The 54,597-nt window shown below is 70.5% G+C and carries 58 protein-coding genes, 2 tRNA genes and 1 other RNA gene (2 of these 61 cut by a window edge); 37 read left to right on the top strand and 24 right to left on the bottom strand.

Annotated elements, in window-relative coordinates; genetic code table 11:
* The 5 genes from ACPPVO_RS52200 to ACPPVO_RS52180 form a co-directional block, all read left to right on the top strand.
* Positions 1-2,125, top strand: partial view of an efflux RND transporter permease subunit gene (locus ACPPVO_RS52200; protein WP_426506768.1) — the 3' portion only. 1,067 nt of this gene lie to the left of the window's left edge; only the last 2,125 of its 3,192 coding nucleotides appear in the window; the start codon falls outside the window, past its left edge; the stop codon is at positions 2,123-2,125.
* A 1,277-nt stretch (positions 2,126-3,402) separates the two neighbouring features.
* A complete protein-coding gene (locus ACPPVO_RS52195) occupies positions 3,403-4,068 on the top strand; it encodes a transporter (RefSeq protein ID WP_426506766.1) in 666 nt (221 codons plus the stop codon).
* 45 nt (positions 4,069-4,113) lie between these two features.
* The gene (locus ACPPVO_RS52190; RefSeq protein ID WP_426506764.1) at positions 4,114-4,425 is read left to right on the top strand and encodes a winged helix-turn-helix domain-containing protein; all 312 of its coding nucleotides are present in this window, start codon (positions 4,114-4,116) and stop codon (positions 4,423-4,425) included.
* Positions 4,425-5,294 carry an ATP-binding cassette domain-containing protein gene (locus tag ACPPVO_RS52185; RefSeq protein ID WP_426506762.1) on the top strand — a complete coding sequence of 290 codons (870 nt, stop codon included), beginning with the start codon at positions 4,425-4,427 and terminating at the stop codon, positions 5,292-5,294. Before ACPPVO_RS52190 ends, ACPPVO_RS52185 begins: the two co-directional genes overlap by 1 nt.
* 5 nt (positions 5,295-5,299) lie before the next feature.
* The gene (locus ACPPVO_RS52180; RefSeq protein WP_426506761.1) at positions 5,300-6,040 is read left to right on the top strand and encodes an ABC transporter permease; all 741 of its coding nucleotides are present in this window, start codon (positions 5,300-5,302) and stop codon (positions 6,038-6,040) included.
* Here the strand turns inward: ACPPVO_RS52180 and ACPPVO_RS52175 are convergent.
* Entirely contained in the window at positions 6,033-6,908 is an 876-nt protein-coding gene (locus ACPPVO_RS52175) for an alpha/beta fold hydrolase (protein ID WP_426506759.1), read from the bottom strand. The two genes, ACPPVO_RS52180 and ACPPVO_RS52175, sit on opposite strands and share 8 nt — an antisense overlap.
* A 55-nt stretch (positions 6,909-6,963) precedes the next feature.
* On the opposite strand from ACPPVO_RS52175, the gene ACPPVO_RS52170 reads away from it, so the two are divergent.
* Entirely contained in the window at positions 6,964-9,759 is a 2,796-nt protein-coding gene (locus tag ACPPVO_RS52170; protein WP_426506757.1) for a BTAD domain-containing putative transcriptional regulator, read from the top strand.
* 119 nt (positions 9,760-9,878) lie between these two features.
* Entirely contained in the window at positions 9,879-10,520 is a 642-nt protein-coding gene (locus ACPPVO_RS52165; RefSeq protein ID WP_426506755.1) for a hypothetical protein, read from the top strand.
* Here the strand turns inward: ACPPVO_RS52165 and ACPPVO_RS52160 are convergent.
* The gene (locus tag ACPPVO_RS52160; RefSeq protein ID WP_426506753.1) at positions 10,517-10,939 is read right to left on the bottom strand and encodes a winged helix-turn-helix domain-containing protein; all 423 of its coding nucleotides are present in this window, start codon (positions 10,937-10,939) and stop codon (positions 10,517-10,519) included. The genes ACPPVO_RS52165 and ACPPVO_RS52160 overlap by 4 nt on opposite strands.
* A gap of 114 nt (positions 10,940-11,053) precedes the next feature.
* Here ACPPVO_RS52160 and ACPPVO_RS52155 point away from each other — a divergent pair, with 114 nt between their 5' ends.
* Positions 11,054-11,254, top strand: a complete 201-nt coding sequence (locus tag ACPPVO_RS52155; protein WP_426506752.1) for a hypothetical protein — start codon at positions 11,054-11,056, stop codon at positions 11,252-11,254.
* A gap of 269 nt (positions 11,255-11,523) precedes the next feature.
* On the opposite strand, the gene ACPPVO_RS52150 is transcribed toward ACPPVO_RS52155, so the two are convergent.
* Positions 11,524-12,879, bottom strand: a complete 1,356-nt coding sequence (locus ACPPVO_RS52150) for a GH1 family beta-glucosidase (RefSeq protein WP_426506750.1) — start codon at positions 12,877-12,879, stop codon at positions 11,524-11,526.
* 36 nt (positions 12,880-12,915) lie between these two features.
* On the opposite strand from ACPPVO_RS52150, the gene ACPPVO_RS52145 reads away from it, so the two are divergent.
* Positions 12,916-13,689, top strand: a complete 774-nt coding sequence (locus tag ACPPVO_RS52145) for an aldo/keto reductase (protein ID WP_426506748.1) — start codon at positions 12,916-12,918, stop codon at positions 13,687-13,689.
* Here the strand turns inward: ACPPVO_RS52145 and ACPPVO_RS52140 are convergent.
* From ACPPVO_RS52140 to ACPPVO_RS52130, 3 genes are read right to left on the bottom strand one after another with little or no spacing between them, the layout of a single operon-like run.
* Positions 13,676-14,140 carry a hypothetical protein gene (locus ACPPVO_RS52140; protein WP_360370152.1) on the bottom strand — a complete coding sequence of 155 codons (465 nt, stop codon included), beginning with the start codon at positions 14,138-14,140 and terminating at the stop codon, positions 13,676-13,678. The two genes, ACPPVO_RS52145 and ACPPVO_RS52140, sit on opposite strands and share 14 nt — an antisense overlap.
* Before the next feature lie 27 nt (positions 14,141-14,167).
* Entirely contained in the window at positions 14,168-15,379 is a 1,212-nt protein-coding gene (locus ACPPVO_RS52135; protein WP_426506746.1) for a cellulose binding domain-containing protein, read from the bottom strand.
* A gap of 1 nt (position 15,380) precedes the next feature.
* The gene (locus ACPPVO_RS52130; protein ID WP_426506745.1) at positions 15,381-15,746 is read right to left on the bottom strand and encodes a PPOX class F420-dependent oxidoreductase; all 366 of its coding nucleotides are present in this window, start codon (positions 15,744-15,746) and stop codon (positions 15,381-15,383) included.
* Positions 15,747-15,804: 58 nt separating this feature from the next.
* On the opposite strand from ACPPVO_RS52130, the gene ACPPVO_RS52125 reads away from it, so the two are divergent.
* A complete protein-coding gene (locus ACPPVO_RS52125) occupies positions 15,805-16,260 on the top strand; it encodes a winged helix-turn-helix transcriptional regulator (RefSeq protein WP_426506743.1) in 456 nt (151 codons plus the stop codon).
* On the opposite strand, the gene ACPPVO_RS52120 is transcribed toward ACPPVO_RS52125, so the two are convergent.
* The 5 genes from ACPPVO_RS52120 to ACPPVO_RS52100 all read right to left on the bottom strand — a co-directional run bounded on the left by ACPPVO_RS52120 (position 16,257) and on the right by ACPPVO_RS52100 (position 20,309).
* Positions 16,257-17,126 carry a hypothetical protein gene (locus tag ACPPVO_RS52120; RefSeq protein WP_426506742.1) on the bottom strand — a complete coding sequence of 290 codons (870 nt, stop codon included), beginning with the start codon at positions 17,124-17,126 and terminating at the stop codon, positions 16,257-16,259. The genes ACPPVO_RS52125 and ACPPVO_RS52120 overlap by 4 nt on opposite strands.
* A gap of 31 nt (positions 17,127-17,157) precedes the next feature.
* Positions 17,158-17,682, bottom strand: coding sequence for a hypothetical protein (locus ACPPVO_RS52115; protein ID WP_426506740.1), 525 nt, complete (start codon positions 17,680-17,682; stop codon positions 17,158-17,160).
* Positions 17,683-17,807: 125 nt separating this feature from the next.
* Positions 17,808-18,674, bottom strand: coding sequence for a hypothetical protein (locus tag ACPPVO_RS52110; protein ID WP_426506738.1), 867 nt, complete (start codon positions 18,672-18,674; stop codon positions 17,808-17,810).
* Positions 18,675-18,697: 23 nt separating this feature from the next.
* Positions 18,698-19,219, bottom strand: a complete 522-nt coding sequence (locus ACPPVO_RS52105; RefSeq protein WP_426506737.1) for a SigE family RNA polymerase sigma factor — start codon at positions 19,217-19,219, stop codon at positions 18,698-18,700.
* 298 nt (positions 19,220-19,517) lie between these two features.
* Positions 19,518-20,309 (bottom strand): alpha/beta hydrolase family protein, encoded by a 792-nt coding sequence (locus ACPPVO_RS52100; protein WP_426506736.1) that lies wholly within the window; start codon positions 20,307-20,309, stop codon positions 19,518-19,520.
* A 312-nt stretch (positions 20,310-20,621) separates the two neighbouring features.
* Between ACPPVO_RS52100 and ACPPVO_RS52095 the strand changes: the two genes are divergently transcribed.
* Positions 20,622-20,942: a GYD domain-containing protein gene (locus tag ACPPVO_RS52095; protein WP_426506735.1), complete on the top strand. Its 321-nt coding sequence runs from the start codon at positions 20,622-20,624 to the stop codon at positions 20,940-20,942.
* 217 nt (positions 20,943-21,159) lie between these two features.
* On the opposite strand, the gene ACPPVO_RS52090 is transcribed toward ACPPVO_RS52095, so the two are convergent.
* Positions 21,160-21,228 (bottom strand) — tRNA-Val (locus ACPPVO_RS52090).
* Positions 21,229-21,604: 376 nt separating this feature from the next.
* Between ACPPVO_RS52090 and ACPPVO_RS52085 the strand changes: the two genes are divergently transcribed.
* Together ACPPVO_RS52085 and ACPPVO_RS52080 are read left to right on the top strand one after the other, a co-directional pair.
* The gene (locus tag ACPPVO_RS52085; protein ID WP_426506733.1) at positions 21,605-22,228 is read left to right on the top strand and encodes an HNH endonuclease; all 624 of its coding nucleotides are present in this window, start codon (positions 21,605-21,607) and stop codon (positions 22,226-22,228) included.
* A gap of 560 nt (positions 22,229-22,788) precedes the next feature.
* Positions 22,789-24,723: an ATP-binding protein gene (locus ACPPVO_RS52080; RefSeq protein WP_426506732.1), complete on the top strand. Its 1,935-nt coding sequence runs from the start codon at positions 22,789-22,791 to the stop codon at positions 24,721-24,723.
* A 235-nt stretch (positions 24,724-24,958) separates the two neighbouring features.
* Here ACPPVO_RS52080 and ACPPVO_RS52075 read toward each other — a convergent pair whose 3' ends face one another.
* From ACPPVO_RS52075 to ACPPVO_RS52065, 3 genes are read right to left on the bottom strand one after another with little or no spacing between them, the layout of a single operon-like run.
* Positions 24,959-25,441, bottom strand: coding sequence for a VOC family protein (locus ACPPVO_RS52075; protein WP_426514857.1), 483 nt, complete (start codon positions 25,439-25,441; stop codon positions 24,959-24,961).
* Positions 25,441-25,749: a divalent-cation tolerance protein CutA gene (gene cutA / locus ACPPVO_RS52070; protein ID WP_426506730.1), complete on the bottom strand. Its 309-nt coding sequence runs from the start codon at positions 25,747-25,749 to the stop codon at positions 25,441-25,443. Before cutA ends, ACPPVO_RS52075 begins: the two co-directional genes overlap by 1 nt.
* Before the next feature lie 4 nt (positions 25,750-25,753).
* The gene (locus ACPPVO_RS52065; protein ID WP_426506729.1) at positions 25,754-26,371 is read right to left on the bottom strand and encodes a helix-turn-helix transcriptional regulator; all 618 of its coding nucleotides are present in this window, start codon (positions 26,369-26,371) and stop codon (positions 25,754-25,756) included.
* 198 nt (positions 26,372-26,569) lie between these two features.
* Here ACPPVO_RS52065 and ACPPVO_RS52060 point away from each other — a divergent pair, with 198 nt between their 5' ends.
* The 15 genes from ACPPVO_RS52060 to ACPPVO_RS51990 all read left to right on the top strand — a co-directional run bounded on the left by ACPPVO_RS52060 (position 26,570) and on the right by ACPPVO_RS51990 (position 36,503).
* Positions 26,570-26,905, top strand: coding sequence for a hypothetical protein (locus tag ACPPVO_RS52060; protein WP_426506727.1), 336 nt, complete (start codon positions 26,570-26,572; stop codon positions 26,903-26,905).
* Between the two features lie 131 nt (positions 26,906-27,036).
* Positions 27,037-28,080 (top strand): hypothetical protein, encoded by a 1,044-nt coding sequence (locus ACPPVO_RS52055; protein WP_426506726.1) that lies wholly within the window; start codon positions 27,037-27,039, stop codon positions 28,078-28,080.
* 106 nt (positions 28,081-28,186) lie between these two features.
* Positions 28,187-29,083, top strand: a complete 897-nt coding sequence (locus ACPPVO_RS52050; RefSeq protein WP_426506724.1) for an FtsK/SpoIIIE domain-containing protein — start codon at positions 28,187-28,189, stop codon at positions 29,081-29,083.
* Positions 29,080-29,352, top strand: coding sequence for a hypothetical protein (locus ACPPVO_RS52045; protein WP_426506722.1), 273 nt, complete (start codon positions 29,080-29,082; stop codon positions 29,350-29,352). The genes ACPPVO_RS52050 and ACPPVO_RS52045 overlap by 4 nt, the downstream gene beginning before the upstream one ends.
* Positions 29,353-29,450: 98 nt before the next feature.
* Positions 29,451-30,101 (top strand): DUF6197 family protein, encoded by a 651-nt coding sequence (locus ACPPVO_RS52040; protein ID WP_426506720.1) that lies wholly within the window; start codon positions 29,451-29,453, stop codon positions 30,099-30,101.
* A gap of 38 nt (positions 30,102-30,139) precedes the next feature.
* Complete coding sequence (locus ACPPVO_RS52035) at positions 30,140-30,517, top strand: DUF6197 family protein (RefSeq protein WP_426506718.1); 378 nt, start codon at positions 30,140-30,142, stop codon at positions 30,515-30,517.
* Positions 30,514-30,801: a hypothetical protein gene (locus ACPPVO_RS52030; protein WP_426506717.1), complete on the top strand. Its 288-nt coding sequence runs from the start codon at positions 30,514-30,516 to the stop codon at positions 30,799-30,801. The genes ACPPVO_RS52035 and ACPPVO_RS52030 overlap by 4 nt, the downstream gene beginning before the upstream one ends.
* Positions 30,782-31,201: an RRQRL motif-containing zinc-binding protein gene (locus ACPPVO_RS52025; RefSeq protein WP_426506715.1), complete on the top strand. Its 420-nt coding sequence runs from the start codon at positions 30,782-30,784 to the stop codon at positions 31,199-31,201. Before ACPPVO_RS52030 ends, ACPPVO_RS52025 begins: the two co-directional genes overlap by 20 nt.
* Before the next feature lie 238 nt (positions 31,202-31,439).
* On the top strand, positions 31,440-31,670 hold the full coding sequence (locus ACPPVO_RS52020) for a hypothetical protein (protein ID WP_426506713.1): 231 nt from the start codon (positions 31,440-31,442) through the stop codon (positions 31,668-31,670).
* Positions 31,667-31,939 carry a hypothetical protein gene (locus ACPPVO_RS52015; protein ID WP_426506711.1) on the top strand — a complete coding sequence of 91 codons (273 nt, stop codon included), beginning with the start codon at positions 31,667-31,669 and terminating at the stop codon, positions 31,937-31,939. Before ACPPVO_RS52020 ends, ACPPVO_RS52015 begins: the two co-directional genes overlap by 4 nt.
* Positions 31,936-32,169 (top strand): hypothetical protein, encoded by a 234-nt coding sequence (locus ACPPVO_RS52010; protein WP_426506710.1) that lies wholly within the window; start codon positions 31,936-31,938, stop codon positions 32,167-32,169. The genes ACPPVO_RS52015 and ACPPVO_RS52010 overlap by 4 nt, the downstream gene beginning before the upstream one ends.
* On the top strand, positions 32,166-33,188 hold the full coding sequence (locus ACPPVO_RS52005; protein WP_426506709.1) for a hypothetical protein: 1,023 nt from the start codon (positions 32,166-32,168) through the stop codon (positions 33,186-33,188). The genes ACPPVO_RS52010 and ACPPVO_RS52005 overlap by 4 nt, the downstream gene beginning before the upstream one ends.
* A gap of 91 nt (positions 33,189-33,279) precedes the next feature.
* Positions 33,280-35,046, top strand: a complete 1,767-nt coding sequence (locus tag ACPPVO_RS52000) for a replication initiator (protein ID WP_426506708.1) — start codon at positions 33,280-33,282, stop codon at positions 35,044-35,046.
* Between the two features lie 37 nt (positions 35,047-35,083).
* Entirely contained in the window at positions 35,084-35,287 is a 204-nt protein-coding gene (locus tag ACPPVO_RS51995) for a helix-turn-helix domain-containing protein (protein WP_426506707.1), read from the top strand.
* The gene (locus tag ACPPVO_RS51990; RefSeq protein ID WP_426506705.1) at positions 35,280-36,503 is read left to right on the top strand and encodes a tyrosine-type recombinase/integrase; all 1,224 of its coding nucleotides are present in this window, start codon (positions 35,280-35,282) and stop codon (positions 36,501-36,503) included. Before ACPPVO_RS51995 ends, ACPPVO_RS51990 begins: the two co-directional genes overlap by 8 nt.
* Positions 36,504-36,578: 75 nt before the next feature.
* Here the strand turns inward: ACPPVO_RS51990 and ACPPVO_RS51985 are convergent.
* Together ACPPVO_RS51985 and ACPPVO_RS51980 are read right to left on the bottom strand one after the other, a co-directional pair.
* A tRNA-Val gene (locus ACPPVO_RS51985) sits at positions 36,579-36,650 on the bottom strand.
* A gap of 71 nt (positions 36,651-36,721) precedes the next feature.
* Positions 36,722-37,180, bottom strand: coding sequence for a peroxiredoxin (locus ACPPVO_RS51980; protein WP_426506704.1), 459 nt, complete (start codon positions 37,178-37,180; stop codon positions 36,722-36,724).
* 46 nt (positions 37,181-37,226) lie between these two features.
* Between ACPPVO_RS51980 and ACPPVO_RS51975 the strand changes: the two genes are divergently transcribed.
* The gene (locus tag ACPPVO_RS51975; protein ID WP_426506702.1) at positions 37,227-39,881 is read left to right on the top strand and encodes an Hsp70 family protein; all 2,655 of its coding nucleotides are present in this window, start codon (positions 37,227-37,229) and stop codon (positions 39,879-39,881) included.
* A gap of 69 nt (positions 39,882-39,950) precedes the next feature.
* Here ACPPVO_RS51975 and ACPPVO_RS51970 read toward each other — a convergent pair whose 3' ends face one another.
* From ACPPVO_RS51970 to ACPPVO_RS51950, 5 genes are all read right to left on the bottom strand, one after another.
* Positions 39,951-40,382: a DUF3052 domain-containing protein gene (locus ACPPVO_RS51970; protein WP_360379081.1), complete on the bottom strand. Its 432-nt coding sequence runs from the start codon at positions 40,380-40,382 to the stop codon at positions 39,951-39,953.
* Positions 40,383-40,489: 107 nt separating this feature from the next.
* On the bottom strand, positions 40,490-43,030 hold the full coding sequence (locus tag ACPPVO_RS51965) for a transketolase C-terminal domain-containing protein (RefSeq protein ID WP_426506700.1): 2,541 nt from the start codon (positions 43,028-43,030) through the stop codon (positions 40,490-40,492).
* Between the two features lie 74 nt (positions 43,031-43,104).
* Positions 43,105-43,539 (bottom strand): NUDIX hydrolase, encoded by a 435-nt coding sequence (locus ACPPVO_RS51960; protein ID WP_360379075.1) that lies wholly within the window; start codon positions 43,537-43,539, stop codon positions 43,105-43,107.
* 12 nt (positions 43,540-43,551) lie between these two features.
* Entirely contained in the window at positions 43,552-43,956 is a 405-nt protein-coding gene (locus ACPPVO_RS51955) for a YjbQ family protein (RefSeq protein ID WP_426506698.1), read from the bottom strand.
* Positions 43,957-43,975: 19 nt separating this feature from the next.
* Positions 43,976-44,410: a hypothetical protein gene (locus ACPPVO_RS51950; protein ID WP_426506696.1), complete on the bottom strand. Its 435-nt coding sequence runs from the start codon at positions 44,408-44,410 to the stop codon at positions 43,976-43,978.
* A 275-nt stretch (positions 44,411-44,685) separates the two neighbouring features.
* On the opposite strand from ACPPVO_RS51950, the gene aceE reads away from it, so the two are divergent.
* Complete coding sequence (aceE, locus tag ACPPVO_RS51945) at positions 44,686-47,442, top strand: pyruvate dehydrogenase (acetyl-transferring), homodimeric type (RefSeq protein ID WP_426506694.1); 2,757 nt, start codon at positions 44,686-44,688, stop codon at positions 47,440-47,442.
* 436 nt (positions 47,443-47,878) lie between these two features.
* On the opposite strand, the gene ACPPVO_RS51940 is transcribed toward aceE, so the two are convergent.
* Positions 47,879-48,517 carry a bifunctional DNA primase/polymerase gene (locus tag ACPPVO_RS51940; protein ID WP_426506693.1) on the bottom strand — a complete coding sequence of 213 codons (639 nt, stop codon included), beginning with the start codon at positions 48,515-48,517 and terminating at the stop codon, positions 47,879-47,881.
* A gap of 193 nt (positions 48,518-48,710) precedes the next feature.
* On the opposite strand from ACPPVO_RS51940, the gene ACPPVO_RS51935 reads away from it, so the two are divergent.
* From ACPPVO_RS51935 to ACPPVO_RS51915, 5 genes are read left to right on the top strand one after another with little or no spacing between them, the layout of a single operon-like run.
* On the top strand, positions 48,711-49,943 hold the full coding sequence (locus ACPPVO_RS51935; RefSeq protein WP_426506692.1) for a helix-turn-helix domain-containing protein: 1,233 nt from the start codon (positions 48,711-48,713) through the stop codon (positions 49,941-49,943).
* A 21-nt stretch (positions 49,944-49,964) separates the two neighbouring features.
* A complete protein-coding gene (locus ACPPVO_RS51930) occupies positions 49,965-50,540 on the top strand; it encodes a flavoprotein (protein WP_360379059.1) in 576 nt (191 codons plus the stop codon).
* A 9-nt stretch (positions 50,541-50,549) separates the two neighbouring features.
* On the top strand, positions 50,550-51,356 hold the full coding sequence (locus ACPPVO_RS51925; RefSeq protein ID WP_426506689.1) for a Nif3-like dinuclear metal center hexameric protein: 807 nt from the start codon (positions 50,550-50,552) through the stop codon (positions 51,354-51,356).
* Positions 51,353-52,093: a zinc ribbon domain-containing protein gene (locus ACPPVO_RS51920; RefSeq protein WP_426506688.1), complete on the top strand. Its 741-nt coding sequence runs from the start codon at positions 51,353-51,355 to the stop codon at positions 52,091-52,093. The genes ACPPVO_RS51925 and ACPPVO_RS51920 overlap by 4 nt, the downstream gene beginning before the upstream one ends.
* A gap of 4 nt (positions 52,094-52,097) precedes the next feature.
* Positions 52,098-53,150 carry a histidine phosphatase family protein gene (locus ACPPVO_RS51915; protein ID WP_426506686.1) on the top strand — a complete coding sequence of 351 codons (1,053 nt, stop codon included), beginning with the start codon at positions 52,098-52,100 and terminating at the stop codon, positions 53,148-53,150.
* A gap of 9 nt (positions 53,151-53,159) precedes the next feature.
* Here ACPPVO_RS51915 and ACPPVO_RS51910 read toward each other — a convergent pair whose 3' ends face one another.
* Positions 53,160-53,918: a sulfite exporter TauE/SafE family protein gene (locus tag ACPPVO_RS51910; protein WP_426506684.1), complete on the bottom strand. Its 759-nt coding sequence runs from the start codon at positions 53,916-53,918 to the stop codon at positions 53,160-53,162.
* Between the two features lie 29 nt (positions 53,919-53,947).
* Here ACPPVO_RS51910 and rnpB point away from each other — a divergent pair.
* An RNA gene (gene rnpB, locus ACPPVO_RS51905) (RNase P RNA component class A) lies at positions 53,948-54,335 on the top strand.
* Between the two features lie 216 nt (positions 54,336-54,551).
* Positions 54,552-54,597, top strand: the beginning of a protein-coding gene (locus tag ACPPVO_RS51900) for a fascin domain-containing protein (RefSeq protein WP_426506683.1). Its footprint extends 632 nt past the window's final position; only the first 46 of its 678 coding nucleotides appear in the window; the start codon lies at positions 54,552-54,554; its stop codon lies off the right edge, out of view.

Genomic DNA, 54,597 nt, shown 5'->3' with positions numbered 1-54,597 from the left:
CGCGGTGTCGATCCCGCTGTCGGTCGTCGTCGCGCTCATCGGCCTGTGGGTCGGCGACTACTCGCTCAACCTGCTCACCCTGGGCGCGCTCACCATCGCCGTCGGCCGGGTGGTCGACGACTCGATCGTGGTGCTCGAGAACATCAAACGACATCTGGAGTACGGCGAGGAGAAGGTCCACGCCATCCTCACCGGCGTCAAGGAGGTGACCGGCGCGGTCGTCGCCTCGACGCTGACCACCGTCGCCGTGTTCCTGCCGATCGGCCTCGTGGGCGGCCTGGCCGGCGAGCTGTTCCGGCCGTTCGCGGTCACCATCGCCGTGGCCCTGCTCGCGTCGCTGTTCGTGGCCCTGACCGTGGTACCGGTGCTCGCGTACTGGTTCCTGCGCCGGCCCAAGGCCCTCGGCGCCGAGGAGCGCGAGGCCGTCGAGGCCAAGGCGCTGGAGAAGGAGCGGCGCAGCCCGCTGCAGCGCGCGTACGTGCCGCTCATCTCGCTGGTCACGCGGAGCCGTTTGTCGAGGTGGGTCACCGTCGGTGTCAGCATCCTGGTGTTCATCGGCACGATGGGCCTCGCCACGATGCTGAAGACGAACTTCATCGACCAGTCCGGGCAGACCGAGTTCTCCATCTCGCAGGAGCTGCCGCTCGGCTCCAGCCTGGCCACCACCGACGCGGCGGCCAAGAAGATCGAGGACCTGCTCGGGGCGCGCAGTGACATCGAGGCGTACCAGGCCACGATCGGCGCCTCGGCCGGCTTCGGCTTCGCGGGTGCCCAGTCGGGCAACACGGCCAACTTCTCGGTCACCGCGAAGGACGGCACCGACGTCAACAAGACCATCGACGAGCTGCGCACGCAGGTCACGGCGGCCGGCGAGAGCCTCGGCACGGTGAAGATCACCGCCGGCGGCGGCGACTCCGGCAACCAGCTCGAGGTCATCGTCAAGGCCAACAGCGCCGACGACCTCGCCAAGGGCGCCGGCCTCGTCGAGCAGGCGATGAAGGGCGTCAAGGACAAGAAGACCGGCGAGCTCGAGATCTCCGACGTCGAGAGCAACCTCGCCGCGAGCAACCCGCGCATCGACGTGAAGGTCAAGCGCGACCAGGCCGCCAAGTACGGCCTGAACGACGCGGCGGTCGGCGGGATCGTCTCCGCGGCGTACCGCGGCCAGACCCTCACCCAGATGACGATCGACGGCTCGCAGCGCGACCTGGTGCTGCGCTCCGGCCCGGCCCCGGCCTCGCTGGACCAGCTCAAGGCCCTGCAGATCCCGGTCGCGGGCAACCCGCCGTTCGTGCGCCTCGACCAGATCGCCGACGTCGCCCAGGACGCGGGCCCGGTCGCGATCACGCGCATCGACGGCAACCGCAGCGCCTCGGTCACCGGCCGTGCCCCGAGCGACAACCTCGGCAACGCCTCGGCCGACCTGCAGAAGGCGCTCGACGGCCTGACCCTCCCGGCCGGCGTGACCGTGTCCCTGGGCGGCGCGAGCCAGCAGCAGGCCGACACCTTCGGCCAGCTGGGCCTGGCCATGCTGGCCGCGATCGCGATCGTCTTCATCATCATGGTGGCGACGTTCCGCAGCGTGGCCCAGCCGCTGATCCTGCTGGTGTCCATCCCGTTCGCGGCGACGGGCGCGATCATCCTGCTGCTCGCCACGAACACCCCGCTGGGCCTGCCCGCCATGATCGGCGTGCTCATGCTCATCGGCATCGTGGTGACCAACGCCATCGTGCTCATGGACCTGATCAACCAGTACCAGGAATCCGGAATGCACGTGCGCGAGGCGGTAATCGAGGGCGGCCGGCGCCGCCTGCGCCCGATCCTCATGACCGCGGTGGCGACGATCTGCGCCCTGCTGCCCATGGCGGTCGGCCTCACGGGGGAGGGCGGCTTCATCTCCCAGCCCCTGGCCATCGTGGTGATCGGCGGCCTGTTGAGCTCGACGCTGCTGACGCTGGTCCTGGTCCCGACCCTCTACACGATGGTCGAGTCGACCAAGGAGAAGCGCCGCCTGCGCCGCGAGGGCAAGCACGCGTCCCCGCTGACGGCCCCGGAGCCGGACGCCGGCGACGAGCCGGACGGCCGCCACCGCGTGGACCCGCTGGAGCCGGCCCCGTCCCTGTAACACATCTCTGAAGGGCCGGCCGCCTTCGCGCGGCCGGCCTTTCGCTGTGTAATAACGTGACTACTCGACCCCAGATCAACTTGGTGGGGGTGTGTAGCGTGGGGTTTGAGCGGAACGGCCCCGCGGGCACGTGTCCCGCCTTTCGCCAACCGGGACGCGCAACGAAGTCTTTCGGAACGGCCACAACGAGTCGACGACGGCCGCATACGCACACGCCCGCGCGCGACCACGGGGGGCGAGCCTGCCTTTTGGGGCGCCACCTGCGGTCACACGGTTCGGGCCGGGCGTGTGGTGCCACGGTTCAGACCTCGACCTGCGGCGCCACGGTTCAGGCCTTGACTTGCGGCGCCGCGGCTTGGGCCGCGGCTTTGAGTCGGGGTGGGCAGCGCTCCGGCTTTGAGTTGGGGTGTGTGCGCTCCGGCTCGGGCTGCCGTGCCACGGCTTTGAGTTGGGGTGTGTGGCGCTCGGGCTGCGGCGCCGCGGCTTTGAGTTGGGGTGTGCGGTGCTCCGGCTCGGGCTGCGGTGGCGCGGCTTGAGTTGGGGTTTGCGGCGCCGACGATTTGGCCGGGGCTCGTGGCGTCACGGTTCCGGCTGGACGTGCGGTGCCACGGCTGGGGCGTGCGGTGCCACGGCTGGGGCGTGCGGTGCCACGGCTGGGGCGTGCGGCGTCACGGCTTCGGCTGAGACATGCGGCGCCGCGGTACGGCCTGGGGCACGTGGCGCGGCGGCTCGAGCCCGGCTTCGCCGCCGACTTCCCGGCCCAGCCCACGGCGGTGCTTCGGCGTCGGCCTTCGAGCCCCGCCGCGGTCTTGCCGGTCGGACGATCCTCGGGGCTGGTGGCCGCTCGCGGCTTCGGCGTCGTGCGGCGGGATGACCTTCGGGCGGCGGCCAAAGGTTTCGGGCTGGTGGCGGCCTTCAACCTTCGACCTTGAGCGGCCGGATGATCTCGGAGGGGTTGACGGTCCTCGGCTGTGGCGATGACCCTTCGGGCGCTGTCATGGCATTGGCCGCCCGAACGATTTCGAAGTGGCGTCCCTCCGCCGGCTTGCTAGAGCCGCTTGTCCGCTGTGACTTCGAGCCCTCGACGGTCCCGGAATGCCTCGGCCCCCGTTCTGAGCTGCGCGAATTCGGCCGACTAGGGATCACTCCGAAGTCGGTAAATCCGGATAAATGCATAAAAATCAGGATAGGGAAAGAGCAAGAGCGTGAACTGCGTGAATGGGCGCCCACGCAGAACAGACTTGCGTAAACAGGTTTGTCGCGTAAAGTTGTTTACCATGACCCCCGTCGATGATGATGCGCCGCCCGCTTCAGCGGCTGAGTCGCTCGCGCTCATTCGTCAGGAGCAGGCCAAGGCCGCCCGCGTCGTCGGGCTCAACCCGTTGCTCTACTACGTGCCGTGGGGGCTGGCCTGGTTCATCGGGTTCGGGCTGCTCTTCCTGCGGTACGGCCCCGGCGGCAAGGTGTTCGTCGACCTCCCGGACTGGCTCCCGCTCGCCAGCCTCTTCGTGCTCATGGCCCTCGCGATGCTCAGCACGATCCTGGTCAGCGCGGTCCGCGGCCGCGGCCTCGAAGGGCGCTCGTCGTGGCAGGGCTCGGCGTACGGGTTCTCGTGGTTCTTCGCGTTCGCCGGCGTCGGGACCACGATGAGCCACTTCGCGAAGCTGCTGCCCGAGGCCGAGCGCGGCCTGCTCTGGGCGAGCGCGTCGGTGGGGCTCGTCGGCGCGATGTACATGTGCGGCGCCGCGATCTGGCTCTCCCGCGACATGTTCATCTTCGGGGCGTGGCTCACGCTCATCAACATCGCCGGCGTGCTCGCCGGGGCCGGCTGGCACTCGCTGATCATCTCGCTGGGCGGGGGCGGCGGGCTGATCCTGCTCGGGCTGCTGTTCCAGTTCCGGGGACGGGCGGTCCGGAACGAAGTGGAGGGGCCGCCCGCATGAAGCGCAGTGTGACGCGCCGGCGCCGTAGCTTGCGGAGGCGACGGCGTGACTGAGCTCGACCCGGTGATCCACGTGCAGGCGCGCCTGCGCATCATGGCCGCGCTGTCGAGCCTCGGCGACGGCGACCGGATGACGTTCCCGAGGCTGCAGCAGGTCCTCGACATGACCGCGGGCAATTTGTCGGTACACCTGACGAAGCTCGAACAGGCCGGCTACGTCGAGGTCGTCAAGTCGTTCCGCGGCCGCACCCCGACCACCTCCGCGGGCCTGACCAACCGCGGCCGCGTCGCGTTCGACGACTACACCGCCGCGTTACGAGCGCTGATCGACCCCCCGAAGACGACAGAGGAGCCGTAATGCTCGCCCGTGCCATAGAGGTCAGCCGCCGCTACGGCGACACCCTCGCCCTCGACCGCGTGTCCCTCGACATCCCGCAGGGCGGCGTGGTCGGCCTGCTCGGCCCCAACGGCGCCGGCAAGTCGACGCTCATCAACCTGCTCGTCGGGCTGCGCCGGCCCAGCGCCGGCTCGGTCGAGCTCTTCGGCGGCGACCCGCGCCGGCCCGAGAACCGCCGCCGCATCGGCGTGACGCCGCAGGAGACGGGGCTGCCCTCGACCCTGCGGGTCCGTGAATGCGTGGAGTTCGTGGCGCGGCATTTTCCGGATTCGGTACCGACGGCAGAGCTCCTCTCCCGCTTCGGCCTCACCGATGTGGCGAAGCGGCAGACGGGCGGCCTGTCGGGCGGGCAGAAGCGCCGGCTCGCCGTCGCCCTGGCCTTCGCCGGGCGCCCGGGCCTGGTGTTCCTGGACGAGCCGACGACCGGCCTCGACGTGCAGGCGCGCCGCGACCTGTGGAACGCGATCCGCGAGTTCACCGAGGCCGGCAACGGCACGGTGGTGCTCACCAGCCACTACCTCGAGGAGATCGAGGCCCTCGCCGACCGGGTCGTGGTCGTCGGCGACGGCCGCATCCTCGCCGACGACACCGTCGCCGCGATCCGTTCGATGGTCGGCATCCACCGGGTCAGCGTCAGCGCCGCCGACCTGCCTGACCTGCCCGGCGTCGTCGGCGTCGAACAGGCCGACGGCCGCACCTCCCTGCTCACCCCCGACGCCGACCAGCTCGTGCGCGACCTGGTGCACGCCGGGGTGCCCTTCCACGGCCTGCAGGTGCAGCCGACCACGCTGGAAGAGGCGTTCCTGACCCTGACGAGCACCGGACGGTAGACGCGATGAGCTCCCTGGCCCTCACCCACGCCCGCTTCCGCATCCTCGAGACCATCCGCATCCCGATCGCCGTGGTCGGCGGCGCCTTCTTCCCGGCCGCGTCGATGCTGTTCTTCGTCGTACCCTTCGCCGGCGACGACCCCGAGGGCGCCACGTTCGCGACCGCCTCGATGGTCCTGTTCGCGGTCATGACGAGCTCGCTGTTCACGTACGGCGTCGGCGTCGCCGAGGACCGCGCGCAGCCCTGGGACCCGTTCACGCGCACCCTCCCGGCCGGCCCGGCGGCCGCGTTCGCCGGGCGCATCCTGTCCGGCCTGACCTTCATGGCCATCTCACTGGTGCCGGTCGTCATCATCGGCTGGCTGTTCACCGCGGCCACCGCGACCGCGCCGGGCCTGCTGCTCGCCCTGGGCGCCGTGGTCCTCGGCGCCCTGCCGTTCACGTTCATGGGCCTCGCCATCGGCTACGCGCTGCCGATGAAGGCCGCCCTCGCCGTCGCCCAGATCATCTTCTTCCCGCTCGCGTTCGGCGGCGGCCTGCTCTCGGCCCCGAACGACGCGCCCGGCTTCGTCGAGACCATCGCCCCGTACCTGCCCACGCGCGGCGCGGTCGAGCTGCTCTGGGCCGCGGTCGGCGACTTCCGCGTGTCGACGACCGCGATGGTTTCCCTGGCCGCCTGGACGCTCGCGATGGCGGCCCTGGCCGCCTGGGCCTTCCGTCGCGACGAGGGCGCCCGCTTCAGCTAGACGGGGGAGCGGGCGTCCGGTCGAGGAGCTCGAGCAGGTGGCGTACCACCGGCTCGGGCTCTTCCTCCGCCATGAAGTGCCCGGCGCTCACCGTGTGGTGGCTCAGGTCCTCGGCCCACGCGCCCCAGCGCGCCTTCGCGTCGAAGCCCATCGCGGCGCCCCAGTCCTGCTGCAGCACCGTCACCGGCATGCGCAGGCGGCGGCCCGCGGCGCGGTCGGCCTCGTCGTGCTCGACGTCGACCGTGGCGGTCGCGCGGTAGTCGGCGACGATGGACGCGACGGCGTCGCGGGAGGCTTCGAGGTACCGCTGCCGGATCTCCGCCGGCAGGGAACCGTTGCCCCACAGGTCGAGGAAGTGCCCGAAGAACGCGTCGGGCGCCCCGGCGATGAGCCGCTCGGGCAGCGGGGCCGGGGCCGCCATCAGGTACAGGTGGAAGCCGACGATGCCCGCCGTGCCGCGCAGTACCTCCCAGGAGTCCAGCGTCGGCAGCACGTCGAGCAGCGCCAGGTGCGTGATGCGCGACGGGTGGTCGAGGCCGGCCCGGATCGCGACGAGGGCGCCGCGGTCGTGCCCGGCGAGCGCGAACCGGTCGTGGCCGAGCGCCCCGGCGAGCGCGACGACGTCCTGCGCCATGACGCGTTTGGCGTAGGCGGCGGTACCTTCGGGCTTGTCGCTGTCGCCGTACCCGCGCAGGTCCGGGCAGATGACCAGGTGCCCGGCGGCCGCAAGGGCCGGTGCCACGTGCCGCCACATGAGGTGCGTCTGCGGGAAGCCGTGCAGCAGGACGACGGGTCGCCCCTCGCCGATGACGGCGACGTTGAGCGAGACGGCGGGCGCGACTTCGACGCGACGGTACGAGAATTCCATGCCGCCACCGTGCACCCCCCGGATCAGCAGCCGATCAGCGGCGAATAATCGAGCAGTGACCTCGTTCCGCGTCCTGGGCCCGCTCGAGGCCTGGGATCCGGATCCGGTACCGCTCAAGGGCCCCCGCCACCGCACGATCCTCGCCCGCCTGCTCATCGCCCGCGGCCGCGTCGTGCCCGTGGGGGTGCTCGCCGACGACGTGTGGTCGGGTGCGCCGCCGCCGGGCGCCCTGGCCGCGCTCCGCACGTTCGTCGCCGACCTGCGCCGCGCCCTCGAGCCCGGCCGCGCGCCCCGCACGCCGCCGCGCCTGCTGGTGACGGCCCCGCCCGGGTACGCCCTGCGCGCCACCGACGTCGACGCCTGGCGCTTCGAGGAGGCGTTGAACACGCCGACGCTCGCCGCCCTCGACGAGGCCCTGGCGCTGTGGCGCGGGCCGGCCTATGCGGAGTGGTCGGCGGAGCCGTGGGCGCGGGCGGAGATCGAGCGCCTGGACGAGCTGCACCAGCTGGCCTCGGAGCGCCGGGCCGCGGCCCTGCTGGACGCGGGCCGCGCCGCCGAGGCCGCCTCCGACCTGCGCTCGTTCGTCGCGGCCCACCCGCTGCGCGAGGAGCCCTGGCGCCTGCTGGCCCTGGCCCTGTACCGCTCCGGCCGCCAGGGTGACGCCCTGGCCGCACTGCGCGAGGCCCGCGCGAAGCTGGCCGCGGAGCTCGGGGTCGACCCGGGCCCGGCGCTGCGCACCCTGGAGACGGACATCTTGCGGCAGTCGGAGCGGCTGGTCGTCGCCGAGCCGTCCGGGCGCCTGTTCGGGCGGGACGACGAGCTCGCCCGGCTGCGCGGCAACGCGTCGGCCGTCGCGATCGTCGAGGGGGAGGCGGGCGCGGGCAAGAGCGCGCTCGCCGAGGCGTTCGCGCGGGAGCGGGAGGCGGGCGGCTGGACGGTGCGGTGGGGGCGGGCCGGCGAGCACGACGGCGCCCCCGGCACGTGGCCGTGGACCGACCTGCGCACCGCCGGCGAGGAGCTCGGCCCGGCCCCGGTGCTGCTCGTCGCCGAGGACGTGCACCGGGCCGACAAGGACGTGGCGGACGTGCTGGCCGCGCTGCCCGGGCACGTGCACCTCCTCGCGACCGCGCGCGACGCCGACCCGGGCCCGCAGTACACGGCGCTCCTGGCCCGCCTCGCCCGCGCCGAGCCGCTGCGCATCCGCCTCGGCGGCCTCGACGAGCGGGCGACGGCGGCCCTGGCGGGCGAGGTCGTCGGGCGGGCGGTGGAAGCTCAGGACGTACACCTGCTGCGGGAACGCACCGGGGGCAATCCGTTCTTCGTGCGCGAGCTCGCCCGCCTGCTCGCCACCGACGGCCCGGCCGCGCTGCGCACGGTGCCGCCGGGGGTCCGCGACGTGATCCGCCACCGCCTGGCGCAGCTGCCGGAGCCGGCGCGGACGGTACTGCGTCAGGCCTCCGTCCTCGGCCGCGACATCGACCCCGAGCTGCTCGCGGCCCTGGCCGGCGCCGACGTGCTCGACGCCCTGGAGGAGGCGACGCGGGCCGGCTTCCTGACCGACGGCACGCGGTTCGCGCACGTGCTGGTGCGCGACACCGTGTACGGGGACCTGTCCGCGCCGCGCCGCGCGGCCTGGCATCTCGCCGCGGGGGAGGCGGCCGAGCGGGTGTCCCCGGACGATGCGGAGACGCTGGCGTACCACTTCACGGCGGCGGCGACGCGCACCGCGAAGGCCCGGGCGGCCCGGTACTCGGCCCTGGCCGCGACCCGCGCCGAGCGCCGCAACAACCCGCACGAGGCGGCCCGCCTGTGGCGGCAGGCTCTGGCCCACGACGGCGGCTCGGTCGCGGCGCTGCTGGGCCTGAGCCGCTCCCTGGCGGTCATCGGCCACCTGGCCGAATCGCGGCGCCTGCGGGCCGCGGCGCTGTCGATGGGGGAGCTGGGCGCGTTCGACGTACCGGCGATCTGGCCCCGCAACGACGACGAGGCCCTGTCCGCCACGATCGCCGCGGCCGCGACGAAGGCCCTGGCCGGCGCGGCGGGCCCGGCCCGGTCGCGCCTGCTGACCGCGCTGGCCATGGAGCTGCGCGGCACCCGGGACGGCCGCGGCGCGGAGGCGGCGGACGAGGCCTACGCCCTGGCCGGCGACGACCCGATGCTGCGCGCCCTGGCCCTCAACGCCCGCTTCCTGCACGCGTTCCCGAGCCCGGGCCGGGCCGCCCTGCGCCGGTCGATCGCCGAGGAGCTGCTGGCCGTGTCGTCCGCCCACGGCCTGGCGACGTTCGAGGTGCTGGGCCACCTGATCGCCCTGCAGTCGGCGTGCGCCCTCGACGACCCGGACCGCGCCGACGCCCACGCGGCCGCGGCCGACGCCCTGTCCGCGGCGCACGCCCTGCCCGTCGTGGCCGTCTTCACGCGGTGGTACGCCGCGCTGCGCCTGGCCGCGGCCGGGCAGGTCGACGAGGCCGAGCGGGCGTACCGGGCCGCCGACGCCGACCTCGCCCGCGCCCAGATGCCGGGCATGCACGAGGGCCTCCTGGGCCTGGCGCTGCTCTCGATCGGCCGCCGGACCGAGGCCGACGACCTGGGCCCGTACGAACCGTGGGCCCGCCCGCTGCTCCTCCTGAGCGCCGGCCGCCCCGGCGAGGCCCGCGCGGCCCTGCGCGCCCTGCCCCCGTCACCGCACGACCTGCTGTGGGAGGCGCGGCTGGCCCTGGCCGCCCGGGCCGCGATCGCCCTGGCCGACGGCGAGTCCCACGCGCGCCTGTCGGCGCAGCTGCGCCCGGCCGCCCACGAGCACGCGGCCGGCAGCGGGGTGCTGACCCTCGGCCCGGTCGCCGCGTACCTCTGACATCATCGGCGCATGGGAGCATCGGGCTGGGACTACCTCTTCCCCTCGAACCGCTGCTCACGATGCGGGGCGTCGGACGCCACCTGGTTAGCTACGCCGACGACTGAGCGGGTGCCGCGGTGACCGTGCACGACCTGGCGGGGCGGCTGCCCGGCATCGAGGAGCTCCGCGCGCACTGCCGTGCGCTCGCGATGCTGGACGCGATCCTCTGCCCCGAGTGGGAGTTCCGGCTGTACTCGTTCGACTCGCGCTGGTCGCCCGGCGAGGAGGTGGCCTCGATGCGCGACGGCTCCGGGAACGACTGGTTCGTCGCGTTCGGGCGCGGCGGGGCGTTCATGCGCGGGTACGACCACGAGTCGCCGATGGCGGGCCGGCTCCGGCCCGGGGTCGCCGACGCGGTGCCGGCCGTGTTCACCGAGTTCGTGCACGAGCCCGCGTTCGGCTTCCACGACGGCGGCCTGCGCGCCACGTTCTGCGTGTGGCGCGAGACCACCGACGACGGCTGGCGGGCCGGCGCCGTCGACTTCCCGCCGGGCGCGGACCCCGACGGGTCGGGGCACCTGTGCGAGCTGCTCGTCGACCGCACGCCCGAGGCATACCGGCGCTACGCCGAGGACTACTTCGAGGTCGACGCCGACCTGTCCGCGATCCGGCGGGTGTACGCGCACGAGCCCCTCACCGCCGGCCTCGTGCGCGCGCTCAACCCCGAGCTGACCGTCGCGGACCTCGAGGCGGACGCGGCCGAGATCGGGTACCGCTAAGCGGGCTCTTCACCCCCGGGCGGCGTGAGGAGCATCACGCGGTCGGCCGGGTGGACGGTTTCGAACTCCTCGGTGCGCACCACGAGCAGCGGCACGCCCTCCAGCAGGTTCAGGCTCCGGCGCTCGTCCGACGTCGGCATCCGCGCGGTGATCTGGGCCGAGGGCGGTGCCGGGAGGTGTTCGACCGGCCCCGCCTTGCGCACCACGGAGCGGCGGCCGCGCTCCGTGGCGATCACGCCCTCGCTGCGCAGGACCGCCATCGCGTCGCGCACCACGTCGCGGCTCACCTTGTACTGCAACGAGATCACGCTTTCGCTCGGCAGCTCCATCCCCGGCCGGAGCTCGCCGCCCTTGATCCGCTCCAGCAGCGCGTCAGCGAGCTGTCGGTACAACGCAAGCGCGGAACGGCGATCGAGCATGGCGAGGACGGTATCACCCACATGGCCATGTGGCCATATAGGAACGTGCCAAGCGTTCGAAGATTTCGCGGGGGCTCCGGCTTGTGCGGGCAGCGGTGGACCGGGCGCCGGGGTATGCGGGCCGGGCGCCGGATCGACACCAGGCGCGTCGGGCGGATCACCGGCTGCTTCGACGAGGCCGGCGCCGTCGTGCCCGCCGTGGCGCCCGCGACCGCGGCCAGGTGCGACGACAGCGCCGCGTGCAGCAGGGTCGGCGACGACGCCGGGTTCGGGGCGGCCGTCGACGGGTTCGCGCGGCGGTTCAGCGGCTGGTAGGTGCGCTGCTGCGGCACGCGCGGCCGGGCCGGGGCCGGGCGGGCGGCGGCCGGCATCGGCCGCCGCGGGGCGCCGGTGGGGGGTGCGGCGGGCGAAGGTTCGGCGTCGTCCTTCTCCGGGCGCGTCACGATGAACGCCACGACCGCCGCCACGAGGACGGGGACGAGGTAGAGAAGGGCTCCGGCGTACTGCTCGGCCACGGCGGCTACTCCCAACGGCTGCACACGTCTGACCTGCGCAACGCTACGGATTCCGCCGCACCCACCGTGTCATCCGGTCGGGTCTTGCTGCAAGTCCGGGCGGGGTGCAGCTGTGGTGCAAACCTCGCGGTACCACTGGTAGGAGCGCCGCGGCGTCCGCTGCTGGGTGTCGAAGTCGACGTGGACGAGGCCGAAGCGCTGGTGGTACCCCTCGGCCCACTCGAAGTTGTCCATCAGCGACCAGGTGCAGTAGCCGTGCACCTCGACCCCGGCGTCCATCGCGGCGCGCACGGCGCGCAGGTCACCGGCGATGTAGTCGATGCGGAACTGGTCGTCGAGGCCGGGCCAGGAGCAGCCGCTCTCGGTGATCCACACCGGCGGGAGGCGGTCGCCGTAGCGGTCCTTGAGGCCGACGAGCAGCTCGCGCAGGCCGTCGGGGACCACGGGCCAGTCGAAGGCGGTGCGCGGGTACCCGTCGATCTCGAGCCGTGCGAAGGGCAGCGGGTCGCCCTCGGGCGGGGCGGCGATCAGCGACGGGTTGTAGTAGTTCACGCCCAGGGCCTGGATCGGCTGGGAGATCACCTCGAGGTCGCCCTCCATCACGATGGAGTCGACGTCGGCGGTGGTGAGGAACTCGTAGCCGGGCGGGTACTCGCCGAGCAGGATCGGGTCGGTGAACAGGTGGTTCTGCACCAGGTCGTAGATCGCCGCGGCGGTCTGGTCGGCCTCCGAGTCGCTCTTGGGCCACACCGGCGAATGGTTGTTGGCCAGCGTGACCGGGGCGTTCGAGGTGCGGCGCAGCGCCGAGACGGCCAGGCCATGGGCCAGGAGCAGATGGTGTACCACCGGAAGCTGGTCGCTCTGCAGTTGCAGCCCGGGCGCGTGCACCCCCTGGACGTGCCCGAGCGCGAAGTGGATGTACGGCTCGTTCAGGGTGATCCACAGCTTGACCCGGTCGCCGAGGCGCTCGCCGAGCAGCTCCGCGTACTCCCCGAAGCGCATCGCCGTGTCCCGGTTGGCCCAGCCGCCCTGGTCCTGCAGCGCCTGCGGCAGGTCCCAGTGGAACAGCGTGACGAGCGGGTCGATGTCGCGGGCGAGCAGGCCGTCGACGAGCCGCTCGTAGAAGTCGAGGCCGGCCGGGTTGGCGGGCCCGCTGCCGGTCGGCTGGACCCGGGACCAGGCCACCGAGAAGCGGTAAGCGCCGGCGCCCAGGCCCGCGATCAGGTCGAGGTCGGCCTCCCACCGGTGGTAGTGGTCGCAGGCCACGTCGCCGGTCTGCCCGTCGCGGGTGGTGCCGGCGGTGTGGGCGAAGGTGTCCCAGATGGACGGTCCGCGCCCGTCCTCGGCGACGGCGCCCTCGATCTGGTACGCGGCGGTGGACACTCCGAAGCGGAAGCCCGGCGGGAACGGCGGAAGATCCGGCATAGGGCGCACGCTACCGCGCCGAGGCAAGATTGACCCATGGCACATGACATTCCAGCCGTCGAGCTGGCGCCGGGGGTGAACCTGCCGACGATCGGGTTCGGCACTTGGCAGATCACCGGCCGTTCCGCGTACGAGTCGGCCCGCGCGGCGCTCGACGCCGGTTACCGGCACATCGACACGGCGACCATGTACGGTAACGAGGAGGAGATCGGCCGGGCGCTGCGCGACAGCGGCCTGGACCGCTCCGACGTCTTCATCACCACCAAGCTGCCGCCGTCCCACGCGGGCCGCGAGCGGCAGACCCTCGACGCGAGCCTCAAGGCGCTCGGCGTGGACTTCGTCGACCTGTGGCTCATCCACTGGCCGCCGGCGCGCGGCAAGTCGCTGCCGACCTGGATCTCGTTCCTGGAGCAGCGCGACGCCGGGCGCATCCGCTCGGCCGGCGTCAGCAACTACGACACCGCGCTCGTCGACGAGCTGACCAAGGAGACGGGCGAGACGCCGGTCGTGAACCAGGTCGCCTGGAGCCCGGGCCAGCACGAGCCGCAGTTCCTCGACGACATGCGGGCGCGGCGGGTCGTCGTGGAGGGGTACAGCTCCCTGAAGAACACGCCCCTGAACGACCCGGTGCTGGTCGGGATCGCCGAGCGGCACGGCGTGACCGTCCCGCAGGTGGTGCTGCGCTGGCAGCTGCACCACGACATCGTCGTCATCCCGAAGTCCACCCGCCCCGAGCGGATGCGCGAGAACCTCTCGGTGCTGGACTTCGAGCTGACGAGCGAGGAGATCGAGGCCGTCAGCTCCGTGTGACCGACCGGTCGATCCGCGCCCGCCAGCCCCGCTCCCGGGGCTTGCGGCGCAGCTTGGCCAGGGCCGCGACCGCACCGGCGGCGAGCTCCTCGAAGTCGAAGCCGGTGCGGTGCGTGCCCTTCTGGATGACGAACGCCATCCCGGCGGAGTTGCTCACCGCCCACCCGGGGCGGGTGCCGAGGCGGTGGGCGGCGTTGGCGCCGTACGCCGTGACGAGGCGGATGTCGAACGGGTACCGCACCTCGCCGCCCTCGCGGGTCACCACGATCCGGGCCTGCGCGAGGGTGTCGTCGCGGTTGAACAGGGCCCGCCACCACTCGGTGCGGGGCGCCTCGACGACGACCTCGACGCCCTGCCCGTGCTCGCCCGGGTCCCGTGCCTCGGCGACGAGCCGGACCAGGTCCACGACCCGGTCCGGCCGCGATCGCCGGAACGGCACCCAACTGTCCACGGCGCCAATATAGGGACTTCCGCGCGGTTATGGCGTCGGCGGCGGCGGGTCGAGCACCACGGTCAGCGTCGCGAACGCCGACTTGTTGCCGATGGCGTCGTAGGCCCGCACCTTGAGCCCGAAGACGGTCTGGCCGGCCGGGCGGGGCTCGACGTACGTCGTCGTGGTCACGTTCCCGGACCAGTCGGGCCCGTGGAAGACCTGGTACCCGGCCACCCCGACGTTGTCCGTCGACGCCGTCCACGTCCACGTCACCTGGGTCGCCGAGATGGAGATCCGCAGGTCCGTGGGGACCGTCGGCGAGCGGGAGTCCGAGTTCGGCCCCGGGTCGATGGCGACCGACAGCGACCGCGGCTCGGAGCGGTTCCCGGCGCCGTCGAAGGCGACGACCGAGAAGGTGAAAGAGCCGAAGCCCAGCGGCGGTACCGTCAGCGCCGTGTTGCTCGTCGCGCCGTAGTGGTCGCCGTTGACGTAGACGTCGTACCCGGCCACGGCCACGTTGTCGGCCGAGGCCCCCCACCGGATCGTCGCCGAGCCCGGCGACAGGCTCGGCGGCACGCTCGGCGCGACCGTGTCGGGGGTCCCGCCGGGCGTGATGACGGCGTACGGCGACGCGTTCCCGGCCGCGTCGAGCGCCCGCACGCGGTACGTGATGATCATCGGCGGCGGCATGCCCATCGTGTACTCGGTGCCGGGCACCGTGGCCACCAGGTTCGCGCCGCTGTACACCTCGTAGCCCTTGACGCCCACGTCGTCGGTGGACGCGTCCCAGCGCAGCGTGAACGTCGTCGTGCCGACGACGGCGCGCAGGTTCCCGGGCGTCGCCGGCGGCCGGATGTCCGCGGTCGCGGTGCCCCCGGTGCAGGAGGCCCCGTTCAGGGAGCAGTTGAGCGGCCCGCCGGTGCCCTGGGCGAGCCACCCGAACCAGGTGTTGCCGCCCGGGGCGACGGTCGCGTTCCAGGACGCCCCGACCGCCACGTAGTGGTCGCCGGTGTGCGTGACGGTGGCGCCCCAGGCATTGGCGAGTGTCGTACCGCTCGGCAGGTCGAACTCGACCCGCCAGGTCAGCGGCGCCGAGGTGCCGTTGTCGATGGTGTACTGCCCCGTGTACCCGGTCGACCAGGAGCTCTGCTTCGTGAACGTGGCGGTGGCCGCACCGGGAACGGCGGCCCGGGCGGGTGCCGCGGCAATCGCGACGCCGGCAGCGGCGGCGGCGAACGCCACCAGAAAACGATTCATGTCAATAACTATTGGAGATGACGTGCTCGGGCTCAATGAGGAACACGATGCGGTCCTCGCGCAGCGGGTAGGGCCCGCCGGTGTATTTGTGCGCGATTCGATCAATGATCTCCCAGGCCGCGTCGCCGTCGACGGTCGCCACGACCCGCCCCCGGATCAGCTCGGTGGAGTTGGGCCGCCCCCGCTCGGTGATGGAAAGTGCCACGCGCGGATCCCGCGCGAGATTGCGAGCCTTACGCGACCGCGGCGACGTGAGCACCGCGATCTTGTCCCCTTCCCACCCCACCCACACGGGCACCGAGTGCGGCGACCCGTCGGGCAGCACGGTGGCGATGTGGGCGATGTTCACGTCGTCGACGAGGCTCATGTGACACACGCTCCCTGGAGTAGGTCTCTTTAGGGAACCTACCAACTAGACTTGGCCCATGCAACGCACCCGGTTCTCGGACATGGCCTGCTCTATCGCCCGCACCCTGGACGTGATCGGCGAGCCCTGGTCCCCGCTGGTCCTGCGCGACGTGTACGTGGGGATCAACCGCTTCGACCAGCTGCAGGCCGACCTCGGCATCTCGCGCAAGGTACTGACCCAGCGCCTGACGTGGCTGGTGGAGCAGGACGTCCTGGAGCGCCGGGCCTACTCGGACCGCCCGCCCCGCCACGAGTACGTGCTGACGGCGAAGGGCCTGGAGCTGTGCGACCTGCTGATGGCGATGGTGCGCTGGGGCGACCGCTGGACCGCGGGCGAGGCGGGCCCCCCGGTGCTGTACCGCCACCGAACCTGCGGCGAGATCGCCCACGCGGAGCCGACCTGCTCAGCCTGCGGCAAGCCCATGCACGCCACGGACGTGGACGTCCTGCCGGGCCCCGGCGCCGCCGTCTAGTTCCAGGGACGGTCGTCGGCGTCCTCGCCGAGCACGGCCGCGCTCTCCCGGCACAGCGCCATGCCGAACTGCACATCGGCGCCCGCGTCCACGCCGAGGACCCGCCCGGCGACCCGGGCCAGGCCCGAGTAGGAGTAGCCCTCGAGGCGCCACTGCCGCACCATCCCGGCCACGTCCCCGGTGACCTCGACCCCCCACGACCCGGCGGTACGCACGGCCGCGAAGACCGGCCGCAGCACGCCGGCAACGGCCCGGGCGGCATTCCGGTCGAACGCCCGCGGCGACTCGGTGGCCTGCGCCAGCACGCCCCCGTGAGCGAGCCCCTCGACCCGGTGGAACGCCCCCGAGTCGCGCAGCACGCCGGCCCCGCCGAGCCGCGCGACCAGCTCCGGCGGCACGACGGTGACCCAGTCGTACCCGCGCAACGCGGTCCGGGCGGGCTCCCGCGCCAGCTCCGGATCGCGGTTGAGCCCGGCGACGAGCCCCGTCTTCGGACCGGGCGGGCCGCTGAACTCCACCTGCCCGTAGCCGACGTCCACCACCCCGGCAACGACCCGAACCAGCTCAACGGCGGCCGCGAGGACGGCATCCTCCCGCTCGGGCGGAAAGGTCGACCAGGCCCGCATCGTCAACGGCCCGGACGCCAAGGACGTGCCGACGTTGTACTCGACGAGGGGCTCGGCCTGCTCGAAGTACCAGATGCTCTGGTGTTTGCGCACCTGAGGCCGCGGCCGGCCCCAGCCCTCGGGCAGGCTGGCCGTGAGGAGCACATCGGCGACCGCGGCGTGCCACCGGCGCAGCACCTCCTCCGGCGCGACGTCGTCGAGGTAGAGCCGGACGGAGACGCTGTCCGGCTCCGCGCCCACGCCCATCACCCACGCGGGAACGCGCGGAACCTCAGCCGGCATGGTCGGCGTACGAGCTGAACAGCACGGCCCCGTTGTCGACGTTCACGTAGTAGCGGGCCTCCTCGCCGGAGTGCGCCCCGACGAACTGCGCGTCGAGCTCGTCGGTGCGCTGCCAGGTGCCACCGCTGGGGATGTACGGCGAGAGCAGGCCACTACCGCCCGGCCGGGCCGCTTCCCACCCGGCGTAGCGACCGACCAGGACCTCGGCCTGCGCCGGATCGAGCTTCACGACACCGGACTGAGAGTCGCGGTCAGTACCGGGCGTGGGCAGCATCTCGCAGTGGCGATCGGGCTCGAGTACCCAGTGCACCTCGGCGGGCACACCGAGCGGCGCGAGCTCGGCCCGGATCGGCTTCGTATCGGTCCGCACGGTCGTGCGCGCGTTCTCGACATCACGCCGGCAGCTGAACTCGCTCCACTTGAGGGCCGCGAAGAGCCCGCCACAGCCCAGCAGGGGCAGCAGGACCACGAGACTGCCGCCGAGCACCCACCACTTCACCTGCGGATCGCGCACCGAAGCACCCTAACGGCCCGACCGCCGAACCGTCGCCGGCCTCCACAGACCCTCCACATCACCGCGCCCGGGCGCGCCTGCCCGGCGGTTGAGGTACCGGCCGGGCAGGCGCGGTTGACGTGTCGTCAGCGGTTCTTGCTGGTCGGCTTGCCGTTCGGCGCTTCCTCGGCCGGCGTGCCCGTCGGCTTGTCGGTCGTCTTCACGTGCTTCTCGGTCGGGGACCGGTCCACGTCGGCGGCGGGTGGTGCCGTGACGGTCACCGGGGTACCGAAGTCGCCGAACTCCATCACTTCGCGTCGGCCGCTCGTGTCGAAACCGACCTGGAGCCGCCGGACCCGGCCCTGGTCGTCCACGTCCACGGCCCCGGTGAGGGTCTCGGACCGGCCCTCCGGCTGCTTGGCCTCGGCCTTGTCCACCACCACGAACGTGAACCGCTTCCCCGTCCACCCGTCACCGGAGGCGGAGCCGGCCTCCCGGACGTCCGTGGCGGAACGCAGCCGCCGCAGCAGTGCCTGGGTGTCCAGCGGGCCGAGCTTGACCAGGGCGACGGCCACCGGCGCGGTGTCGAGGCCGGTGCGGGGGTAGGCCGTCCAGGTCGTCGCGCCCTGTTCCCGGACGTACATCAGGTCGCCGATGAACCGGGTCTCCCGGTCCTCCCCGGGCACCGTGATGACGCCCACGCGCCGGGCGGGATCGAAAGCTCCCTCGAAGGCCCTTCCATCGCCGCCGGTACCGTGAAGCCGGTAGCTCTGCTGGTCGATGTTCTCGACCGCGGCGGCCACCTGGGCCTGGGCCGACGGCTCGCCCAGCGGCAAGGCCAGCAGGAGCACGCTCACGATCGCGGCGGCCGCGACCCCCAGCGCGACGAGCGGGACCAGCGCCCGGGCCGGCGCCCGCCGCCGCACGGCCGGCAACCCGGCGACCAGGTCCAGGCCCGGCGGGCGGTCTTCGGTGGCTCGCAGGAGCAGTGCGCGAACTTCGTGCTGACTCATCGGCGCCTCCTCGTATCGGTCTGTCACCGGACTCCACTCCCTTCGGCCTCGGCCCGGTTGACCGCCGTACCCGGCGGGATCAGCTTCCGCATCGCCTGCAGGCCGCGGTGCGTGTGGGTCTTCACGGTCCCCACCGAGCAGCCCATCAGCGATGCGACCTCGGTCTCCGGCAGGTCCTCGAAGTACCGCAGCACCAGCGCCGTGCGCTGCCGGCCGGGCAGCCGCGCGAGCGCCCGCCGGACGTCCTCGGCCATGGCGCCGGCCTCCCCGAGGTCACCGGGCCCGGGCGGGTCCGGCAGGTCGGCGCGCGGAACCTCACGGCGCCACCGGGCCCGCCACCAGGACCGGTAGGTGTTGACGAGGATGCGGCGCAGGTACGCGTCGGGCGCGCTGGCGGTGTCCAGGCGATGCCACACCCGGTACAGCTTGCTCAGGCAGGACTGCACCAGGTCCTCGGCTGTGTGCCAGTCCCCGGTGAGCAGGACCGCCGTTCTCAGGTGGTGCTCGCCCCGCCGCCGCACGAATTCGACGAAATCCTCGTCCATCGGGTCACCTCTCGTCGATGAAACCACCCCTGACACTCCCTGAGTGCCGTGCGAGGTTGACCACCGAACCACGGCAGTGACACGTGTCGAGGCCGCGACGCAGGAGTCGCCTGACCGCCGCCGGCGTTGGCCAGGGCCCGGCGGCGACCCGGGCCCGCGCCGGCAGCGCCTGAGGAGTGGATTGCGTCCGGCCTCGGGCCGGAGCGCTCAACGCGGTTCGCGGCGGTTGCCGTAAGCGTTGCCGTAAAGCTGCGCCGGTACGTCTGCCTTGGCCGACGCCTCGGTCTGGTCGGCGGTGTCAGGCGGGCTTGGCGTTGGCGGTCAGGAAGGCCGCGATGGCCGCGGACGCCTCGGCGGAGCCGTCGGCGCCGACAGTCACGAGCGCCCGGCCGTGCCCCCGCCCCGGAACTACGCTCAGCGTGCGGCGCTCACCGGGGGTCGCGGCGTACATCGCCTGCGCGTCATCGGCGGCCGGGCTGTCGTCCTTCGCCACCAGATACAGCACGGGCATCGTCAGCCGCGGCACGGCCTGCACGGCGTTCTCGTACATGTACTCGGCAACACCCGACACACTGACCACCCCGGCGGCCGGCGGGGTGAGGCGGGCGGCAGCGACCAGCACCGCGGTGCCGCCGCGCGACGCGCCGATCAGGACCACGCTGACAGCACCGTGTTCCCGAGCGTAGGCGGCGGCCGCCGCGACGTCGCCGGAGGGCGTGAACGTGCCGGTGATGCCGCGGACCGAGCGGCCTTCGCCGTTGAAGTCGAACGCGAGCACCCGGTAGCCGGCGGCCGCCTGCTGCTTCGCCCACCCGAGCCATGAGCACGCATCGGCGCCCGACTGCGGCGCGAGGACTAGGGCGATCTTGGCGCGGGCCTCGCCGAGCAGGTACGCGGCGAGGTATCCGCCCTGGCTTGCGAAGGTCACCTGCTTGTCGTTGAGCTCAGGATCGGCGCACCAGCCGTTCGTCGGGCCGGGCGCCGCCACGACCGACGCGCCCTTCGAGGCGTCGGCGGGGGTGTTCGTGGACGCGCTTCCGGCGCAGCCGGTGAGCACGAGGCCGCAGGCGGCGAGCAGAACGATCCGCATACCATTCTGACCTCCGCCGGGCCGCCGCAGTTGCATACGGATCTGCGGAAAGCGCTACCGGCGCAAGGTTCAACAATTGACCAAGGACGTTTGTCCGCCGTGGAGCCTCTCGATGCTTCAGGATCACACCGCGCTGCCGAAGCGCTGGTCACCCGGCGACTCTCTCGCCTCGCCGGCCGTCGTCATTCGTGATGCCCGTAGCACACATTTCGGTCGTCGGGCCCACCTCAATGAGGCGGTACTTTTCGCAGGTCAGATCGTTTCGGCCGGCATGCACCCGACGGCTACGCTTGCTCGGAGGGGGTGATCTCGATGCCCAGATTCCTTATCGAGGCGACCTACACGCTCGACGGACTCCGCGGGCTGATGAAGGATGGCGGCAGCGGGCGGGTCGACGCGGCCCGCAAGATGGCCGAAAGTGTCGGCGGGCACCTTGAATCGTTCGACTTCACATTCGGCGAGCAAGACACACATGTGATTTGCGACCTGCCCGACAACAAATCCGCCGCCGCCGTCGCCTTCGCGATTGGCGCATCCGGTGGAGCGACCACGAGGACCGTGGCGTTGCTCAGCCCGGCGGAGGTCGACCGAGCGGTTCAGCAGGCTGTCGAGTATCGCGCGCCGGGCGCCTGATCGGGCCGGCCGACGCTACCTGCGCTCATAGCGGCCGTCCTATCGGCGGAAGCACGGCCTGCGGGACGACGACCCGTCCGGCCTCGGGCCGGAGCACTCAAAGACATCAGTGGGAGCCGGTGAGCTGACCGGCGCGAGCCAGGTCAGTGGACGCGGCAGCGGCCATGGGGGGCGCGGGGTGGGAACCCCCCGCCGCGCCGAAGGCGCAGAAATCCAGTGGGCACGGTTGGGTTCGAACCAACGACCCCCCGCTTGTAAGGTCCGGGCGGCGCCCGTCCATCGACCTTCGACTGTCTACTACGTGGGCGGCCCTGCTTGATCGACGTACGGACATCGCTGAGTGGCCATGGAGGTTGCTACAGCCCGTGCTACAGCAGCGGCAAGCTCGTGTCCCGGTGTTCTCCCCGACAGCAGGTCATGCCGATCGCTTCGGTGTGAACTGTCGGCAAGGCGGTCTGCTGAGGTGTCGGTCGAGGTCAGACGGCGTGCGGCGAATCCGCGCAGGTCGGTTCGGCGGGTACGGATGCTGTACTTTGCTGCTGTACGGCATGACGGATATCCGGCGTACACGTCGACCCGTCAGTCGCCCTGCTAGCCACCGCTTTGCTGCCCCTCGCGCGTCAGTGGCGATCCGAAGCGATTGCCTGGCGTATCCTGCGCGAATGGCCGATCGTCCAGACGTTCCAGCTGAGCTAAAGCGTCGCTTGATGATCGAGGCAGGTCATCGCTGTGCTATACCAACGTGCCGCCAGATCGGCCCCCTGCAGATCGAACACATCGACGATTGGGCCAAGGTCCAGCGGCACGATTTCGAGAACATGATCGTGTTGTGCGCGAATTGCCACGGACGAAAGGGCACGCGGCACGGTGAGATCGACCGCAAGTCGCTTCGCCAGTACAAGGCCAACCTTGCGATTCTCAACAGCAGGTACAGCGACTTGGAGCGCCGGGTGCTTGAGGTTTTGGCCGATCAGCGCGAAGCCGTCGCAAAAGTTCTGGCGGGGAACCCGCATCTTGCTCCGGACCTCGCCCGTGGCCTGTCGATCCAACTCCCGAGCTCTCTCCGGCTGTTGATGATGTATTTGATCAAAGACGGGTACATGGAGCTGTCTCCCCCTGGTACCCGGCACGTCGCCGCGCTCGGATCAACCGTGGGGTTAACCGTAGTGCCGGCCGCGATTAATTCGCTCATGCCGGATACCGACTTCTATCGACTGACCCCGGCAGGTGTGGAGTTCCTTGACGCGTGGCTTGGAGCGAAGCCCCTCGACCCCGACAGCCCATGACGCTCGCGGCCTGGTCCCGTCAACTCCGAGTTGACGCCGTGCGCGGACGCCGCATAGGCGTTGTTCTAAGGCGAGCCCCTCACAGCGGCGGCGCCCTCACCGGTGCCAGGTTCTTGTGATGGCTGACCTTGTCAAGGTGGAGCGCCCGGCTGGACGAACGACCTTGACAAGGTCAGCCATCACTTAAGAGAAGATGGTGGCGGGGAGGGTGTTGCCGCACCGCAAGTGACGCTCAGACCTCAAGTTGCTCCACCGACCAGCGTGAACGCTCTGGTCCTCGGCTTCGGCCGGCGGGCCGGGGCATTCTTTGTGTGCGCCTCTGATCTTGCGTCGCTGACACCGGTGCGGGCGCCGGGGCTTGCCTGCCCGCGCAGGCGAAGCCGGAGCGGAGCAGGGCGCGGAGCGACCCCGTGGCGCCACGGTGCGCCGCGTCAGCGGCGCTTTAAAGACGTACAGAAAGTTCTCACAAGCATGTACCTCAACATCGGGTAGGCGGAATACCTAACCTGAACGGCCAGAGGGGCTAGCTGGCATTGGGCCAATTCTCGTAGGCTGCCGGTATGGAGACCAAGCGGGTCAGAGCTGGTAGTGACACACTCCTCGCGCTGGCGGATCGAGCCACGCCAGTCGACATCGTTACCGAGTTGATCTGGAATGCGCTCGACGCAGAGGCCATGAATGTTGATGTAACGGTCACCGTCAACGAGCTTGGCGCTCCGGAAGAGATCGTTATCCGTGATGATGGGCACGGTATGACCTACGGTCAAGTGCCTGACTTGTTCTTAATCCACGGTGAGTCCTGGAAGAAGGCACGGCGATTTTCGCCAAACATTGCTCGACCGATGCATGGGCATTTCGGGCGTGGACGGTTTCTTGTCTATGGCATCGCAGATCGAGTCGAGTGGCGAACCGTCGCAATGGACGGCGACGCGATGACCGAGACGATGATCTACAGTCGACGCAGTGCGCCGAACGAGTTCTCGATGGACGGCCCACGGCCGGCAGAGGAGCCGACAGGCACGACTGTCCGTCTTATCGCGAGGCAGGAACAACGGGTACAGGTTCTCGTCGATGGCGACGTTGTCCTGCCGGTAATGGCACGCCTTGCCGCGACTCTCCTCGCCCTTCCTGACGTGAAGGTGACCTACAATGACAACGCTCTTGATCCAGCTGACTACGTCAATTTAGACATCGATCTGGACGTCGTAGTAAGCGATGAGGCCCTTCAAAACAAGGGGAATCCGCGCCTTCGTGTTGTTGAATGGTCTGCGGACATGCGCTCGAAGGCCATATTTTTGTGCGACGAACATGGTCGCGTTGTGACCGAATACAAGCCTAATCGACTTCCCCCGGCGCCCATCCATTGGAGCGCGTACCTGCTCTGGGACGGTTTTGGCGACCATGAGCTGATGGGACATGCCGATCTTTATGTGCCAGATGTTCGGCACGGAGAACTGCTTGCAGTAGCACAGCACGCATTGACTCAGCATCTAAATCAGCGGCTTTACGAGCAAAAAGGAAAGATCCTTGCCGAATGGAAGTCGGAAGGTGTCTACCCGTATTTGGGCGAGCCCGCAAGTCCTGCCGAGGAAGTGGAACGGGAGATCTTTGACATCGTCGCAGTCGTAGCGAGCCCTGCGATCGGACGCGACGTCAAGCAGAAGCGGTTCTCTCTACGCCTTCTACAGGAAGCGGCGCGCGCGGAACCGTCTCGGACAAACCGCATTTTGAATGCAGTTCTCGATCTTACCCCCGATGAGCAGCAGGTTCTTTCGGATCTGCTGGAACGCACGAAATTGGCATCAATTGTCCAAGCCGCACAGACGGTGGCCGACCGTTCCGACTTCATAAGCGGTCTCGGAAAGCTGCTATTTTCCGACGAAACCCGTAGGACGTTTCGAGAAGTTGATCAGCTGCACCCTATGCTGGTATCCGAGCCATGGATCTTTGGCGATGAGTGGGCCCTAGCGTTGTCCGAGTCCGGATTGGCGCGTGTTGTAGAGATGGTCGTGAGTCAGTCGCCAAATACCGTATTCGCACCGCGTCCGGTCCTATTGCCCTCAGGCAGGCGTGGCCGTGTAGATATGGTTTTCTACCGGTACCTTCCAGAGAGCGAACGTAGCCGCCATCTGGTCGTCGAGCTGAAACGACCGATGCGACTAACGATGACCGAATTTGGACAGCTCAATAACTACGCTACTGCCATCACGGGTAATGCAGAGGTCGCAAGCGGCCTGCATGCGTGGGACTTTTGGCTGGTCGGAACTGAAATCGATGACGCGGTAAAGAATCTTTCAAACGACGTTAGCCAACCTGGCCTTGTAAGCGTAACTGCTCGTTACCGACTGTGGGTGATCGACTGGGCAACGTTGCTCGACCGAGCGCAACGGCGGATTGAAGCCTTCCGGTCGGCTCTGGATCTAGTATCTACGGACGAGACGAGCCGGACATATCTTCAGCGGCGGCATGCCGAATTCATCCCTTTCTCCGAATAGCACGGGAACTGCAGCTAATGCTGCGGTTCGTGTAGGCGTCGGCATCGCCCAACCGGCAGCATTGACACAAGTCCGGCGGCTTCAGCTGGTTTGCTCGTCCTGACTTGAGCCATTCCGCGAAGCGAAGCGTGACGCTGTGACTGGTCTGCGTAGGGTCGCCGGCGGCGGCGGGTGCCCTGCCACTCGCTGACGATTGACTTACGGTGACGTTTGCCTCTGCCTGCGGTGTGCCACTTCAGGCGTCGAGGGACAGCTCGGGCCCTCCCGGCATGGACCTGTCACCGACGTCCTGAGATCCGCCATCGCCGCCGTAGTTGGGCCACTGAGGACGGTGGCCCAACAGCTCCGGAAATACGATTTGAAGTACGCAGAACTCGTTGCCCCACGGATCTCGCATAACCCAGAAGTCGTAACCGCGCTCCTGTTGGTGATCCCACCGGGTGGCGCCGAGCGTTTCGAGACGCCGAACCTCGGCTTCGACGTCATCGGTTTCAAGGTCGATGTGCATTCGCTCCTTGGACATCTTGACGTCGTCGGTTCGCTGGAGCAGTACACGAATCTCGGAGTCTGGTAGCCGGAGTTGCCGGTACACCTGGCGGCTTGGCTCTAGTAGTTCCTCCTCCTGCGCGTCTAGAGCGGCCGACCAAAATCGAGTTGCACTATCGAGGTCGTCACAGTCGATTGTGAAGTAACAGACTCGACTTCGATGATGGCTCATCATTCCCCAGACTCGTTCGTCTCGTCGAGAATCCATTGCAGGTACGCTGCGTTTCCGAGTGTTATCGGTGTGGCGAGTACACACGGCACCTCGTACGGGTGTTCGCGGTTCGTCCGATCGATGATCTGTTGAACAAGGGAAGTCCGGGTGTGGAGCATGACTCGGGCTTCATGCTTGTCGTAGATCTCGCCTTGCCACTTGTAGATGGACCGGATTGTTTCGATGCAGTGTCCTGACGAGCAGAGCCGGTCCTCGATGAGCCGCCGGGTGAAGGCAGCTAGCCATTCGGCATCGGGTGCGGTGATCACGACCTCACTTACCGCTGGTTGCATCCCCGGCCTCTTCGTTTATCAGGGCGTTGATGGTTTCCGTGGCTTCTTCGGCGGTGCGCGCCATTGAGCCCCAGCCGGTGACGACCTTTCCGTCGTAGCTGATCCCGACCCAGCGGCCGGACATGCGTTGGCCGTGGGGATGGAGGACGAAGTACATCGTCCCTTTGGAGCGGACCGATCCGTCCGTTGCTGCGTACCAGCCCATCAGGATCTCGCTGTCCCAGATTCGAAGCTCGCCTTGCCAGTGGTAGCCCCCGTCTTCGACGGCGATGCCTCGCGTGGTGGTGGCGACGTCGATCCGTTGGCCCTCTTGGCGGAACTTGACCTCTTGCAGTGTGATGACCTGTTCGTGGTCCTTGAACGTCTGCCAGGACGCCCACCAGTCGCCTGACAGGTTCAGGCGGTAGCTCGGGATGCCGGCCAACTCGCCGACGGTGATCTGGAGTGCGTTCGCGATCGCAACGGCGACCGACAACACGGGCTGCTGCTCGCCCGCCTCATATCGTCTGATTTGTCGGGTGTCTACACCCGCTGCGGTGGCGAGATCGGCCTGGGACATGCCCAGTTCAGTCCGCCGTTGCCGCAGTACCTCTGCCATTTCCACTCCTCCATTCTCGCGGACGTTTTAGTCCGCGTCGACAGGACCCGTAGGTCCGATGGGGACTCTTGAGTCCTTGACGAGGACTGATACGTCCGGCAAACTAGGCCTAGTTAGTCCTATCGCAGGACGTAAGAGTCCTGTTGTTAGAGCGCTGTTGCGCTCCGTCATGAGGGAGGGCCCAAAGTGGCTCAGCGGATGAAGTACATGTTGGACATGTCGGGCTACGAGTTCGAGGTGGTCAAGACGGCCGCTCCGAAGCTCGACGGGAACGGTGCGCAGAAGATCGACCCGGTGTCGAAGAACCCGGTGTGGGTCGTGGAGGTCAACGCGTTCCAGGGCGAGGACGCCGGTGTTCACCAGATGGACGTCACGTTGGCGTCGGCGACGAAGCCGGACCTGCGGTGGCGGCAGCCGGTGGAGCTGTCCAGCGTGGAGATGATCCCGTGGGCGAACAACGGCCGTTCGGGTGTCGCGTTCCGCGTGGGTGAGATCCGCCCGGTGGACGTGGCGCGCCTGCAGTCGGTCGCCTGACCTGCTCCGTGCCTGCACGTGACACGTACGTGTCAACGCACCCGGATGCCGGGTGTTCGGACACGGGGTCGCCTGTGATTGGCGTCGCTGCGACCCCGGGTCCGGTCTTTCAACAGTCCTTGAGCCCTTGAGTGGGAGGACGTGTCGTGTCCAAGTTTAGCGGCCGGAGCAGGTCCGGCTCTACGTCTGCATCGGTGGGTCGCGCGGTCACTATCGCGATCGATGCGCAGGTTCGGCGTTCGTACGCGCGCAAGGCAGTGATCGCGTTCTGGGTCACTGCGGTCATCACCGCCGTTCTCGCTGCTGTTGTGGTGTCGGCGAACCATCACCCGCTGGTGGGTCTGGTGGCCGGCGCTTTCATCGGCGCCGTGGTCGGTGGTGTTGTGGCTGCGCTGGTGTTCTGCTGGCCGGTGCTGCGGGTGTTCTGGCACTGGGCGACCGAGATCGTGACGGCGGCTGGGCTGCTGTACGCGTGGACGGTTGTCATGGAGTCACCTGCGCTGGTGGCGACGCTGCTGTCGGTCGTGGCGGTGGTCCTGGTGTCCACCGGTCTGGGCTGGCTGCTGCGCCGTTGCGGCTGGTCGAAGCGCCCGGGTTGGGGCTGGCTGCGGGCGGTGGAGGTTCTCGCCGCGGTGCTGTCCGCGCTCGGCCGTGGTGTCGTGGCCCTGGTCTGGTGCCTGCTCGTACGGCATCGGCTGCGGGTGTGCTTCACCGCGTTCATCCACGCCGCAGGCTCCAACCACGCGGGTAACCCGCCGCTGGTCCTGTGGGCGCGCCCGACCCCTGCCGGGGAACGGGTGTGGGTGTGGCTGCGTCCCGGTCTCGCGCTGAGCGACCTGGAGGGCCGTACCGACAAGATGGCCGTCGCGTGCTGGGCCACCGACGTGCGGGTGTTGCGGGGCCAGTCCTCGTACGCCGCGCTCGTGCAGGTGGACGTGACCCGCCGCGACCCGCTGCGCGCCACGGTGTTCTCGCCGCTGGCCCGCATGGTTCCGGCCGACGACCCGACACCGACCTCACCGGGCATGCCGCCGCTCCTGGACCTGGACCTGAGCCCGGACGACTTCACCAACGACGTTCCGGCCGAGCAGCCGAAACGGGGCCGTGCCCCACGTCAACCGAAGGCTGACAAGCCGGGTCCCTCGGACGCCGATGAGTACGACGCCTTCATCTAGGCACCCCATCTCTTCAGTACCCATCTGACTCTGTGTCGGCGCGGGCCCAGTCCCTTTGGACGCCATGTCCCGCGCCCACACCCCATCCTGTTGGGAGCTACCTCCGATGGCCGAAGCTGTGTCACCGCTCGGCCTGCGCGCAGCAGCGCCGCCGATCGGTCAGACCCTGTCCATCTTCAACCCGGTCTTTCTCGGCATTGACGAGTTCGGCCATGACGTCTACGTCCCGATCATCTTCCGCAACCTGCTGCCTGGCGGTGAACCCGGCGCCGGGAAGAGCAGCCTGCTCAACAACTTCGTCGCGCACGCGGCGCTGTCGCTGGACTGCCGGCTGATCCTGCTGGACGGCAAGCGTGTCGAGCTGGGTCTGTGGAAGCGGGTTGCTGACGTGTTCGTCGGCCCGGACATCGAACGGGCGCTGCGGGTGCTGCGCCGTGTTCAGCAGATCATGGATAACCGGTACGAGTACCTCGACTGGTGCGAGCGCCGGAAGATCGAGCCCGGTGACCAGATCACCGCGTACCTGCTGGCGGTTGATGAGATCGCCTACTTCTCCGTCACGGTCGGGGACAAGAAGACCCAGGAAGAGTTCTCCAACTTGCTGCGCGACGTCGTGGCTCGTGGCCGCGCGGTCGGCATCATGGTTGTCGCCGCGACGCAGCGTCCGTCGTCGGACATCATCCCCACCTCGTTGCGGGATCTGTTCGCGTGGCGGTTCGCCGGTCGCTGCACCACCGACTCGTCCTCCGACGTCGTCCTCGGGCACGGCTGGGCCGCTCGCGGCTTCAGCGCCAACACCATCGCCCCGAACAATCAGGGCGTCGGCTACCTCATCGCTGAAGGCGGCGTGCCGAAGCTGGTGAAGTCGGCCTACCTTTCCGATCTGGACATCCGGCGCATCGCGCGGTATGCGGAACGGCTCCGCGCTGAGAACACGGTCCGTTCGGCCGCTGGGCTGTACCGGCCCGAACTGCGCCCTGACGATTTGGCGGTGGCGGCATGAGCCTCCTCGCCCGCGAACGCCACAGCGAGTGGTGCGCCAAGGACCACACCTGTCGGCTCGGTGAGCACCGCGCCGAACCGGTCACCAGGACCGCCCCGAACGTGGGCACCTACACCCTGACCCGCATCCAGCGTGACGGCGGCGGCGAGTACGCCGAGATCCGCCTCAGTATCCGCCTCGACATCGGCGAGGCCGGTCCCCGCGCCCGACTGGCGCACCTGCTGCGACTGCTGAACCTGCTGCTCAAGCACGCCGCCCCGCAGCGGTAGGCGCGCGTTCTCGAACGGCGACACCAGCACGCTTCCCGGCTTCCTGGCGCCGCCGTCCCAACCAACCAACAGCCCTTTGTCGAAAGGACGTGGCTGCCGTGCACCCTACCCAAAAACTGGCCCTCGACCCCGCCGAGCACGACCCTGAGGCGGTCGCGGCGGCCCTGGACCTGCCCGCCGACTACTTCACGGTCTGGGCTGAGGACGTCGAGGCCTACGAGCAGGACCTGATCGAGCGATACGTCCGCTCCTACGTCAGCAAGGTGCCGCCGGCCGAGCCCGGCGACCAGGCCGACGAGCTCGTCGCCATCGACCTGTACGGCACGCCGGCCGACACGCTGCGCTGCGCAGCGACCTACCTCGAGCACCACGGCTGGATGCCCTACGGCCGGTACTCAGACCTGACCGTGCCGTTCCCGGCCGCCGACATCACCGGCGCCGTCCGCGCCGCCGTCTACGGCAAGGCCATGCCCGGTGACGTCCTGGACGGCGTCCTCGGCTGGCACGTCGACATGGCCATTGCCGCCCTCGCCGACCACCTCGGTCTCAACGACCCCGAAATGCACCTGCTCGGCTGGCTCGCCTACAGCGCCCACGCCATCACCTGCTGGAACGACGAGATCGACCGCACCGCCATCGAGGCGGTCACCGCGATGCGGGCCGCCGCTGACGCCTACGACGCCACCCACCACCGCACCGGCGACGCCGCGTGCGACGCCGAGGACACCGACACCACCGGGGAATCCTGATGCCCAAGAACACTGTCAACCCGAAGTTGACAACCAGCGTGGCTGACACCCTGCGCCGCGCCGCCCACTACATCGCCGAGCACGGCCACCACAGGTACGACTACTTCGCTTCCGGCACGCGACGCACCGACCGCGAGACCGGCACCCTGCCCGCCGCGTGCGCCATCGGCGCCATCTCCTACGCCGCCTACGGCCGGGTCCGCCGCGACCCCTGGGGCAGCTACACCGACCTGACGCTCAACCCGACCAACGGTTTCTCCGACGCCGTGCTGTTCTTCGAGGACTACACCAAGTCCCACTTCGGCAACACCGTCTCGGGCTGGAACGACGCCCCAAACCGGACCGCCGATGAGGTGGTCACCACCCTGCATGCCGCTGCCGACGCCTTCAGCGCCTCGGCCGGTGATGCCCGATGAGCACCCACCGCCGCAACGTCGTGGAGAACGACGAGTTCGGCGCCTTCGCCCGGCGCATCGTGCGCGCCTATGCCCGCCGCGTCGCGGCTGGCGACATCGAGGCCCTGGCTGACATGGTCGCCCTCTCCGAGGACCTCGACACCGCCATCGGCGAGGCCGTCACCGGCCTGCGCAGCCACCGGCGCCGCTACTCCTGGGAGGAAATCGCCTCTCGCCTCGGCATCAGCCGACAGGCCGCACACAAGCGGTGGGGCGGTGACCGTCATGACGGCACTGACCAGTGACCCGATGCGGGTCGCTGTCCTGGACACCCAGGTCGCGCTCGGGATGAAGGTCGAGTTCTACGACCCGGACGGCAACCGCTACGGGCTGCCGACGTACCCCTACCGGTGGGCCCCGACGCATCTGGCCACCCGGAGGCAGTTGCGCTCCCAGCAGCTGTGCCCCGGCGGGCAGGACATCGCCGCGCAGATCCTGTGGCGGCACAAGGGACGCCGGCGCGTCGCCTACCTCTACGACATCCAGCACGCCAAAACCAAGCGCATCGCGACCCCGGCCCAGCTCGCCGCGGTCGGCAAGGCCCTGCTGGCCCGACGCTTCTGCACCAGCTGCCAGCAGCACAAGCCCTACTACATCCCCCGCCGCTACGGCGAATGCCTCGACTGCATCCCGGACGGCGCCTGATGACCGCCGCAACCCGCGCTGACCACGCCACGCACAGCAGCGTGTGCACCGAACCGGCCACCGGTCAGACCTGGTCCGACCGCTGCCACTGCCGGCACATCCGCGCCCGGCACGCCGCCGCCATCCATGCGGCCATCGTCACCCCGACCGGCACCTGCACCGGACGAAACCTCGCCGGAGCCTGCCTCTTCACCGACTGCCCCTGCACCGGCTTCGCTGCCCCGAACGGAGACCAGCCATGAGCGGCACCAACGACGCGCTGCGCCGCGCGATCCGCCAAACCGTGTTCGAGCAGATCCGCCAGCGCCGAGCGGCCAGGCGGACAGCCCGGGAAGCCCAGCGGACCATCGGCGACATCACGCACCCGCAGGTCAACCACGGCGGCTACCTGCCGTGCGGCTGCCACATCTCCCAACACCACCACGCCTGCAGCCCCGAGGCCCGGCGCAAGACCGAGGCCCAGCGATGAACACCACGACCGACTGCCTGTGCATCACCGACCCGGCCGTGCATCGGCTCACCGTCGCCATCCAGCGGCTGCAGACCGAACAAGCCGCCATCCGCGACGCCAACCGAACCCTCGTCGAGTACGGCCTCACCTCCGGCAGCCCGGAAGCCCACGCCCGGCTGCGCGCCATCGAGGCCGAAGCCCTCACCATCGCCGCCCGACTGCATGCCCTCGGCATCGACGACCAGGCCGCCACCGGCCTCATCCTCACCACGGGAGTCTCCCCATGACCACGCCTCAACCCGACCGCGACTACGTCCGCGCGCTGTTCGACGCGCTGGTCGCCGCCTGCACCGCCTGCGACGGCGAAGGCGCCGTCGGCCTCATCCGGCTCATCGGCCGGCAGATCGGCCAGGAGCGCATGTACCGGCTCCTCGACGAACTCGTCGCCATCGGGCTGCGCCGCGCCGCGGCGACCCTCGACGAGCAGTTGATGGACTTCCTGAGGGGGTCGCGATGAGCGATGCAGCCCCGCGCCGGGACTGGTCAGAGCGTCTGACCTTCGGCGTCCTGGTCCTGATCGTGCTGCTCATCGGCATCATGGCCGGAGCGGCGTCGTTCAGCCACGTCCACGACTTCACCCTGGACAACAGCCCCGAGGACACGCCCGACTGGTTCGGCTGGGGCAATGCCGTCATTACGGAACTCGTTCCGGTCGCCTCGCTCATCTACATCGCACGTCGGCGCCGCACTGGTGGCTCCATCGGCTACGCCGTCTTCCTCATCCTGCTGTTCATGGGTGTGTCCCTGACCGCCCAACTCGCCGTCGCGGTGCCCAGCATCTTCGGCTGGCTCGTGTCGGCCCTGCCCGCCGTGGCGTTCTTCCTGCTGTCCAAGCTCGTGTTCTCGGCGTCCAAGCCGAACAAGACCACGCAGAAGCCCGACCTGGCCGCTACTGCATCTGCGGCCACCGCACCTATCCCGACGACACCGATCGCGCAGACGACATCGAGCACGCAACCCGCTCGGGTCGTCATCGACCAGGTCCCCGCGCCCGCTGCGGTCCAGCAGCCGGCCACCGGAACCCCGCGTGACGTGGTCGAGCCCGCGCCTGTGGCGCCTGCGATCACGGCCCCGGCCGCCGCCGCGGCGAGTCCCCGGGCTCAGGCTCAGGTGGCATCCGCTTCCGACACCATCACCGAGCAGGCCATTCCCACAACGCACCGGCACATGAACGTGCCGACCGCACCGGAGCAGGCACCCGCACCGTCCGCGCCCGACTTCCCTGTCACTGCGCCCGACGCTGCACAGCCAACGAAGCTTCCGGCCCCGGCCGCACTGCTCACCCGCGCCCGGCACATCGCCGCCGCGCACCTGGAAGCCACCGGAGAACTGATCACCCGTGGTGCACTCGCCCGCCGGTTGCAGGTCGGCACCGACACCGCAGACCAGCTCCTCGCGCTGCTCGACCTCGACCCGGCCCGTTCCCAGCAGCCAGTGGCGGCCGCCAACGGCAACCGCGTGGACCTGACCGCGTGACCGTCTCGACGCTGACGTTCACACCCGGAGCTAACCACTCCGGGTGTGGGCGCCTCGGTCGAGCCGACCTCTCTCTGAACGGAGGCCCGCGATGAGCGCCACCCCGCCCGAGCTCCTCGCCGAGGTCGCCGCGTTCCAGCCCCTGACACTGCGCGACCACGTCGCCGTGCGCACCGCCCAGCCGGACTACGGCGACTGGCTCGAGCACATCTCCTCGGCGGCGGCTTGCACCCGCCCGATCCGCCTCGCCGGTGACCTCTACACCGTGCGCGGCACCAGCGGCGGCGGCGGCGAGGTCTTCCGGCACACCCCGACCGACCGCCTACCGGACGGCGTCATCTACAAGGCGTGCGGCAACCGCCGTGCCAGCATCTGCCCGGCCTGCGCCCGCATCTACCAGCGCGACGCCTACCAGGTCCTGCGGACCATGCTCGTCGGTGGCAAGGGCGTCCCGGCCGCCGTCGCCCGGCACCCGGCCGCGTTCGTCACCCTCACCGCACCCTCGTTCGGCACCGTGCACACCCGGGTCGTGCGTAAGCACACCTGCACCAACCGGGGTCGCTGCGACTGCCGCGCCGAGCCCTGCCACGCCCGCTCCAACACCCCGGGCCGCTGCCGTCACGGACAGCCGGCCGTGTGCTGGGCCCGTCACGAGACCGGCGACACCGTCATCGGGCGGCCGCTGTGCCTGGACTGCTATGACCACGACCACCAGGTCGTGTGGAACCTGTTCTCCGGCGAACTGTGGCGGCGCACCTCCATCGCCCTCAGCCGTCACCTCGCCCGACGCTGCCGCGAACGGCGCATCCCGTTTCGGCTCGTCGAGCTGCCCGGCGGGAAGGTTCGCAGCGTCGCCCCGGTCCGGATCGTCTACGGCAAGGTCGCCGAATACCAGCGCCGCGGCGTCGTGCACTTCCACATCCTGATCCGCCTCGATGGCTACGACCCCGACGACCCGGACACCGTGCTGCCACCCCCGGCCGGACTGTCGTTCCTCGACCTGCACGACGCCGTCGCCCAGGCCGCCACCGACACCGTGTTCGGCACCCCCGTGCACCCCGACCGTCCGGACGGCTGGCCGGTCACCTGGGGCGACCCGGATAAGGGCCTCGACATCCGCGAGATCAGTCTCACCGGCAGGGACGACGTCACCGACGGCCTGGCTGCGGGCTATCTCGCCAAGTACGCCACCAAGTCCACCGAGGTGACCGGCCACCGCTCCACCCGCCTCACCGCCGACACCGTCGACCTGTACGCCGACCCGGAAGGCGACCACATCGCCCGGCTCATCGACGCCTGCTGGCGCCTCGGCCGTGCCACCCGCACCCCGCAACGGCTCTCCACCCGCCCTCGGCCCACCCGCCCGGCTGTCAGCTGGACGCCCCGGGACTGCCCCGACTGCGGCACCCGGACCCGGCTCGCCGTCTGCCCGACCTGCACCCCCGACTGTCAACCCGAAGTTGACACCGAATCGATCGGCGGGACCGAACCCAACCCCTATGCCCGGCTGCGCCGCGCCGCGCACATGCTCGGCTTCGGCGGCCACTTCCTCACCAAAGCCCGCCGCCACCGCGTCACCTTCGGCCTGCTCCGCGCCAACCGCGTCACCTGGCGTCGCACCAACGACACCACCACCCCGGATCAGCCGATCCGCACCGCCGACCACCTCGACGAGGAAACCACCCTCGTCGTCGGCGTCCTCACCTTCGCCGGAGCGGGCTGGCACACCATCGGCGACGCCGCCCTCGCCAACACCGCCGCCGCCATGGCCCGCGCCCGAGCAGACGCCGCCCGCGAAGAACTCGCCCACGAAATCGGCACGGCCGTACTTTCCGGCGGCACCTTGGTAGCCGCCTAGCTCGTCTGAACGTCAATCTCCCTGGGGAGGGAAACGCGTGGAGAAACTGCTGTTGACGGCGACGGAAGCTGCCGAGGTCTTGAATGTCGGCAAGTCAACGGTGTATGACCTTATTCGGTTGCAGGTTCTCAAGTCGGTCAAGCTCGGCCGCTCCCGGCGCATTCCGATGGATGCATGTCGCGAGTTGGTTGCTCGGCTTGTGGAACTGCCGGACGGGCTGGAGAGCATGCGTCATGAGTGAGACCGCCAAGCCTCGCCGCCGAAACGGTGAAGGCAGTGTGTATCAACGGAAATCTGACGGTCTCTGGGTGGGCGCAGCCTATGTGCTGACCACGGCTGGTGTGCAGCGGCGCAAAGTGGTCTACGGCGAGTCGTGGGAGGCGGCTCACGGGCAGCTCGTGCAGCTGGTCGCTCGCTCCCAGCAGGGTATCCCGGTGCCCGAGCGGTCTTGGCCGATGCGTGACTATCTGCCGTACTGGCTGAAGGTTCACGCCGAGGAACTGCGGGCGAAAACGCTGGAGGGTTACGAGAGTGTTGTGCGCTTGCATCTGATCCCGGGACTCGGCACGAAGCGCCTCGACAAACTGAGCGCACATGATGTGCGTGCGTTCCTCTCGACGTTCCGGCAGAAATGTCTCTGCTGTTCGGCGGGATTGGACAGAAAACGTCGTGCCGATAAGCAATGCTGCTCGGCCGGAAAATGCTGTCGCCGGACGCCCGGAACCCGACAGGTGCAATTCGTTCATGCGGTGCTGCGAAACGCCCTCGCGCATGCGGTCCGCGAGGAACTCGTCCTCCGCAATGTTGCCATGCTGGTCAAAGTCAAGGCACCGCGTTACAAGGTCGGAAAGGGCCTGACGGTCGAGCAGGTGCGACTATTGCTGAAGACCGTGGAAGGCCATCGGCTGCACCCGCTGTATGTCGTCGCGGCGACCATGGGCCTTCGTCGCGGTGAGTTGCTCGGCCTGCGCTGGGCGGATCTCGACTTGGATCGCGGCACCTGGTTGCCGGACAAGACTACGCAGCGTGTGGCCGGCAGTCTCGTGCTCCAGGACACCAAGACCGAAGACTCGGACGCACTACTGCCGTTGCCGGAACTGACCTGGGTCACGCTGCTCGACCACCAGCAGCGGCAGCGCGATGAGCAGCAGCGGATCGGGGAGCGCTGGCAGGACCACGACCTGGTCTTCCCCTCCGAGGTCGGCACGCCCATGGAGCCGCGCAACCTCAACCGGCACTTCGAGGGTCTGCGCGCCAGGGCTGGCCTGCCCGGTGTCCGGCTGCACGACCTTCGGCACACGATGGTGACGCTGCTGCTGGAGCAGGGTGTGCCGCCGCACCTGGTGCAGGCCATCGCCCGGCACGCTGACGTCGACATCACGCTGAAGATCTATGCGCACACCAACCTCGACGCGATGCGGGAGGGGATGAAGCGCCTTGACGACCACCTGGACTGAGGCGCTGCTACACCCGTTGCTACAGGTGGCCTGTGCTGCCGTGCTGCTGACTGCAAACTGCCTGGTCAATCTGTGTGGGCACGGTTGGGTTCGAACCAACGACCCCCCGCTTGTAAGGCGGGTGCTCTTCCGCTGAGCTACGCGCCCCGGGGCCTCGAGAATCCGAGGACGGGTACCCAGATGGTACCCAAAGGCGTCCTCCCGCCCCAGCCGGGCAGCTAGAGGGCCTTGATCGCCGCTCGCCAGACCGAAACGTCGCGCGCGTGGCCCGCTGAAATGTGCTCTGTGAAGGCGATTATGCCGTCCGGGTCCACCAGGAACGTGCCGCGGTCGGCGTAGCCCTTGGCGTGGTTCAGGACGCCGTACGCGTCGGCGACCGCGCCGTGGGGCCAGAAGTCCGCGAGCATCGGGAAGGTGTAGCCCTCGCGGTCGGCCCAGACCTTGTGTGCGTACGGGGAGTCGACGCTCACGGTCAGGACCTGGACCTGTTCGTTCTGGAAGGCGTCCAGGCCGGACTGCAGGGCCGCCAGCTCGCCCTGGCACGTACCGGTGAACGCGAGCGGGTAGAACACCAGGAGCACCGACCGGAGGGTACGGAACGAGGTCAGTCTGACCTCCTGGTTGTTCTGGTCGCGCAGGACGAAGTCCGGTGCCGGATCTCCGACATCCACTGTCATGCCTCGAATATGCCAGCTGTCGTACCGGGGGCCTACACTCGCCCGCATGGCAGCAGGGCCGCGGCTCGGCATCGACTTCGGGACCTCCCACACCGTCGCGCTCCTGGCGTGGCCGGACGGGAGGGTGCGCCCGTTGCTGTTCGACGGCTCGCCGCTGCTGCCGTCCGCGGTCTACGCCCAGACCGACGGCGCGCTGCTGGTCGGGCGCGACGCGGTGCACGCCGCACGGGTGGACCCGAGCCGCTTCGAGGGTAGCCCCAAGCGGCGCATCGACGACGGCACGGTGCTGCTCGGCGACCGCGAGCTGACCGTGCCCACGCTGATCGGGGCGGTGCTCGGGCACGTCAACTCCGAGGCCGTGCGGGTCGCGGGCGGCCCTGTCGCCGAGCTCACCCTGACGCACCCGGCGGCGTGGGGCGTGTCGCGGCGGCTCGCGCTCGTCGAAGGGGCGAAGCTCGCCGGGCTGCCCCAGCCGGCGCTGATGCCGGAGCCGGTCGCCGCCGCGCATTATTTCGCGGGTGTACTGCAGAAGCCTCTTACGGGCGACCAGGGCCTCCTCGTGTACGACTTCGGGGGTGGCACGTTCGACGCCAGCCTCGTGAGCCGTTCGGGGGAGGGGTTCGACGTCCGCGCCGTCGACGGGATCGACGACCTCGGCGGGCTCGACCTCGACGCCCTCATCGTGGAGCACGCGCGCGGGCAGATCGAGGACGCCGAGGTGTGGGCGCGGCTCGACCACCCGCAGAGCACCGAGGACCGCCGCCACCGCCGCATGCTGTGGGACGACGCGCGCATCGCCAAGGAGATGCTGTCGCGCTCGGCCAGCGCGGCGCTGCACGTGCCGATCGCCGCGGCCGACGTCACGATCACCCGCGAGCAGTTCGAGGACAAGGCCCGGTCCATGCTCGAGCAGACGGTGCGCACCACCGGGGCCGTCATGCGCTGGGCCAACATGGACAAGGACAAGCTCGCCGGGCTGTTCCTGGTCGGCGGGTCGAGCCGGGTGCCGCTCGTCGCCACCCTCCTGCAGCGCGAGCTCGGCCTGGCCCCGACCGTCATCGAGCAGCCCGAGCTCGTCGTCGCCGAGGGCAGCCTGCGCGCCTGGGTCAACCTGGCCCGCCCGGCCGCGCCGGCGAACGGCCAGCCGCAGGCCGCGCCGCCCAACGGCCAGCCGCAGAACGCCCCCACCGGCGGTCCAGTCGCGGCCGCCGCCGGAGCCGCGGGCGTCATGTGGCCCCAGCAGACCGCCCAAGCCGCACAAAACGCCCCTATTGCCCAAGCCGCACAAAACGCCCCGGCCGGCCAAGCCGCCCAAGCGGCCCAGAATGCCCAAGCGGCCCAGAATGCCCAAGCCGCCCAGAATGCCCAGGCCGCTCAGAATGCCCAGGCCGCGCAGTTCGCCCAGCCGGGACAATTCACCCATCCGGGGGGTCAGCAGGCGCAGCCCCCGGTCAGCGGCGTACCCATGAGCGGCGCCCCCGTGAGCCCGGCCGCCTTCCAGCCGGCCCCGGTGAGCGGCGTACCCATGAGCGGCGCCCCGGTGAGCCCGGCCGCCTTCCAGAACTACCCGACCGTCCGGCAGCCCCAGCACCCGGTCAGCGGCGCCCCCGTGAGCCCCGCCGCGTTCCAGCAGCACCCGGGCGCGGCCCCCAACCACGCCGCCGGCAACGAGGCGACCCAGCGACTGCGCCCCATGACCCCGTCGGGCCCGCCGCCGCGCGCGGTGCCGCTGCCCCCGCCCCCGCAGGCGTACGTCTCGCCGGCCGCCCAGCCCGCCGTCTACGCCCCGCCGCCGCGCGAGGAGGCCCCGCCGCCCCCGCCCAGGGGCCGCAACTGGGCCGTCCCGCTGCTGATCGGCATCCTGGTCCTCGCGCTCGGCCTGGCCGGCTACGTGGTGTTCCAGAACCGCGACAAGGGCGACGACCGGGCGTCGAGCGACTCGACGTCCAGCCCGGACCCGGGCTCGTCCGGCGGCGGCGCCGCGACGATCCCGCAGTACAACCGGGAAGACGAACCCAAGTGGGTGCCCAACGGCTGGCGCGACCCGGGCTTCGGCGCGGTCGACACGCTCTGGAAGTCGCAGCAGGAGTCCGAGGGCGGCCGGTGTGACACCGGCAGCGGGCGGCTGCGGGTCACGACGGGCTCGGCCCCGGGGCTGACCGGGTGCACCCTGAAGGCCCCGCTGGACGTGCCCATGACCGACGGCAGCATCGAGGCCAAGGTCAGGCTGGGGGCGGGCTGCGCGGGCATGTGGCTGCGGACCGGCGACTACGGGTACACGCTGGGCCTCTGCGACGACAACTACGTGCGGCTGTACAAGCTGCACAATGACCTGCCGGGCCCGAAGGACCTGCTCAAGGAGTGGGCCATCAAGCCCGCCCCGGGCGAGCCGTTCATGGCGTTCAAGGTCGACGGCGACCAGCTCGACGCCTATGTCAATGGCGTGCGCTTCGGGCCGATCAGCGACGACCAGATTCACCAGGGAAAGGTGAACCTGGGCGCATTCACCCTGACGGGCACCACTGCCGACGCCTCGTTCACCCAGGTGCGGGCCTTCATGCCGGAGGACTGGCAGCCGGGCACCGGGCCGACCGCGACCCGGACGAAGAACCCGCAGCCGTCCACGTCGAGCTCCGGATGGGGCTCCAAGCCCCCGTCGACCCCGGCCTCGAAGAAGGCCACGCCGCTGCCCACGGCGTGACTTCACCCACCGGCGAGAGATGGCCGCGCCGGACGAGACTGGCGCGGCCCGCAGGCCTACTTCACAAGCTCACCGGCGCGAGCGCGCCGCTCGGGGGGCAACCAGCCGGGCCGCGGTCCAGTCCTTGCCCGCGTTGACCGTCGAGGTCTGCTGCAACCCCGCGGTGGGCGCCGACTCGTTGATGTCGCTCGGCTCGACGTGCCCGGGACGGCCGGCCTTCGGCGTCAGCAGCCACACCACGCCGTTGTCCGCCAGCGGGCCGAGGGCGTCGATGAGCGTCTCGACCAGGTCACCGTCTTCGTCGCGCCACCACAGCAGCACCACGTCGACGACCTCGTCGGTTTCCTCGTCAACCAGTTCCCCGCACCGGTCGATCAGGACGTCGCGGAGATCCTGGTCGACGTCGTCGTCGTACCCCATCTCCATAACGACCATGCCCGGTTCAACCCCGAACCGGTCCGCCAGGCTCTTCACCTCGGCCTGACCCGCGGTCGCGTTCACTGTCCACTGCCTCCTGTCGCAACAACCACTGTTAGCGCGTAGTCCACACAGTACGGGCCGTCAACGCAAGTGGCGCACCGATGCGATCGAAAAACTAAAGGTCCAAGTTACCGGGCCAGCAGTGATCTCGCGCCCTGGACGATCTGTTCTTCGGACACCAGTACGTGGTTCGCGGCCGGCCCGAGCGGCACGAACGAGTCCACGGCGGCCACCCGGCGGGCCACCCCGACGTACCCGGCGTCCACGAGCGCGGCGATGACGCCCTCGCCGACCCCGCCCGAGCGGCGCGTCTCGTCGACGACGAGGACGCGGCCGGTGTCGGAGGCGTTCTTGATGATGTCGCCCACCGGCAGGGGTGAGAGCCAGCGCAGGTCGACGACCCGGCAGTGGATGCCCTCCGCGGTGAGCCGGGCGGCGGCGCGCAGGGACAGCCGGACCCCGTTGCCGAAGGTGATGATGGTCAGGTCGTCGTTGGGGCCGTTGCTGTACGCCCGGGCCCGCCCGATCGGCACGTGGATGGCCGGCCACTCGCTGGGCGGGGCGTAGTCCGACAGCCACCAGTTGTCGTCGTCGGTGTGCAGGTCGCGGGTGTGGTACAGCGCGATCGGCTCCAGGAACACGCAGACGCTGCCGTCGACGACCGCGCTGGCCAGGCACGTGCGCAGCATCGCGGCCGCGTCCTCGGCCCGTGCCGGGGCGGCCACCACCAGGCCGGGGATGTCGCGCAGCACGGCCAGGGCGTTGTCGTTGTGGAAGTGCCCGCCGAAGCCGAGCTGGTACGCCAGCCCCGCGACCCGCACCACCATCGGGTTGTGGAAGGCCCCCTGCGAGAAGAACTGCATGGTGGCCGCCTCGCCGCGCAGCTGGTCCTCGGCGTTGTGCAGGTAGGCCAGGTACTGGATCTCGGGCACCGGCAGCATCCCGGCCAGCCCGGCGCCGAGCCCGAGGCCCAGGATGCTGGTCTCGTCCAGCAGGGTGTCGAAGACCCGGGTCGCGCCGAAGCGGTCCCGCAGCCCCTTGGTGACCCCGTAGACGCCGCCCTTGGCCGCCACGTCCTCGCCGAAGACGACCATCTGCGGGTACGCCAGCATCGCGTCGGTCAGCGTCGAGTTGATGGTCTGGGCGAGGGTGAGCGGGCCGGCCTTCTCCGGCAGCTTCCCGCCGAACGCGGCCAGGCGGCTCGCCGGGTGGCCGCTGCCGTTGTTGCGCGGCGTGCCCGAGACCGGCCGGACCGCGGCGGCCGGCGCGGGCGTCCGCTCCGGCTCGGGCCAGTCATCGCTGTCGGCGGCGAAGTCGTCGGCGGTGTGGCCGGCGGTGCCGGAGGAGAAGGTGCCGGCGGTGAAGGTGTCGTCGGAAAACGTGCCGGCGGTGAGGGTGTCGTCGGAAAAGGTGTCGGCGGTGAACTCGAGGTCGTCGTCGAGCTCCCGCCCGGCGTCCCCGTGCGCCTCCTCGAGCCGGTCGTCGGCGCCGAGGTGGGCGGCCGCGTCGGCGACGGCCCGGGAGACCCGCACGGGGCGGCGCGGGGCCAGCGGCGCGGTCACCTCGGACGCGCTGGCCAGCTTCGGCTCGCCGAGCACCTCCTCGGCGACGCGGCGCACCTCCCAGCCGATCTCGTCGTAGCGGGTCATCAGCTCGGCCGGGGTGGCCACGCCCGCCTCGACCAGCATCCGGGCCGTGCGCACCAGCGGGTCGCGGCCCAGCTCGGCGGCGATCTCGACGGGCGAGCGGTAGGCCATCTCCGCGTCGGCGCCGGCGTGGCCCATGAGCCGGATCGTGCTCAGGTGCAGCACGGCCGGGCGGCGGTACCGCCGCACCCACGCCGCCGCTTCCGCCGCCCGGTCGTAGGTCTCGGCCGTGTCGCAGCCGTCGGCCGAGTAGTACCGCAGCCCCGGCCGGCTGCCCAGCGCCGCCGCCACCCAGCCGTCCGGCGTGCGCACGCTGATGCCCAGGCCGTTGTCCTCACAGACGAACAGCAGCGGCAGCTTCAGCCCGATGTGGTCGCACCAGCCGGCGGTGTTGAACGCCGCCGTGGCGGCCGCGTGGTTGATGGAGGCGTCGCCGAAGGAGCACACGACGAGCGCGTCGGCCGGCCAGCCGTGCCCGCCGCCGGGTGGGTCGAGGCGCCGGCCGCGGCCCAGCGCGTACGCCACCCCGACCGCCCGCGGCAGGTGCGAGGCGATCGTCGAGGTGGTCGGCACCACGTGCAGGTCGGCGTGGCCGAACACCTTGTGCCGCCCGCCCGCGATGGGCTCCTTGGCCGAGGCGACGACGCCCCGCAGCACGTCGCGGATCGGGTCGCTGCCGGCCACCTGGGCCGCGCGCATGCAGTAGAACCCGCCGGAGCGGTAGTGCAGCAGCGCCGGGTCGGTCGGGCGCAGCGCCGCGGCCACGGCGGCGTTCCCCTCGTGCCCCGCGGACCCGATGGTGTAGTACCCCGCGTCGAAGCTGCGCAGCCAGCGCGCGGCCAGGTCCAGGTGGCGGCTCGTCGACTGGGCGTCGTAGAGCGCGCGGGCCTGCTCGCCGGTCAGCGCGGTGTCCTCGCGGACGGGCTCGTCGAGGTCGCGCGCGGCGGCCCCGGCCACGAGCCCGGCGAGCTCGGCACGGAACCGCTCGTCGAGATCCTGAGGGGTGGTCACGCTCGACAGCATGGCCGAAAACGGTCATGTGATGCCACCCAAGGCAGGTGTACCCGCAGATTCGGGCCGTCCGGAGGAGTCTCCGGCTACCGCTCGGCCAGCGCCCGGTACTGAGGCGAGGCCAGGAATCCGGGCAGCAGCAGCGCCGCGGTCACGCCCAGGTCACGCGCGAGCGCCTCCTCGGGTGTGAGGAACACCATGGCCTGACCCTCGCCCAGCACCACGTCGTCCTGCCGGGCGTCGGTCGGGCCGCAGAAGACGTGCATCTCGACCTCGCCGTCGGCCGTGGTCACCGAGGGGCGGGTGCGGGTGAGGTACGCCTGGATGGGCCCCGCGTCCAGGCCCGTCTCCTCGAGCACCTCCCGGCGCGCGGCCTCCTCCGGCGACTCCCCCTCCTCGATCTTGCCGCCGGGCATGGCCCACTGGTTCGGCGACACCTTGGCGTGCCGGTCGCGGTGCTGCATGAGCACGCGTCCGTTGGGGTCGACGAGGAACACGACGGCGACTCGGCGCTCGATCACGGGGTCATCCTGTCATCCGCGGACAAAGCTGAGGCGCACCTGCCGTGTGGCGTTGTCGCCGTTCGGGTCGACGAGGCAGATGGACTGCCAGGTGCCCAGCGCGATCCGGCCGTCGACGACCGGCAGCGTGGCGTACGGCGCGACGAACGCCGGCATCACGTGGTCGCGGCCGTGGCCGGGGGAGCCGTGCCGGTGCCGCCACCGGTCGTCGGTCGGCAGCAGGTCGTCCAGGGCCCGCAGCAGGTCGTCGTCGCTGCCCGCGCCGGTCTCGATGACGGCCACGCCGGCGGTCGCGTGCGGGACGAAGACGTGCAGCAGGCCGTCACCCTGGCCGGCGACGAACCGGGCCGCCTCCTCCGTGATGTCCCGCACGACGGGGCTGGAGCCGGTCCGGACCGTGATCACCTCGGTGCGCATCGGCCCAGTGTCCCAGTCCTCAGTCGGAGTCGCTCGAGGAGGACGACCCGGAGTCGCTCGAGGAGGACGACCCGGAGTCGCTCGAGGACGAGGACCCGGAGTCGCCCGACGACGAAGAGCCGGAGTCGCTCCAGGACGACGACCCGGAGTCGCTCCAGGACGAGCCCGAGTCGTGGTGATGGACGGTGTGACCGTGGCTCTGCCACTGGTCGTGCGACGATTCGGAGTAGGACGACGACGGCTGGGTGTACGTGTCCGTCGTCGCCGGCCCGGGCACCCAGTTGGAGTCCAGGGGGCTCGAGCTCCCCCCTGCGCCGCGCACGTCGGTGAGGTTGCGCAGGGCGGGGCGGGCGACCTTGCGCACGACCACCACCACGACCACGATCGCCGTGGTCAGGGCCACGGTGACGATGCCGCAGGGCAGCAGCAGCCACCAGGACGAATTCTCGGACACGGGCGGCACGGTAGCCGATCCGGGCGCCTGGGATACTCGCAATGTCGCGTCTGCGTCAAGAGGGCAGCGGCACAGAAGTTACTCGTCGGTATCGTGGCGAGCGTCGCAGTTGGCGTCCCGTAGGCGTGACGGACCGCGCCGAAGCCAGGCAGGATGGGACATGGGCTCGCACAGTGTCACAAACTTTGGGCCTATGAACCATACGAGCCACACCCCGAGGCCACCCAGACCGGTCGCAGCGCCCTCCGGTCGCTAGCAACCTAGAAGGAACGCCTGTGTCCACCGAACGCAAGCGCCCGGTGATCAGCGACGGCCTACCGAGCCAGCTGCCCGACATCGACCCCGAGGAGACCACCGAGTGGGTCGAGTCGCTGGACGGCGTGATCGACGAGCGCGGCACGAAGCGTGCCCGGTACGTCATGCTGCGCCTGCTGGAGCGCGCCCGCGAACGGCAGGTCGGCGTCCCGCCGCTCACCACCACCGACTACATCAACACCATCGCGCCCGAGCGCGAGCCGTGGTTCCCCGGCAATGAGCACATCGAGCGGCGCATCCGGGCGTACATCCGCTGGAACGCCGCCATGCTGGTGCAGCGCGCCCAGCGGCCCGACGTCGGTGTCGGCGGTCACATCTCCACCTTCGCGAGCGCCGCGAGCCTCTACGAGGTCGGCTTCAACCACTTCTTCCGGGGCAAGGACCACCCGAGCGGCGGCGACCAGGTCTTCTTCCAGGGTCACGCCTCGCCGGGCATGTACGCGCGCGCCTTCCTCGAGGGCCGCCTGAGCGAGCAGCAGCTCGACGGCTTCCGCCAGGAGCTCTCGCACCGCGGGCTCGGCGGCGGCCTGCCCAGCTACCCCCACCCCCGGCTCATGCCGGGCTTCTGGGAGTTCCCGACGGTGTCGATGGGCCTCGGCGGCATCAACGCCATCTACCAGGCGCGCTTCAACCGGTACCTGCACAACCGCGGTTTCAAGGACACGTCCGGCCAGCACGTGTGGGCGTTCCTCGGCGACGGCGAGATGGACGAGCCCGAGTCGATCGGCGCCATCGGCGTCGCGGCCCGCGAGGAGCTCGACAACCTCACCTTCGTGATCAACTGCAACCTGCAGCGCCTCGACGGCCCGGTCCGCGGCAACGGCAAGGTGATGCAGGAGCTGGAGGCGTTCTTCCGCGGCGCCGGCTGGAACGTGATCAAGGTCGTCTGGGGCCGCGAGTGGGACCCGCTGCTGGCCGCCGACACCGACGGCGCGCTGGTGAACCTCATGAACGTCACGCCCGACGGCGACTACCAGACGTACAAGGCCGAGTCCGGCGCCTACGTCCGCGAGCACTTCTTCGGCCGTGACCCGCGCACCCGCAAGATGGTCGAGCACCTCAGCGACGACGAGATCTGGAACCTCAAGCGCGGCGGGCACGACTACCGCAAGCTCTACGCGGCGTACAAGGCGGCCACCGAGCACACCGGGCAGCCGACGGTCATCCTGGCCAAGACCATCAAGGGCTGGACGCTGGGCTCGCACTTCGAGGGTCGCAACGCCACCCACCAGATGAAGAAGCTGACCCTGCAGGACGTCAAGGACTTCCGGGACCGGTTGTACCTCGACATCCCCGACAGCGCGATCGGCGAGAACCCGTACGCGGTGCCGTACTACCGCCCGGACGAGAAGTCCGAGGAGATGGAGTACATGCGCGAGCGCCGCGCCGCCCTCGGCGGCTCGGTGCCCGACCGGCGCACCAAGCACATCCCGCTGCAGCTGCCGGAGAGCTCGGTCTACGGCGACATCAAGCGCGGCTCGGGCAAGCAGAAGGTCGCCACCACGATGGCCTTCGTGCGCATGCTCAAGGACCTCATGCGCGACAAGGGCATGGGCAGGCGCTGGGTGCCCGTCATCCCCGACGAGGCCCGCACCTTCGGCATGGACTCGCTGTTCCCGACCGCGAAGATCTACTCGCCGCACGGGCAGAACTACACCCCGGTCGACCGGGAGCTGTTCCTGTCCTACCGCGAGTCCACCTCGGGCCAGATCCTGCACGAGGGCATCAACGAGGCCGGCTCCGTCGCCTCGTTCACCGCCGCCGCGACCAGCTACGCGACGCACGGCGAGCCGATCATCCCGGTGTACATCTTCTACTCGATGTTCGGCTTCCAGCGCACCGCGGACGGCATCTGGGCCGCGGCCGACCAGATGTCGCGGGGCTTCCTGCTCGGCGCGACGGCGGGCCGCACGACGCTCAACGGCGAGGGCCTGCAGCACGAGGACGGGCACTCGCTGCTCATCGCCGCGACCAACCCGGCCGTCGTCGCCTACGACCCGGCGTTCGCGTTCGAGATCGCGCACATCACCGAGAACGCGGTCAACCGCATGTACGGCGAGGCCCCCGAGGACCTCATCTACTACCTGACCGTCTACAACGAGCCGATCTTCCAGCCGGCCGAGCCCAAGGACGTCGACGTCGACGGGCTGCTGCGCGGCCTGTACCTGTACCAGCCGGCGTCGTCCCTGGAAGGCGCTCCGGAGGGCCCCCGGGCGCAGCTGCTGGCCTCGGGCACGGGCATGCAGTGGGCGCTCAAGGCCCAGAAGCTGCTGGCCGAGGAGTGGGGCGTGGCCGCGGACCTGTGGTCGGCGACGTCCTGGGTCGAGCTGCGCCGCGACGCGGTCCGCGCCGAGGAGCACAACCTGCTCCACCCGGGCGACGAGCCCCAGGTGCCGTACGTGACCCGCGCCCTGCAGGACACGACGGGCCCGGTCATCGCGGTGAGCGACTTCATGCGCGCCGTACCGGACCTGATCGCCCGCTGGGTACCCAACGACTACACCTCGCTCGGCACCGACGGCTTCGGCCTCTCGGACACCCGCCACGCCCTGCGCCGCCACTTCCACGTGGACGCCGAGTCCATCGTGGTGGCGACGCTGAGCCAGCTGGCCCGCCGCGGCGAGGTCCCGGTCACGGCCCCGGCGGAGGCGGCGAAGAAGTACGCGATCGACGACGTGAACGCGGCCCCGGTCGGCGAAACGGGCGGCGACTCATAAGGCGGTGCTCGATGGCGGCCGGGTCTGCGGACCCGGCCGCCTTGTCGTTTCGCGATGTGCACAGAGCGGCATAAGCCGAGATATCCGGCGGGTTCGGCAATGCGACGAAATGCGTTACGCTCGGTGGTCGGCCGGATTCACTGGACCAAGTGTCCGCAGTTCGCGGCGGGTCGTAGTGAGTCAAGACCCGTAACGGACCGAATCGCCTCGGCTCTACGGGTTGATGATGATCAATAGAGTAGATCAATACTCTACTTTGAGTAGGTACCCTACCGATCCTTGAGTACTTCGGAGGGATTACAAGGGTCGACCGTGGGGCCACAGCCCCGTACTTTGGGCACCGGCATGAAATCTGCACGTGAACATTTCCGTGAGAGAGCCGGCTTTGTTGATCTCGACGCAGTTACTCAGGGGCGCGCCGCCCGGTGCGCCGGGGCTAGGCGACCGCGCGCCAGGTGGTGCGGTGGCCGGTCGTGGCGACCGGGGGGCCGGCGCCGATGGCATCGAGCATGAGGGCCTGCACGGCATAGGGCTCGGCGGGCCGCCAGTGGTGCGCCTCCGGGGTCAGCTCCCACCGGACCCGGCCCCCGAACTGCGGGCTCGGCGGCGCCGGCACCCAGGAACCCTGCCCGTGCAGGACGACCCCCGCGTGCGCGGCCAGCTCCGGCAGCACCCCGTGCCCGGGCCGGACCAGGAACATCCAGCGGTCCCCGGGTGCCACCGCCACCGGGCCGCGGGCGGCCACGAAACCGTCGCCCAGCAGCGCGGTCCGGCCGAGGGTGCCGGGCACCTCGAGCACGTCGAAGGCGTGCCCGGTCGGCAGCAGGATCGTGTACGGGTGCTCGCGCCACAGCGCCCGGGCCTGCGCCGCGTCGCCGGTCATCGGGCGTGGCGCCGGGTGGCACGCGACGGTCGGGCAGCCGGGGCGGCCGCAGTCGAAGCGGCGCTGCCGCAGGTGACGGCCGGCGTGCCGGCCCACCAGGTAGGCGCCCGGCCGCACCGGCCAGCCGTGCGCGGCGTAGCGGGCCGCGGCCTTGCCGAGCCGGGACTTACCCCATGTGAGCAACGAGGGCATGACCATCTCCTGCCTGGCGAGATCACTCAAAAGTGCGCACAAGACCACGTCGCGTTACCGGACGCGTTGTGCGTCGTTGGGAATTCCGACGGGGGCTGCAACTTGCACATCGGAACGTATGAGCGAACGACCGGGATGAACCGCACAAATCGTGCGATGTCTACCGGCCGGGTGACCTCCGGAGGTGAGCGACGTGGATGAGTTGCCCATCGGCCGTCGGGTGGCCTACTGGCGGAACCGGCGCAAGATGTCCCAGCAGGTCTTCGCCGACCGGCTCGGCAAGTCCAAGAGCTGGGTCGACAAGGTCGAGCGCGGCGTGCGCCGCCTGGACAAGTTCTCCGTCGTGTACGAGATCGCCGACGTCCTGCAGCTGGACGTGCAGATCCTGCTGGGCCGGGACCCCGAGCGGCGCCCCGACAGCGTCAACTGCGTCGACCAGATCGAGGTCGAGGAGATCCGGGCCGCGCTGGAGCGCTATGACCAGATCAGCGCGTTCTTCTACGCGCCGCCGGAGCCCCCGCCGCTGCCGGAGATGCGCAAGGCGGTGACCCACGCCTGGCTGTCGTACCAGCACGCGAAGTACGGCATGCTGGCCCGCACCCTGCCCCGCCTGCTGCGCGAGGCCCAGGCCGCCGACACCGCCTACAGCGACGGCGCCCAGGCCCCGGAGGCCGCCCACCTGCTCGGGCAGGTGTACCAGATCGCATCGAGCGCCCTGCGCAAGCTCGGCGAGCACGAGCTCTCGTGGCTCGCCGCCGACCGCTCGATCGCCGTGTCCCAGCGCGCCGGCGATCAGCTGCTGGCCGGCACCGCCACCACGCGTGTCGCCTGCGCGCTGCTCTCCCTCGGCCGGGCCCGCCCCGCGCTCGAGATCAACGTCAACATCGCCAACCGGCTCGCCCCGGGTACCGCCGGCAACGACAACACCCCCGAGCGCCTCTCGGTCTACGGCCAGCTGCTGCTGCAGGGCGCGATGGCGGCCGCGCGCATCGGCGACAGCGCGACCGTGCGCGACCTGCTGGCGGGCGCGGAGGAGGCGGCCCGGAGCATGGACGGCGACGCCAACTACTACTGGTCGTGCTTCGGCCCGACGAACGTGAAGCTGCACCGGGCCGCGGCCGCCGTCGAGCTCGGCGAGGGCCGGGTGGCGGTGGAGGTACACCAGTCGCTCGATCCCGACGGGTTCAACGCCCTGCTGCCCGAGCGCCGGGCCCACCACTATCTGGACCAGGCCCGCGCCCAGGCGCTCATCGGCGACATCGACATGGCCAGCGAGATGCTGCTGGAGGGCGACCGGCTCGCCCCGTCGGAGATCCGCTGCCGGCCGCTGGCCCGCGAGGTGCTCAGCGACGTGCTGCGCCGCACGCGGGGGACCCCGTCGGCCCCGGTGGCGGAACTTGCCGAGCACATGAGTGTCGGAGTCTGAGCCACGGGGCAGAATGCCCGCATGTCACGACCCGTTCTGTACGCCGTCGTGTGTGGCTCACCCGCCACCGCCGGCGTTGGCAATCTGGTCGCGCTCGCCCAGGAGCGTGGCTGGGACGTCTGCGTGGTGGCCACGCCCGACGCCCTGAAGTGGCTCGACATCCCCGGCCTCGTCAAGCAGACGGGCCACCCCGTGCGGCACCGGTACAAGTACCCCGGCGACCCCGACATCCTGCCCGCCGCCGAGGCGATGATCGTCGCGCCCGCGACCGTCAACACCGTCAACAAGTGGGCCGCCGGCATCGCCGACACCCTGGCCCTCGGCCTCATCGTCGAGGGCCTCGGGCTGGGGCTGCCGATCGTGGCGGTGCCGTACACCAACCGCGCGATGGCCGCCCACCCCGCCTTCGGCGAGTCGATCGCGCGGCTGCGCTCCTGGGGCATCACCGTGCTCTACGGCGACGACGTGCTCGAGCTGCACCAGCCCGGCATCGGCGAGACGCGCAACGACTTCCCGTGGCGCCTGCCGCTCGACGCGCTGGAGGCCCACCCGTCCGTGCAGGCCCAGCGCATCACGGGCACCGAACCGGTGGACTAACGTTACGCCGTGCTTGTCGCCGAACTCGTCAGACTGCTGGAGCAGCGGTACCCGCCGGAGTGGGCGGAGGACTGGGACCGCGTCGGGTTCGTCCTCGGCGAGCCGGACGCCACCGTGACCCGCGTGCTGCTCGCCGTCGACTGCGACCCCGCCGTCGTCGACGAGGCCGCGCGGGCCGGGGCCGAGTTCGTCTTCACCCATCACCCGCTGCTGCTGCGCGGCGTCTCCAGCGTGGCGCCGACGACGTACAAGGGCCGCATCGTGCACCGGATGATCCGCTCCGGGATCGCGTTGTTCACCGCCCACACCAACGGCGACGTGGCCCGCCCGGGCGTGTCCGATGCGCTGGCGGCGACGCTCGGGCTGCGGGAGGTACACCCGCTGCGGCCGGATCCCCGGGCCCCCGAGCGCGGCCACGGGCGCATCGGCCGGCTCCCCGAGCCGATGACCCTGGCGCAGTTCGGCCGGCATGCGGCGGCGAAACTGCCAGGTGCGGCGGCTTCGGTACGCGTGGCAGGCGACCCGGCCGCCCGGGTGGAGACGGTCGCCGTGTCGGGCGGGGCCGGCGATGCGTTCCTCGCCGACGCCACCCGGGCCGGCGTTGACGCATACTTGACCGCGGATCTGCGCCACCACCCGGCGCAGGAGCACCTCGCGAACGGCGGGCCGGCTCTCGTCGACGTCACGCACTGGGCGTCGGAGCGGCCCTGGCTGGACGACGTCGCGGCTTTCCTGCGCGCGGAGGCCGGCGTGCAGACCATCGTGTCCGATGTGGACACCTCACCCTGGGTCCTGTTGGAGGATAACCACTCGTGAAGGCCGATCCGGAAGCCCAGCGCCGCCTGCTCGATCTGCAGGCGATCGACATCGCGCTGACCCAGCTCGCGCACAAGCGCAAGGCCCTGCCCGAGCACGCCGAGCTCGACTCGCTGGCCCGCGAGCTGTCCACGTTGGAGGATCAGCGGGTCCGCGCCCAGGTGGCCGTCGACGACATCGACCGCGACATCGAGCGGCTGGAGAAGGACACCGAGCAGGTCCGCGCCCGCAAGGACAAGGACCAGTCCCGCCTCGACGCCGGCACCGGCCCCTCCCGCGAGCTGGAGGCGCTGCAGCACGAGATCGCCACGCTCAACCGGCGCCAGTCCGAGCTCGAGGACGCCGAGCTGGAGCTCATGGAGCAGCGCGAGACCGCGCAGTCCACCCTCGACGGGATCGTCGGCCGGCTCGAGACGGCCCGGGCGACCCGCGCCGCGTCCGAGCAGCGCCGCGACGAGGCCCTCGCCGCGATCGCCAAGGACGAGGAGTTCCGCCGGTCCGGCCGCCGCCCGCTCGCCGCCGACCTGCCCGCCGACCTCGTCGGGCTCTACGACAAGATCCGCGAGTCCAGCGGCGGGATCGGCGCGGCGATGCTGCGCCAGGGCCGCTGCGAGGGCTGCCGCATCGAGCTCTCCGGCGGCGACCGGGCCCGGGTCAAGGCCTCCCCGCCCGACGAGGTCGTGCGCTGCGAGGAGTGCCGGCGCATCCTGGTGCGCACCGCCGAGTCGGGGCTGTAGCCGCATGCGGGTGACCGTCGAGGCGGACGGGGGATCGCGCGGCAACCCCGGGCCGGCGGGCTACGGCGCGGTCGTGCGCGACGAGGCCGGCGCGGTGCTCGCCGAGCGCCTCGGGGCGCTGGGGGTGACGACGAACAACGTCGCGGAGTACTCCGGCCTCATCGCCGGGCTCAAGGCCGCCCGCGAGCTCGGCGCCGACGAGGTCGACGTGCGCATGGACTCGAAGCTCGTCATCGAGCAGATGGCCGGGCGCTGGCAGATCAAGCACCCGGGCCTGCGCCCCCTGGCCGACGAGGCGCGCGGGATCGCGCAGGGCTTCGCGCTGGTGCGGTACGCGTGGATCCCCCGTGAACGCAACAAGGACGCCGACCGCCTGGCCAACGCCGCGATGGACGGCAAGGCCGAGGAGCCGGACGCCCCGAAGCGCTCGTGGTCCCCGCCGGCGACCGGATCCCCGCTGCGCATGGTGGTGGTGCGGCACGGCGAGACGTCCTACACGGCCGAGAAGCGCTACTCCGGCCGCGGCGACATCCCGCTGTCCCCGCTGGGCCACCAGCAGGCCGCTCAGGCCGCGGTCCGGGCCCGGGCGCTCGCCCCGGACCTCGCCGCGGTCATCACCTCCCCGCTGAAGCGCTGCCTGGAGACCGCCGCGGCCCTCGGCGACGTGCCGCTCATCGTCGAGGACGACCTCATCGAGTGCGACTTCGGCGAGTGGGAGGGCCTGACCTACGCCGAGGTCCGCGAGCGGTACGGCGCCGAGCAGGACCGCTGGCTCGCCTCCACCGCCGTCCCGCCGCCCGGCGGCGAGTCGTTCCAGCAGGTCGCCATGCGCGTGCGCCGGGCCGTGCGCAGCCTGCAGGACCGCTTCGACGGCCGGCAGATCGCGGTCGTCAGCCACGTGACCCCGATCAAGCTGCTGCTGCGCGACGCGCTGGGCGCGAGCGACTCGTTCCTGTTCCGGCTGTACCTCGACCCGGCCGGCGTCTCGCTCGTGGACTCCTGGCCGGACGGGGGAGTCGCGGTGCGCTCGGTCAACGAGACCGGCCACCTCGCCTAGCTGAGTCGCCTAGGAGAAGGCGCGGTACAGCAGGACGAGCCCCACCACCGTGCCGAACACGACGATGAGGGTCTTGAGCACGGCGCTCGGCAGCCTCCGGGCGAGCCGGGCGCCGCCGTAGCCCCCGACCAGCGCGGCCGGCGCGACCACGGCCACGTCGGCCCAGTCGACCGGCCCGAACAGCGCGAACGCGACCACCCCGACGAGCCCGCCGACGGCCGAGATGACGTTCTTCAGGGCGCTGATGCGGGCCATCGTCTCGTCCAGCACCAGCCCGAGCGCGGCGACGAGCATGACGCCGAGGGCGGCCCCGAAGTACCCGCCGTAGAGCGACCCGGCGAACACCATCGCGTGCAGGCTCAGCGTGCGGCGCCGCCCGGACAGCTCCCGCGGGTGCCCGACGAGCCGGCGCAGCCGGTCCTGGAAGGCCAGCACCGCGGTCGCCCCGAGCACCAGGAACGGCACCACGTAGTCGAAGGCCGCGGCCGGCGTGAGCAGCAGCAACGCGCACCCGAGCGCCGCCGCGACGACCGACGTGGGTATCAGCCGCGGCAGGTGCTCGAGCGTCAGGTCGGTGCGGCTGCCGTAGACGGCCGCGACGTACCCTGGAAACACCGATGTGGTGTTCGTCACGTTCGCGGCCACGGGCGGCAGCCCCGTCGCGATCAGGGCCGGAAACGTGATCAGCGACCCGCCGCCGGCGATCGCGTTGACCGTGCCGGCGGCGAGCCCGGCCGCGGCCAGCAGTGCGATGTCGGCGAGTTCCATGGTCTGACTACCATAGTCAGCACGACGGACGAGTCGACCGGGCGGCCGCGTCGGTGCTCCGGCACCGCCGAGGAACGTCCGGGCTCCACAGGGCAGGGTGGTTGTTAACGGCAACCCGGGGCGACCCGCGGGACAGTGCCACAGAGAGCAGACCGCCAGCGCGAGCTGGTAAGGGTGAAACGGTGGGGTAAGAGCCCACCAGCGCCCCGGGTGACCGGGGCGGCTAGGTAAACCCCACCCGGAGCAAGGTCAAAAGGGCCGGCGCCCACGGGAACCGGCCTGCGCAGGCGTTCGAGGGCGGCCCGCCCGAGCCTGCGGGTAGACCGCTGGAGCCTGCCGGCGACGGCAGGCCGAGATGGATGGCCGTCCACCGCCGAGAGGCGGGGACAGAACCCGGCGTACAGGTCGACTCGTCCGTCGCCTTGTGTATTCGGGCGTGAACTTTTCAGCCCGTTTTCAGCAGTTTTCACAGCGCAGGCCGGGGGTCGCGAACGCGCTGCGTTACAACGGCCAAGGGGCGCTGAAAGAAGCTTTAAGATCGGCTTTGGCGCCTTGACCCCTTTCGATGGGGTGGCCGAGCATTTCCCGCGGTACGGCCGGACGAAGCGGCCGTCGGCGTGAACGGAGTGCCCGGTGCGGCGCAAGAGCATTCTCGTGTTGGTGGCCACCGCGGTCGTGG

This window comes from Dactylosporangium sp. McL0621, assembly GCF_049995355.1.
Lineage (GTDB): Bacteria > Actinomycetota > Actinomycetes > Mycobacteriales > Micromonosporaceae > Dactylosporangium.
This window is presented reverse-complemented; position numbering and strand designations above follow the sequence as displayed.

Bases quoted from the DNA above. Each gene is read 5' to 3' on its own strand.
- ACPPVO_RS52195 (WP_426506766.1), top strand. From the start codon at position 3,403: ATGACCCCCGTCGATGATGATGCGCCGCCCGCTTCAGCGGCTGAGTCG.
- ACPPVO_RS52185 (WP_426506762.1), top strand. From the start codon at position 4,425: ATGCTCGCCCGTGCCATAGAGGTCAGCCGCCGCTACGGCGACACCCTC.
- ACPPVO_RS52180 (WP_426506761.1), top strand. From the start codon at position 5,300: ATGAGCTCCCTGGCCCTCACCCACGCCCGCTTCCGCATCCTCGAGACC.
- ACPPVO_RS52175 (WP_426506759.1), bottom strand. From the start codon at position 6,908: ATGGAATTCTCGTACCGTCGCGTCGAAGTCGCGCCCGCCGTCTCGCTC.
- ACPPVO_RS52160 (WP_426506753.1), bottom strand. From the start codon at position 10,939: ATGCTCGATCGCCGTTCCGCGCTTGCGTTGTACCGACAGCTCGCTGAC.
- ACPPVO_RS52155 (WP_426506752.1), top strand. From the start codon at position 11,054: ATGCGGGCCGGGCGCCGGATCGACACCAGGCGCGTCGGGCGGATCACC.
- ACPPVO_RS52150 (WP_426506750.1), bottom strand. From the start codon at position 12,879: ATGCCGGATCTTCCGCCGTTCCCGCCGGGCTTCCGCTTCGGAGTGTCC.
- ACPPVO_RS52145 (WP_426506748.1), top strand. From the start codon at position 12,916: ATGGCACATGACATTCCAGCCGTCGAGCTGGCGCCGGGGGTGAACCTG.
- ACPPVO_RS52135 (WP_426506746.1), bottom strand. From the start codon at position 15,379: ATGAATCGTTTTCTGGTGGCGTTCGCCGCCGCCGCTGCCGGCGTCGCG.
- ACPPVO_RS52130 (WP_426506745.1), bottom strand. From the start codon at position 15,746: ATGAGCCTCGTCGACGACGTGAACATCGCCCACATCGCCACCGTGCTG.
- ACPPVO_RS52125 (WP_426506743.1), top strand. From the start codon at position 15,805: ATGCAACGCACCCGGTTCTCGGACATGGCCTGCTCTATCGCCCGCACC.
- ACPPVO_RS52110 (WP_426506738.1), bottom strand. From the start codon at position 18,674: ATGAGTCAGCACGAAGTTCGCGCACTGCTCCTGCGAGCCACCGAAGAC.
- ACPPVO_RS52105 (WP_426506737.1), bottom strand. From the start codon at position 19,219: ATGGACGAGGATTTCGTCGAATTCGTGCGGCGGCGGGGCGAGCACCAC.
- ACPPVO_RS52100 (WP_426506736.1), bottom strand. From the start codon at position 20,309: ATGCGGATCGTTCTGCTCGCCGCCTGCGGCCTCGTGCTCACCGGCTGC.
- ACPPVO_RS52095 (WP_426506735.1), top strand. From the start codon at position 20,622: ATGCCCAGATTCCTTATCGAGGCGACCTACACGCTCGACGGACTCCGC.
- ACPPVO_RS52085 (WP_426506733.1), top strand. From the start codon at position 21,605: ATGGCCGATCGTCCAGACGTTCCAGCTGAGCTAAAGCGTCGCTTGATG.
- ACPPVO_RS52080 (WP_426506732.1), top strand. From the start codon at position 22,789: ATGGAGACCAAGCGGGTCAGAGCTGGTAGTGACACACTCCTCGCGCTG.
- ACPPVO_RS52075 (WP_426514857.1), bottom strand. From the start codon at position 25,441: ATGAGCCATCATCGAAGTCGAGTCTGTTACTTCACAATCGACTGTGAC.
- ACPPVO_RS52065 (WP_426506729.1), bottom strand. From the start codon at position 26,371: ATGGCAGAGGTACTGCGGCAACGGCGGACTGAACTGGGCATGTCCCAG.
- ACPPVO_RS52060 (WP_426506727.1), top strand. From the start codon at position 26,570: ATGAAGTACATGTTGGACATGTCGGGCTACGAGTTCGAGGTGGTCAAG.
- ACPPVO_RS52050 (WP_426506724.1), top strand. From the start codon at position 28,187: ATGGCCGAAGCTGTGTCACCGCTCGGCCTGCGCGCAGCAGCGCCGCCG.
- ACPPVO_RS52045 (WP_426506722.1), top strand. From the start codon at position 29,080: ATGAGCCTCCTCGCCCGCGAACGCCACAGCGAGTGGTGCGCCAAGGAC.
- ACPPVO_RS52030 (WP_426506717.1), top strand. From the start codon at position 30,514: ATGAGCACCCACCGCCGCAACGTCGTGGAGAACGACGAGTTCGGCGCC.
- ACPPVO_RS52025 (WP_426506715.1), top strand. From the start codon at position 30,782: ATGACGGCACTGACCAGTGACCCGATGCGGGTCGCTGTCCTGGACACC.
- ACPPVO_RS52020 (WP_426506713.1), top strand. From the start codon at position 31,440: ATGAGCGGCACCAACGACGCGCTGCGCCGCGCGATCCGCCAAACCGTG.
- ACPPVO_RS52015 (WP_426506711.1), top strand. From the start codon at position 31,667: ATGAACACCACGACCGACTGCCTGTGCATCACCGACCCGGCCGTGCAT.
- ACPPVO_RS52010 (WP_426506710.1), top strand. From the start codon at position 31,936: ATGACCACGCCTCAACCCGACCGCGACTACGTCCGCGCGCTGTTCGAC.
- ACPPVO_RS52005 (WP_426506709.1), top strand. From the start codon at position 32,166: ATGAGCGATGCAGCCCCGCGCCGGGACTGGTCAGAGCGTCTGACCTTC.
- ACPPVO_RS52000 (WP_426506708.1), top strand. From the start codon at position 33,280: ATGAGCGCCACCCCGCCCGAGCTCCTCGCCGAGGTCGCCGCGTTCCAG.
- ACPPVO_RS51990 (WP_426506705.1), top strand. From the start codon at position 35,280: ATGAGTGAGACCGCCAAGCCTCGCCGCCGAAACGGTGAAGGCAGTGTG.
- ACPPVO_RS51980 (WP_426506704.1), bottom strand. From the start codon at position 37,180: ATGACAGTGGATGTCGGAGATCCGGCACCGGACTTCGTCCTGCGCGAC.
- ACPPVO_RS51975 (WP_426506702.1), top strand. From the start codon at position 37,227: ATGGCAGCAGGGCCGCGGCTCGGCATCGACTTCGGGACCTCCCACACC.
- ACPPVO_RS51965 (WP_426506700.1), bottom strand. From the start codon at position 43,030: ATGCTGTCGAGCGTGACCACCCCTCAGGATCTCGACGAGCGGTTCCGT.
- ACPPVO_RS51955 (WP_426506698.1), bottom strand. From the start codon at position 43,956: ATGCGCACCGAGGTGATCACGGTCCGGACCGGCTCCAGCCCCGTCGTG.
- ACPPVO_RS51940 (WP_426506693.1), bottom strand. From the start codon at position 48,517: ATGCCCTCGTTGCTCACATGGGGTAAGTCCCGGCTCGGCAAGGCCGCG.
- ACPPVO_RS51930 (WP_360379059.1), top strand. From the start codon at position 49,965: ATGTCACGACCCGTTCTGTACGCCGTCGTGTGTGGCTCACCCGCCACC.
- ACPPVO_RS51915 (WP_426506686.1), top strand. From the start codon at position 52,098: ATGCGGGTGACCGTCGAGGCGGACGGGGGATCGCGCGGCAACCCCGGG.
- ACPPVO_RS51910 (WP_426506684.1), bottom strand. From the start codon at position 53,918: ATGGAACTCGCCGACATCGCACTGCTGGCCGCGGCCGGGCTCGCCGCC.